The organism is Actinacidiphila bryophytorum, from assembly GCF_016916835.1.
In the GTDB taxonomy this organism is placed as follows: Bacteria; Actinomycetota; Actinomycetes; order Streptomycetales; family Streptomycetaceae; genus Actinacidiphila; species Actinacidiphila bryophytorum.
Genome location: NZ_JAFFIX010000008.1, coordinates 110,211 through 166,513 on the forward strand (window position 1 = coordinate 110,211; position 56,303 = coordinate 166,513).

The window sequence follows — 56,303 nt, forward strand, 5'->3', positions numbered from 1 at the left end:
TCCCTGGATGCCGCGTACAAGCTGGTCGACTACGACGGCCGGCCGACGATGAAACTCTCTCGCGGCAAAGTCACAGCACCCGGGGCCAAGCAGGTCTTCCGCGGACCAGGCTTCCGCGATGTCGTCGCGCTACGGGACGAACCGGCCCCGGCCGGGACGCGGCCCCTTCTCGCACCCGTCATGCGGCAGGGACGCCGGCTCGGCAGCCCGCCGACGCTCAGCCGGATGCGTACCGGGCTTCAGACCGGCCTGGCCGACCTGCCGGCGGAAGCACGGCGCACCGCTGACCCGCAGCCGCCCGAGGCGGCCGAGTCCGTCCGGCTCCGGGAACTGACCGACGCCACCAGAGACCGAATCGAGTCCGTCGCCCTGGCCAATGGCAGACGAAGGGAGCAGGGAGTCTCCCCTGGGCGGCTCGACTCCCTCCGCAAGCGCCGGACCGCACAGTGACGCGGGAGTGACTATGGGTGATGCACCGATCGTCGTGGGTTACGACGGGTCGCAGGAGAGCCAGGCCGCCGCGGACTGGGCTGTCTGCGAGGCGGAACGACGCCGTGCCCCCGTGGAGTTGCTCTATGCGGGGGACCCGCCCGCATCGCCGTCCGACAGCGAAGGGCAACGGCGTCTGAGCCATCTGACAGCCGCACGAGAGGCCGAACTGCGCGCGCTGCGCCCGGACATCGAGGTGACGACCGTCCATGTCCCGCGTGCACCGGTGGCGGCGCTGGAGAGCGCTGCCGGACGGGCGGCAATGCTGGTCCTGGGGTCGCGAGGGCTGGGCGCCCTTCGCGGTTTCGTCGTCGGTTCGGTCAGTCAGGAGGTGCTGGTCCGGAGTGTCTGCCCCATGGTGCTGGTGCGCGCGGTCGAACCGCGGTCCGCCGGCGTGGGGGCTGCCGAGGCACCCAGGTGCGGGACGTCCGGCCGGGACGTCGTCGTCGGTCTCGACATGCGCCACCCGGTGGAGGCAGTCCTGGGCTTCGCCTTCCATGCCGCTGATCTCCGCGCGGCCCCCCTCCACGTGATGCATGCCTGGGGCCATCCCCCGGGCGGCGAGTACATGGCCTACGGAACGTTCGGAGCCTTCGACGAGGACGAGGCGGCGAAGGAAGGTCAGCGCCTGGAGGCCGCCCTGGTTCCATGGCGCCGCCGGTACCCCCAGGTGCGTCTGCGTACCACCCTGGCCCGCGGGAACGCCTCGGTGCGTCTCGTCGACGCCGGAGCCGACGCGCAGCTCCTCGTCGTCGGGCGTCATCACCGACGCCTGCCGATCGGCCGTCTGGGGCCGGTGACGTCCGCGGCGATCCACCACGTCGGGTGCCCCGTCGCCGTTGTCCCCTGCGACTGACCGCGGGGCCTCGCGGACCGCCCGTTCGCCGGCGGGCTCCCTAGTCGGGCAGCATGTACGGACGGCGGAAGATCGGGGCTTGGGCGTTTCCGTGCGGTCGTACGGCTGCCAGAGCCTGGGCGACTGCCGCCTCCAGCGGGCCGCTGGTGTCGACCACGACGGCTTGCGGCCACGGCGGTTCCTCTGCCGCCATGGCGGCGGCCACACCGGCGTCGGCGTCGGAGATGCCGGGCGGGCGCCCGATCAGCCGGGCAGCGGCCACGTCATCGGGCACCCGGCAGTGCAGCGCGACCACGTCGGCACCGGCGTGTTCCGCCATCCGCAGCGCGGCTTCCCGGCGGCCCGCGTCGGACCAGGAGGCGTCCAGGACGACGGACTCCCCTTTGGCCAGCAGGGCGGACGCCCGGTCGAGCAGCCTCCCGTACGTCCTGCTGGTCCACTCGGGCGAATAGATGCCCTCTCGATACCCGGCGGCCGCGTGCTGCTCCGCCGGGATGCCGGCCAGTTCCTTGCGCAGGCGGTCGCTGCTGAGCAGGGTGACACCGAGTCGATCGGCGAGCGCACCGGAGAGTGTGGACTTCCCACTGCCCGGCAGGCCTCCTACGAGCGTCAGGCCGACGGCAGCCGTGCGCAGGTGGCGCAGTGCCGTCCCGGTCAGCCGGCGAGCTGTCGCCTCCGCACCCGGCGCGCCCTGTCCCGACTGGATCAGGGCGACCTTCGCACGGACGAACGCACGGTAGGCGACGTAGTGGTGCCACAGCGACGACGGTGCCGGATCGCCGGAGAACTCACCGTAGGCGGCCAGGAAGAACGCCGCGGCCTCCGGTGCGCCGAGGTGCTCCAGGTCCATGGCCAGGAAGGCGGCGTCGTCAAGCCCGTCGACGTAGCGCAGCCGGTCGTCGAACTCCAGGCAGTCCAGAACACGAGGGCCGTCGGACAGGCAGAAGATGTCGTCGGCAAGCAGGTCACCGTGACCGTCGACCACTCGGCCCTGCTGGATACGAGCGTCGAACAGCTGCAGCCGGCCGCCGAGGTAGCGCCGCACCAGCCGCTCCACCTCCTCCAGACCGTCCGGCGGGTCGCCGTCCAAGGCGCGGACCTGTGCGAAGCTGGCCTCCCAGCGCGATGCCAGGGCGTCCCGGCTCCCTTCCCGGTCCACCTCCGGGCTGCGGGACTGCTGCGAGTGACAAGTGGCGAGCAGCCGGGCGACCTCCCGCAGCGCGTCGTCGAGGGCCTCACCCTCCTGGACGAGCCGGGACAGGCGGCGCTCGGCCGGCATGCGCCGCATCACGACGACGGGTTCTGGCACATCGGTGTCCGGCCCTCGGAAATCTCCGACACCGAGATACACGTCGGGGGCGAAACGCCGGTTGAGGGCGACTTCCCGCTCGCACACGGCCCTCCGGGCCGCCACCGTGGTGAAGTCCAGAAAGGTCATGTCGACGGGCTTCTTGACCTTGTAAGCGCGATCGCCGACGAAGAACACGACCGCTGTGTGCGTCTCGCGGACCTCTGCACGCGACGCTCCAGCCGAACCCGGGGCCGACCGGAGCGCCGACGCGTCAGACTGATGCCGCTCCACCATGCGGGACACCTCCGTCTCGTGAGAGGCCGGGACGGCGCCGAGCGTGTCCGCCCGCGGGTGCCGGGGACCTGCGCGTGGCCGCTGGTCCTTCCAGGACTACCCCAGATCCTCGGCCGCCGCATTCCCCGGGCCGCCGACTGAACGGACCGTGTACCCAGTCCCCCGCCGACGGCATCCACGGCCGCAGCGGACGGCCGCCGGCAGGGGCCGCGTGGTTATCAGCTACCTGCAGACCCCAGCGGCACCTTCCACACCAGGCGGGTGCCGCCCTCAGGGCCTGCCGCCGTCTCCATGGACCCGCCGCGCTGCTCCGCGCGCACCGCGAGGTTCCGCAGCCCGCTGCGCCGCCCGGCGGACCGCAGCCCGACCCCGTCGTCCGTGACGCACACCGTCAACGTCCCGCCGGCGACGACGAGCGAGACGTCGACGGAGGACGCCTGAGCGTGCCGCGCCGCGTTGGACAGGGCCTCGACCAGCACCGCCACCGCGTCCTGCGCGAAGTCGGCGGGCACGTCGGTGTCGAGCAGCCCTTCCATGTGCAGGGCCGGTGTGAAGCCCAGGGCCGCCGCCGCGTCCGCCACGCTTGCCACGGCCCGCGAGCGCAGGCCGCCGGACCTGCGATCCCCTTCGTCCGCCCGCAGCCCGAAGATCGTCGATCGGATGATCTTGATGGTCTCGTCCAGGTCGTCCACCGCGCGCAGCAGCCGCTCGGTCGCCTGCGGGTGGTTCACGAAACGCAGCGTGCTCTGCAGCGTCATCCCCGTGGCGAAGAGCCGCTGGATCGCCAGGTCGTGCAGGTCGCGGGCGATGCGGTCGCGGTCCTCGAGCACCGTCAGCTGCTCGGCCGACCTGCGCCGCTCCGCCAGCTGCAGCGCCAGTGCGGCCTGCCCGGCGAAGCCCAGCAGCAGCGAGGACTCGGCCTCGGAGAACAGGGCCGCCCCGGACTTGCGGGCCAGCAGCAGCGCCCCGCGCACGCCCTCGTCGGTGACCATGGGCACCGCCACCGCGGGCCCCAGGCTGCTGAAACGCGGCGGCCCCGCGGTCACCCGGGGGTCCTTTCGGATCTCGCCCGTGGTGATCGGCTTCTCGGCGGCCATCGCCGCGCCCATGAACGTGCCGTCCCGCGGCAGCGTCAGCCCGCGGTGGTCGTCGGCGCCGGTGCCCTCGGCGATCATCACCCGCACGTCGCTGCCGCTGTCGACGGCCAGTGCGATGACACCCAAGTCGGCGTCCGCGATGTTCCTGGCGTGCCGCACGATGCGGCTCAGCACGTCCATCTCGTCGGCGCCCGACAGCAGGGCGGCGACGATCTCGGCGTTGGCCTCCATCCAGCGCTGCCGGTCGCGGGCCGACCGGTAGAGCCTGGCGTTCTCGATCGCCACACCGGCGGCGACCGCCAGCGTCCGCAGGACGGTCTCGTCCTCCCCGTCGAACTCGCCGCCGCCGCGCTTCTCGGTGAGGTACAGGTTGCCGAACACCTCGTCGCGCACCCGGATCGGGACCCCGAGAAAGGAGTGCATCGGCGGGTGATCGTGGGGGAACCCGTACGAGGACGGGTGCTCGGAAAGCTCCTTGAGCCGCAGCGGCTCCGGGTGCCTGATCAGCTCGCCCAGGATGCCGTGCCCCGACGGCAGACCGCCGATCGCCGCGCGCTGCTCCTCGCTGACCCCCACGGTCAGGAACTGCGACAGCCGCGTCCCCTCGATCACCCCCAGGGCGCCGTACTCCGCGTCCACCAGCGTGACGGCCGACTCCACGATCGTGCGCAGCACCTGCGGCAGCTCCAGCTCGCTGCCCACCGACAGCACCGCCTCCAGCAGGTTGTGCACCCTGCTCTGCGTCCCGCGCACCGCGTCGAGCCGCACCTGCAGTTCGTCGAGCAGCTGGTCCAGGCGCAACCGCGGCAACTGCTGGCCGTCCTCGCCCACCGGATCCTCCACTCGCGAGCGGACACACACAATCCTACCCGGGAGCTTAGAGGAGCCGGCCTTCCAGCCCGTCCCGCGACTGCTGCCGCAGGGCCGGAAAATCCAGGGGCGCGGGCGGTGCGGGCACGGATAGCATCCGCACTCGCACGTCCCCCGTTCACGATCGAGGAATCCGCCGATGCCGAGTCGCCCGTCCGCTGCGATCGCAGAGTTCTCCGTCTCCGACCGTGAGGCCGGACCCTACGGAATCACCGCGGGACCAGACGGTGCCCTGTGGTTCACCATGGTCCACCACGGACGGATCGGCCGGATCACGACCGGCGGCGACGTCAGCGTCCACCAGGTCGAACCGGCCACCGGCGGGCCGTCGATCATCACGGCAGGACCCGACGGCGCCCTGTGGTTCACCGAGTTCCGCGGCCACCGGATCGGCCGGATCACCACGGCAGGGGACATCACCTCCTTCCCGCTGCCGACGCCGGACGCCGGGCCGTTCGGCATCGCCGCGGGAGCCGACGGCGCGCTGTGGTTCACGGAGGCCGGTGCCGACCGCATCGGCCGCATCACCCCCGGCGGGCAGGTCACCGAGTTCCCCATCCCGCTGTCCGGTGCCTTCCCGTCCGCGATCGCCGCAGGACCGGACGACCGGCTGTGGTTCACGATGAACCAGGCGAACGCGATCGGCGCCGTCGGACACGACGGCGACGTCACCGTTCACCCGCTGCCCACACCCGCGGCCGCCCCGGTCGGCATCACGGCCGGCGCCGACGGCGCCCTGTGGTTCGTGGAGATCGGCGCCGGCCAGATCGGACGGATCACGCCCGACGGGAAGATCGACGAATTCGCCCTGTCCGACCGCGCGTCACGCCCGCACGCCATCGTCGCCGACGGCGGAGGGAACTGCTGGTTCACCGAGTGGGGGGCCAACCGCATCGGCCGGATCACCCCCGACGGCCGTATCGAGGAGCACGACCTTCCCAGCCCCGCCTCGGAGCCCCACGGCATCGCCCTGGGGCCGGACGGCGCGATCTGGACCGCCCTGGAGATCGGAGCGGTCGCCCGCCTCACCGCGCCCTGAGCGCGCCGCACGGCACCCCGGGCACGCGCTCACGGCACCCTGCGACGGAGTCTCCCGGCTCGGACGGCGGCTCGACGCACCCCCGCCGCGGTTCCCGCGTGGCACCGTCCGGCGGCGGGGGTGAGGCTGGACGTACGGCCGCGACGACGGAAGGGAGAGGATCCGCCGTGACCCAGCCCAGCGGAGGAACCGGGGAGCACCGCACCGAGCCCGCCGACCTCGCCCAGCGGGTCGCCGACCGCCGCGGAGAACTCGGGATGGCAGAACAGGAGTTGGCACTCGCGGCGGGCATGGCGCCCCGCTACCTGCGGCAGGTCCTGGACGCCGGCCCCGGCTTCGACCCCGGCGGTTTCGTACGGATCGCCGCCGCGCTCGGCCTGACCTACAAGGAGCTGCTCGAAGGCCGCAGCGACCCCCCGCCGGGGCAGGCGGGCCCGGGGGCGGGGCCGGTGCTGGTCCATCTGACCTCCGAGGAGTGCTGGGACATGATCGGCAGCCACGGTGTGGGTCGTATCGCGCTGCCCGCGGAGCCCAGCCCCGTCGTCTTCCCGGTGAACTACACCGTCGACGCGCGCACGCTCGTCTACCGGACAGCCCTTGGCGCCCCTGCGGCGCTGGACACCGGGTCGGCGGTGTCCTTCCAGGTGGACCGGGTGGACGAGCGGCTCAGCCAGGGCTGGAGCGTCCTGGTCGCGGGAACCGCGGAACCGGTCGACGACCCGGCGGCCGTACGGGCACTGGCCGAGCGGCGGGCCGCGGAACCGTGGGCCGGCGGGAAGCGGTCGCTGTGGATGCGCATCCGCCCTGAGCGCATCACCGGCCGCCGCATCGCGACCGCTCGCGGTCACGAACTGTGAGGATGGGCTCACGGCTCGACCAGTGGGCCGCGCGGGCATCGCGCGGCCGTTCAGACGGTCCCGGACGGTGCGACGAGCAGCGGGCATGCGGTGCGGTTCACCAGGTCGCGGCTGGTGGATCCCAGCAGCATCCCGCGGAAGCCGCCGCGTCCACGGGAGCCCACCACCAGGCACCGCGCGTGGCGTGCCGCGGACGCGAGCAACGGCGCGGGGTCGCCGCTGAGGATCTCGTAGCGCACCGCGGTGTCGGGATAGCGCTCGGCGTGCCCGGCCAGCAGCTCCGACAGATGCAGCCCCGTCTCCTCGATGAACTCCGGCCATGCCGCGTCCCTGGGCCGGCGCACCTCGACCGCCACCAGTTCGGTCTTCGCGGCGTCCGCCTCGGCGAAGGCCAGCTCCACGGCCGCCAGCGACGAGTCCGACCCGTCCACGCCGACGACGACCGGCCCGTCGGCGGGCGCCGCGGGCGCCTGCGGTACGAGCGCCAGCGGGCACGGCAGATGACCGACCAGCATGTGGCCTTTGCCGCGGTCGAAGAACACCCCTTCGACTCCGGTGAGCCGGCGGGCGCCGAGCACCAGCAGCGCGGCGGTCTCGGCGGCGTCGCGCAGCACGGGCGCGGCACGGCCCACGGCCAGCTCCCCGGTCACGGGCAGGCCGGGATGCGCGGCCGCCGCCGTCCCGCAAGCGTCGTCCAGCAGCGCCTGCCCGGCGGCGCGGAAGTGCGTCGACCAGGCGTGGGCGGGATGGCCGGGCGCCGCATCGGGCGGCGCGCCGCGCGGCCACTCCTGGGCGTGCAGGATGCGCAGCGCGAACCCCCGCGCACTCGCCTCGTCCGCGGCCCACCGGACCACCCGCTCGGTCAGCTCCGGGTGGGTACGGGTGACACCTGCGACCACCGCTTCGCGCCTGACGGACATACGACCGACCTCCTTCGCCCGGATGGCCGGTGCCCGGCCACACCGCCACCGTGCGCCGCGCTTCCCCCCGGCCGACAGGGATCAGCCGGGCACGACAGGGGTCCGGTCGGCCCTATCGCGTACGGCAGGTGCGGGCGATCGTGAAGACCCTGCACGTGGCCCACACATCCACGGACAACAGCGAGAGGCGAGGTGGTGGCGATGGCGAGGATCGTGGTCGTCGGAGTCGACGGGTCGCCGGAAAGCGCGGCGGCGGCCGAGTGGGCCGGGGACGAGGCGGCGGCACACGGAGCGGAGGTACGCCTCCTCGACGTCTGGCAGCCCCCGGCCAGCAATGTGCAGTTCTCCCCGGCACCGGAGGCGCTGCGCCAGTGGGAGGAGGCGCAGGTCCTCGACGCCGCCCGTAAGCTCACCGCCCGCCACCCCGGGCTCAAGGTCACCGCGGAGCAGATCACGGGCAGCCCGGCGCCCGCGCTGCTCGACGCGGCCGCCGCGGCGGACGTGACCGTCCTCGGCTCCCGCGCGCTCGGCACCGTCTCGGGCTTCCTCTACGGCTCCGTGGGCCTCCACGTGGTCGCTCACAGCGACCGGCCGGTGGTGCTGGTACGAGCCCCCGGCGACGAGCCGAGCAGCGCCGGTGCCCCCGTCGTACTCGCCCTCGACCTCGGCCGCCCTTCCGACGCGCTGACGCAGTTCGCCTTCGAGGAGGCGTCGGCCAGGGTCCCCGCCCTGCGCGTGGTACACGTGTGGGACGTGCACCGGCTGTACGGCTATGCGGGCCCCATGCTGGACCGCGAGATCGCGGAGCAGCTGCGCTCGGAACAGGCAGAACAACTGGCGCAGGTGCTCACCCCCTGGCGCGCCCGGTTCGGCGACGTCCAGGTGTCCCACGAGGTCGTCGCGGGGCCGGTGACCGGGACGCTGGCGGAGGTGGCGCAGGAGGCGTCGCTGCTCGTCGTGGGCCGCCGCCGCCGGCACATCGCCGTCGGCGCCCACATCGGCCCGGTCACCCACGCCGTCGTCCACCACGCCGCATGCCCGGTCGCGGTCGTCGCCCACGACTGACGCGCCTGATGCGCGACCGCCGGCTGACGCGCGACCGCCGTCGCCCACGGACGGTGCGCGCCGCGATCAGCCCGCGGTGATCCGGCGGCCTGTGATGCGTACGGGGTCGATCCGCATCCACACCGGGCGGTCGCCGCCTGCCCAGGGGGTGGTGCGGGCGCGCTCCTGGAGGTCCAGGATGTCGGCGGGATCGGTGACCTCGGCTGCGGCGCCGAGGACCAGCACGCTCCAGCCTTCGCTGAGCGCCTCGTCGATCCGGTCCACCTCGAAGGCGACCTCCTGGCCGGCGGCACGGGAGGGCACCGAGGGCGGCGCCGTGCGGAAGACCACCGCTCCGTCCACCATGTCGTAGTTGACCGGCACGATCGCCGGGCCCTCGTCGGTGGTCAGTGCGATCCGCCCGACCCCGTGGTCCGACAGCAGTGCCAGGCACTCCTCGGGCTCGACCACGGTGAAGGCGGGGTGCTCGGCCGCCTCGCCCAGGCCGGGCGGCAGGCCCGTCTCGGCGCCGCGCAGCCGCGGCACCGTCGTCTCCAGTGCCTCGGCCACCCGGAGCAGGAAGGTCAGCCCGGGGACGGCGGACGGCTGCTCCTCGACGTACTGGAGGTAGCCGGGGGCGATCCCCGCCCGCTCGGCCACCTGCTCGCGCGTCAGGCTCAGCTCCTCCCGGCGCAGCGCCAGACGCCTGCCGATGTCACCCGTCGGGGCGGGGTTCGGCGACATTGCCTTCACATCCCTTCCTCCGTCCGTCCTTCCAACCTCGTCGCAGTCCGGTCTCGGCGCATGAGCCGTCCAGCCCGTGGTGCGGGGCCGAACGGCCCCTCCTGCCTGGAGGCCGTCCACGGCGGGGCAGCGGGCTGCGCACCGCCGGGCGGGGTGACGGAAATATCCAAGACCGCGGACGGCGCGAGGCCGCAGGATGGCGCCGTCAGGTACGAGCGGGACGGCCGGGCGGGGGCGGCCGACCCGGCTCGGTGGCCGGACCGCGGCCCTCCTCACACGTCGGAGACCTCCATGCGATCGCTCCTCGGCAGACCGCACGGCACCTCAGCCACCCGCGCGTTACGCACGCGCACCCTTCGCAGGGTGCGGCAGGCAGCCGTGCTGGGCGCCGGACTGTCCCTGCTCGCAGCAGGGACCACCCTTGCGCTGCCGCAGTCCCCGGCGAGGGCGGCGGCGCCCGACTACACCGGCGACCCCACCCAGTACTGGAACGGCGTCCTCCTGGAGCTGTTCCGGGTCAGCACGGGCGACGCGGGCTCGCCCGGCCGGCTCGCCCGGGCGGCCGCCATGATGAACGCCGCGATCTACGACGGCGAGAGCGCGTACCAGAACACCTTCGGGACGCTGAAGTACAAGCCGTACCTGTCCGCCCCCAAGTACTGGAACCTCGGCCAGGGGGCGGACGAGGAGGAGCGGATCATCGGGCGGACGGCGTACAACGTCCTGCACGACCTGTACCCGGACCAGACCGCCTACCTGGACCAGAAGTTCCTGGAGCGGTTCGGCACCCCGTCCACCCAGTACGACATCATCGACACCGAGATCGTCGGCACGATCGTCACGAACATGCGGCAGGCGCGCAGCGCGGACGGCTGGGACAACCCCGCCACGTACCAGCTCGACAACGTGCCGGGGTCCTGGCGCCCGACGGGTGAGACCGGCTGCACCAGCGCGGACGACGCGGGGACGCCGAACTGGGGTCTGGTCAAGCCCTTCACGATGAGTTCCGGGTCCGCCTACCGGCCCTCCACGCCCGGCACCTTCGCGAGTTACTCCGCACTGCTGGCCAGCCCCGCCTACGCCGCCCAGCTCGACGAGGTCCGCAGGCTCGGCGGGCGCGACTCCACCGAGCGGACCGGCGAGCAGACGGCGGTCGCCACCTTCTGGGCCAACGACCTGGGTCCCGACGCCGCCCACAAAGGCACGTTCAAGCCGCCGGGGCAGCTTCTCGACGCCACGATCGGGATCGCCAAGGCGCGGCTGCAGAGCAAGTACGAGAACACCCGGCTGTTCGCCCTGGTGTCGCTGGCGATGGCGGACGCCGCGATCGGCGAGTGGGACGTGAAGTACCAGACGCCGATCGATCTGTGGCGCCCCGTGTCGGCCGTCCACTACGCCGGGGAAACCTCCTGGGAGCCGCTGTCGGCCGGCCGCGACGGCTCGCCGCTGACGCCCTGCTTCCCCGCCTGGGCCTCGGGGCACTCCGCGTTCGCGGGCGCATGGGCCGCGGTGATGCAGGGGTTCTTCGGCGGCAACGACTCGATGAACTTCACCGTGAACACCGAGGACCCCGCTTCCCCGCAGAAGACCCGCAGTTACACCAGCTTCCACCAGGCCGCCCAGGAGGCCGCGGAGAGCCGCGTGTATCTGGGCGTCCACTACCCGTGGGACGCCGCCGACGGCCTCAAGCTCGGGGACGACATCGCGGTCAACTCGGTCCTCCCGCGGCTGGGACCGGTCGGCTCGTAGCCGGTCGTCCCGCAGCCGGGCGGCCCGTACAGGGGACGGGCCGCCCCCGGTGGGACGTGCCCGTCCGCGGCGTCAGGTGGTCAGCACCACGCTGGTGATCTGGCCCTCGGCCCTGTCCAGTTGGGCCTGCAGCCGGGCGCCGTGCTCGCGTTCCGCCAGGAACCGGGAGGGCGAACGGGTGGTCATCTCCTTGAACTCCCGGTTGAAGTGCGCCTGGTCGTAGTAGCCGCAGATCTCGACGATCGCGCTCGCGCGCCGGCCCGCCTCCAGCAGCCGGAGCGACCGCCGGAAGCGCAGGACCCGGGCGACCGACTTCGGTGACAGGCCGACCTGCTCCTGGAACCGGCGCTCCAGGGCTCGTTCGCTCCAGCCGACCTGAGCGGCGACGGACGCCGGACGCGCCCTGCCCAGCTGGGCGGCGAGTTGCTGCCAGGCCGCCGGTACGCCGGCCGCGGCGGCGGGGCCGGTGCGCAGCCGGGTCACGAAGAAGGAGTCGAGCAGCGTGAAGCGCGCACCCCAGCCCGGCGTCTCGGCGAGGGCCTCGGTCAGGTACGGGAGCGAACCGTCCAGCAGGTCCGTCAGGTCGACCACCGTGTCGGCCAGCTCGTGCATGGGCGCCCTCAGGATCCGGAAGGCGGTCCACGGGTCCATCACGACCTCGATGCCGTGCGCCCTGCCGTCGTGCCCGCCGAACGAGGGCCGGGTGTGCAGACCGGAGACGAGCGACGCACAGGTGACCCCTTCCGGCGAGGCGCCCCGGCCGCCGACGATCCGCAGGGGCTCGGCGAACCCGATCACCACGCTCACCGACCCGGCGGGAACCTCCAGCCGCAGCCGCGGACGGTCGAAGGCCAGCCGGAAACCCCGGTAGCTGTGAATCCCCGGCCGCAGCGCGGGATGAGGCCGCCGGGTCACCATCTCCCAGCGGCCGCCTGGCTCGGCCCAGCGTCGCACAGCGATCGCTCCCCCCCTGAGCAGGCCGCCACCGCGGCGGCCCACCGCACCGTACCGGCGTGTGCGCGAACCGCAGGAGAGCCATTCCGGCCACCCCGGCCGGGCGTCATGGCGGACGGTCACCGCGTGGGAGCCCCCACCGCAGGGCCGTCCTCCCGCACCGGCCGGAAGCGGTCCGTGGCCGCGACGACCGCGTCGGTCGTGGCGTCCCCCGACAGCCCGTGGCCCTCGTGGCCGATCAGCACCAGCTCCGCGTCCGGCCACTGCCGGGCCAGGCGCCAGGCGATGTCCACGGGGCCGCTGATGTCCAACCGCCCGGCGACCAGCACACCGCGGATGCCGGCGAGCCTGCCGGCGTCGCGCAGCAGCGCCCCGTCCTCCAGGAAACCGGCGTGCCGCCAGTAGTGCGTGACCAGGCGGGCGAAGCGCATCCGGAAGGCCGGGTCCTGATAGCGGGGGTCGGGCCGGTGGCCGGGGTGGGTGGACACGTGCACGTCCTCCCACCGGCACCACTCCCGGGCCGCGCGCTCGCGGACGGCGGCGTCCGGGTGGGCGAGCATACGGGCGTACGCCGCCGCCAGATCGCCGTCCCGCTCCCCTTCAGGTACGGCGTCGCGGAACCTCTCCCACTCCTCGGGGAAGACCCGCCCCATCTCCCGGGTGATCCACTCCACCTCGCGCCGGGTCGTGCTGGTCACGCTGAACAGCACGAGTTCCGAGACGTGTGCCGGGTGCCGCTCGGCGTAGGCCAGCGCCAGGGTCACACCCCACGAGCCGCCGGTGACCAGCCAGCTGCCGATGCCGAGGTGCCGGCGCAGCAGTTCGATGTCCGCGATCAGGTGCGGGGTGGTGTTCGCGGAGAGCGGGGTCCGCGGATCGGCCGCGTCCGGGGTGCTGCGCCCGCACCCGCGCTGGTCGAACAGCACGATGCGGTACGCCGCCGGGTCGAACAGCCGGCGCCAGAACGCCCCCGCCCCGGACCCCGGGCCGCCGTGCAGGACGAGGGCGGGCTTGCCCGCCGGATTCCCGCAGGTCTCCCAGTACACGCGGTTGCCGTCGCCGACGTCCAGCATCCCCTGCTCGTACGGCTCGACGGGGGGATAGAGCCCGGCCATATGAGACACCCTCCCTGAGATGTAACAGCGCTGTTAGATTAACAGGGTGCGAGTGCGACATCATCCGGATCCGGCCGCCACCGGCACGCTGCTCCGCCACGTCCTGGAACTGCTCGACGCGGACGTGGCCGAGGTCTACCAGGAGCAGGGACTGCCCGAGTACCGCCCCCGCTTCTCCCCGGTCGTCCGCGCGCTGCGGGCCGAAGGGCCGCTGTCGGTCCGCGACCTGGCCGCGGCCGTCGGGGTCACGCATTCGGCGGCCAGCCAGACCGCGGCCCAGATGGCCCGCGCCGGCCTTGTCACCCACACCCCGGACCCTCGGGACGCCCGCCGCCGCCTGGTCGAACTCACCCCCAAGGCCCGCGCCCTGCTGCCGCAGATCCAGGCCGAGTGGGACGCGACGGCGGCTGCGATGGCCGCACTGGACGCGGAATTGTCCATGCCCCTCGGGGACCTGCTGGCCGAAGTGGCGCAGGCGGTGGGCCGCCGCCCCTTCCGGGAGCGCATCGCCGACGCCCACGGGCGGTCGAGGGGGCGTCCTTGACCCCCGCCGGGGTGGGGGTTTCCCCCGGGCGGGGACGGGCGGTGGCGGGAGTGACCGGGCCGGGGTGATCACGAGAGCCTCAAGTGGACGGCGCCGCGACCGGCGGCCGGCCGCACGAGGACGAACGGGGATCGAGGACATGGCGGATTTCACCCGGCGGGGCGTACTGCGCGGCACAGCGGCGGCGCTGGCGGCGGCCGGCGGTCTGGGGGTGCTGCCGACGCCCGCCGCGGCGGCGGCCGGAAGCGGTGGCGACTACCCCTTCCTCCAGGGCGCCTTCACCCCGGCGACGGAGGAGGTGACGGCGTACGACCTGCCGGTCACCGGGCGCATCCCGCACGAGCTGAACGGCCGCTACCTGCGCAACGGCCCCAACCCGCTGGGCCTTGAGGACCCGAGCCTGCACCACTGGATGCTCGGCGACGGCATGGTGCACGGGGTGCGGCTCCGCGGCGGCCGGGCAGAGTGGTACCGCAACCGCTGGGTGCGCTCGGCCTCGGTGGCGGCGCGCCTCGGCGAGCCCTACCAAGGCCCGGTGCCGGAGAGCGACTTCGCGAACAACACCCACGTGATCCCGTACAAGGGCCGGGTGCTGGCCCTGCAGGAGAGCGGGCCGATGCCGTACGAACTGGACGGGGAGCTGCGGACGACCGGCACGTACGACTTCGGCGGGTCGCTGAGCGAGGCTTTCACCGCGCACACCAAATACGACGCCCGGTGCGACGAGTTGCACGCGGTCACCTACTACCCGACGTGGGACCACGTACGGCACGTGGTGATCGACCGTACGGGGACGGTGGCGCGGACCACCAGGATCCCGGTGGCCGACAGCCCGATGATGCACGACTTCGCGCTCACCGGCCGCTACGTGGTGCTGTTCGACACCCCGGTGACCTTCGACATGGCCGCGGCCGAGGCCGGGGCGCTCGTGCCGTACGTGTGGAACGAGCACCACCCGGCCAGGATCGGGGTGATGCGCAGGGAGGGCGGCCCTGTGCGCTGGTTCGACGCCGACCCCGGCACGTACTACTCGCACACCCTGAACGCCTACGACGACGGCGGCTCCGTGGTGGTCGACTTCGTCGGCTTCCCCTCACCCTTCTTCGCCGCGGGACGCGGCTGAGACGGCCCGTCGGCGACCGGTACCCCGAAGCTGCACCGCTGGACGGTCGACCTGGCCCGGGACCGGCTGCGGACGTCGGTCGTGGACGACCGGCCGCAGGAATTCCCACGGGTGCGCGAGGAGTTGGTCTCGCGCAGGCACCGCTACGGCTACGCGGCGACGGCCGGCGAGATGTGGCGGGCGTACGAGACGCTGGACGGAGTGCCGCCGGACACCTCCTTCGGCAATGCGCTGATCAAGCACGACCTGCTGCGCGGCACCAGCCAGGTCCACCACTTCCCGCGCAACTCGCCCGCGAGCGAAGCGGTCTTCGTTCCCGCGCGCGACAACGCGGGCGCCGAGGACGACGGTTATGTGCTCGCCTACGTCCACAACCCGGACCGCGGCGCCGCCGACCTGGTCGTGCTCGCGGCGCAGGACTTCACCGCGCCCCCGCTGGCCCGTATCCACCTGCCGCGGCCCGTGCCGCTGGGCTTCCACGGCAGCTGGGTGCCCGAGGACCATGCGTGACCTGACGGTCACGGGGCGGGGACCTGCGGAAATGCCGTGGTGCCCGGGCGCGGCGCTGCCGTAGGGTCGGCGGCATGAACCAGCCGTGGCGCGACGCCGTTCGCGCGATCCGTGCCGACGAGTGGCCCCAGGTCAAGGAGTTGCGGCTCGCCGCGCTGCGGGATCCCGCGGCTCCGATCGCCTTCCTTGAGACGTACGAGCAGGCCGCCGCGGAGCCGGACTCCTTCTGGCAGGACCGGGCCAAGAGGGCGTCCGGCACGCGGGTGCGGCAGTTCGTGGCCGAGGCACCGGGCGGGGTCTGGGGCGGCACGGTGAGCGTGCTGGTCGAGGACGCGGGCAGCGACGACGTGTTCGGCGTGCCCGTCCGGCAGCGCCAGGCCCACCTGGTCGGCGTCTTCGTCCGCCCGGAGCACCGCGGCAGCGGGGCGATCGGCGCGCTCTTCGAGGCAGCCGTCGAGTGGGCGTGGTCGGTCGCGGAGGTGGCCCGGGTGCGGCTGTACGTCCACGAGGACAACGTGCGGGCCGAGGCCTTCTACCGGCGGTTCGGATTCGTGCGCTCCGGGGTGACCGCCCCGATGAAGGACGACCCCGCGAAGACGGAGGTCGAGATGGTCCTCGCCCGTCCCGGGACGCCGTCCAGCCTCTGACGATTTGCCCGCATATACGGCCTGATCGGATACTGAAGCCATGGCGGAACGGCGGTGGCAGTTCTGGATCGACCGCGGGGGCACCTTCACGGACATCGTCGCCCGGCGCCCCGACGGGAAGCTCGTGAGCCACAAGCTTCTGTCCGACGACCCCGCGCGGTACCGCGACGCTGCCGTCGCCGGGATCCGCCGCCTGCTCGGATCGGACGCGGGCCAACAGGGCCAGGGCGCCCAACAGGGCCGAGGTGCCCAGGAGGGCCAGGAAGGCCGGGAAGAACCCGCCGACCTGGTCGAATCCGTGCGGATGGGCACGACCGTGGCGACCAACGCCCTGCTGGAGCGCACCGGCGAGCGCGTGGCCCTCGTCATCACCCGCGGCTTCGCCGACGCGCTGCGCATCGGCTACCAGAACCGGCCGCGGATCTTCGACCGCGAGATCACCCTCCCCGACCAGCTGTACGAGCGGGTGATCGAGGTCGACGAGCGGGTCACCGCCGACGGCACGACCCTGCGCCCGGTGGACCTGGACCGGCTGGCGGACGACCTGCGCGGTGCGTACGCCGACGGCATCCGCGCCGTCGCGGTGGTGTGCCTGCACAGCCACCTGCACCCCGGGCACGAGCGGGAGATCGGCGAACTCGCCGAGCGCACCGGCTTCCCGCAGGTGTCGCTGTCCAGCGAGGTCAGCCCGCTGACGAAGGTGGTCCCGCGAGGCGACACGACCGTGGTCGACGCCTACCTCTCCCCCGTCCTGGGCCGGTACGTCCACGAGGTCGCGGAGCAGCTCGGCGGGGTGCGGCTGATGTTCATGCAGTCCAACGGCGGACTTGCCGAGGCGGGGCACTTCCGCGGCAAGGACGCCGTCCTGTCGGGGCCCGCCGGGGGCATCGTCGGCATGGTGCGCATGTCGCAGAGCGCCGGCTTCGAGAAGGTCATCGGCTTCGACATGGGCGGCACCTCCACCGACGTGTCGCACTACGCGGGCGCCTACGAGCGGGTGTTCACCACCCAGGTCGCGGGGGTCCGGCTGCGGGCACCGATGCTCGACATCCGCACCGTCGCCGCGGGAGGCGGCTCCGTCCTGCACTTCGACGGCAGCCGCTACCGGGTCGGGCCGGACTCCGCGGGGGCCGACCCCGGTCCCGCCTGCTACCGCGGCGGCGGCCCGCTGACCGTCACCGACGCCAACGTGATGCTCGGGCGCGTCCAGCCCGCGCACTTCCCCGCGGTCTTCGGCGCCGACGGGACGCAGCGGCTGGACGCCGGTCTCGTACGGCAGCGGTTCGCCGACCTGGCCGGGCGGATCCGTGCGGCGACCGGCGACGAGCGCTCCCCCGAGCAGGTCGCGGAGGGGTTCCTGCGGATCGCGGTCGCCAACGTCGCCAACGCAGTCAAGCGCATCTCCGTGCAGAAGGGCTACGACATCACGGAGTACGCACTGACCACCTTCGGCGGCGCGGGCGGCCAGCACGCCTGCGCCGTGGCCGACTCCCTCGGCATCCACACGGTGCTGGTGCCGCCGATGGCGGGCGTGCTCTCCGCGCTGGGCATCGGCCTCGCCGACACCACCGCCATGCGGGAGCAGTCGGTGGAGACCCCGCTCGACCGGGAGAGCATGCCCGCGATCGAGCAGACCGCGGGGCAGCTGGAGTCGGCAGCCCGCCAGGAGCTGCTCGACGAAGGGGTGCCGTCCGGCAGCATCCGCATCACCGGCCGCGCCCATCTGCGCTACGACGGCACCGACACCGCCGTGACCGTCGGCCTCGGCGGCACCGACGCGATGGCAGCCGCCTTCGAGGCCGGTCACCGCGCGAGGTACTCCTTCCTGATGGACCGTCCGATCGTGGTGGAGGCGCTGTCGGTCGAAGCGGTCGGCCTGACGGAGCAGCCCGACCTCGGGACCGCCGGCAGGCCCGCGCCCGGTGGCGAACCGGCGGCCGGCGAGACCGTCCGGATGTACGCCCAGGGGGGATGGCGGGACGTGCCGCTGCACCGGCGCGAGCTGATGCCGCAGGGCGGGACCGTCGCGGGACCGGCCCTCATCACCGAGGCCGACTCCACCACGGTGGTCGACAGCGGCTGGCAGGCGGCCGCGACGCCGGAGGGGCACCTGCTGCTGCGGCGGACGGCCGCGCCCGGCGGGCCGCAGGTCGGCACCCAGGCCGACCCGGTCATGCTGGAGATCTTCAACAACCTCTTCATGTCGATCGCCGAGCAGATGGGGGCGCGCCTGGAGGCGACCGCCCAGTCCGTCAACATCAAGGAGCGGCTCGACTTCTCCTGCGCCCTGTTCGACCCGGACGGCAGTCTCATCGCCAACGCCCCGCACATCCCCGTACACCTCGGCTCGATGGGCACGAGCGTCAAGGAGGTGATCCGCCGCCGCGGCCCCGCCATGAAGCCCGGCGACAGCTACGCCGTCAACGACCCCTATCACGGGGGCACCCACCTGCCCGACGTCACCGTGGTCACCCCGGTCTTCGGTTCCGGCGCCACCGAGGGGGACATCCTCTTCTACGTCGCCTCCCGCGGCCACCACGCCGAGATCGGCGGCATCACCCCCGGCTCGATGCCGTCCGGCAGCCGCCGCATCGAGGAGGAGGGGGTGCTGTTCGACAACTGGACGCTGGTCGAACACGGCGGGTTCCGCGAGCGGGAGACGCACCGGCTGCTCACCGAGGGGCCGTACCCGTCCCGCAGCCCCGAGACCAACCTCGCCGACCTGCGCGCCCAGATCGCCGCCAACCGCAAGGGCGTCGACGAGGTCAACGCGATGATCGGCCACTTCGGGCTTCCGGTGGTCCAGGCGTACATGCGGCACGTCCAGGACAACGCGGAGGAAGCCGTACGCCGGGTCGTCGACGCGCTCAGCGACGGCTCCTGCCGCTACCGGACGGACTACGGCGCCACGATCGCGGTCACCGTCAGCGTGGACCGCGCCGAGCGGTCCGCCACGCTCGACTTCACCGGCACCTCACCGCAGCTCGGCACCAACTTCAACGCGCCCTCCGCGGTGGCGACGGCGGCCGTCCTCTACGTCTTCCGCACCCTGGTGGCCGACGACATCCCGCTCAACGACGGCTGCCTGCGCCCGCTGCGCATCGTCGTCTCCGAGGGCTCGATGCTCGCCCCCGCCCACCCCGCCGCCGTGGTCGCCGGCAACGTGGAGACCTCCCAGGCGATCGTCGGCGCCCTCTACGCGGCCATGAACGTCCAGGCCGAGGGCTCGGGAACGATGAACAACGTGACCTTCGGCAACGAGCAGCACCAGTACTACGAGACCGTCGCCTCCGGCTCCGGCGCGGGACCCGGCTACCACGGCGCCTCCGTGGTGCAGACCCACATGACCAACTCCCGGCTGACCGACCCCGAGGTCCTCGAACGGCGCCACCCGGTCCTCGTCGAGGACTTCGCCGTCCGCCGCGGCAGCGGCGGCGCCGGCCGGTGGCACGGCGGCGACGGCGCCGTGCGCCGCATCCGCTTCCTCGAACCCATGACGGTGACCACCCTGTCCAGCCACCGCCGCGTCCCGCCCTACGGCATGGCCGGCGGATCACCCGGCGCACTCGGCAGCACCCGCGTGGAACGCACCGACGGCACCGTCGACCACCTGGCCGCCTCCGACAGCACCCGGCTGAGCCCCGGCGACACCCTGGTGATCGAAACCCCGGGCGGCGGCGGCTACGGCCCCGGCTGACGCCGACGGGGTGAACACCGCCATCGCCCTACCGGCCGCCCGCTGCACGGCGCCACGCGCCGCCCTGCCTCACATGCTGCTCAACGGGACCGAGAACAGCACGCGCTGCGGTACCACGGGGGTGCCGTGCGGGTCCCCGTTGCCGTCGGCCGCCCACTCGGTCTGCGACCAGACCTCCTGTGTGCTCCACCACAGCGAGATGCCCTCGCTGTGCTGCGCCCAGCAGGCGTTGTCCATGTCCCAGCCGCTGCACGTGGCCGACGTGGTGCCGCTGGTCCTCATCCGCCACATGACGCCGGCCTGCGCGACGCCACCGCGGGCGTCGGCACCGTAGTAGGTGCCGTTGTGTGCGAGGACCGACTGGAGTCCTATGGCGTCGGACGTCAGCAGCTGACTGGCGTTCACCGTGCCCGTACCGCCGTCTTCGAGCGGCATGTCCCCGCCGGGTGCGGCGAGTTTGTAGCGGAAGATCCGGGCGGCCGGCCCGCCGCCGGACGAGAACCACTCGTTCGCCACGATGCTGAACGGCGTGGTGGTGCGGTCGAGGGAGACGGAGGCGAAACAGGGGACGTCGGTGTCGTTCGTCATCGTGCAGGCGCCCGGCTGGCTGTAGGAGCCGACGGCCGGCATGACGTACTGGTAGCCGTCGGCGGAGAAGCCCCCGCTCACCTTGCCGACGGCGGTGCTGTTCACCTGGGCCTGCAGGATGTGCTGCATCGAGAAGACGTACAGCGCGTTGTTGCTGCCGTCGCCGTGGCGTCCGGTGACGATGAGTTTGTCGCCGAACCAGACCATGCCGCCCACGTGCGACCCGAACCTGGCGAAGTTGTTGCCGCTGTCGGTGGGGATGACCAGCAGCACCCACCGGTACTTGAGGTGGGCCGGGTCGTTGGCGTCGATGAACGCCACCCGTGCGGAGGTGCTGCTCTCGGTCCAACCGGAGAGGATCAGCTTGTTCGTGCCCCACATGCCGTCGTCGTCGGCGTCACCCGACGACGTCAGTCCTTGCGGCACCCAGTCCTGGGTCACCGAGTCACCCGTGTCCCAGCAGTAGGCCGCGTCGGCGGCCGGCTTGACCGGGAGGGCGGCCCGCTCGGAGCTCTGGCAGTCGGCCCGGTTGCGCATGGAGTGGTTGGCGCTCTTGAGGACCGTGTCCACGCCGACGTTCGGCATCTGCGCGTCGAGGGTGCTGATCGTGCCGGCGGACACCTGGTGTTCGGTGAGCTTCAGCTTCGCCATCTCGGTCGAGTCGGGCGTCCGGTCGAGCAGCTGTCCGGGGTTCGGCACCGAGCTGGCATAGGCAGGCGTGCCCGTCGACAGCGCACCCAGCAGGGCGGCCACCGGTATGAGGCTGAGCAGCGCACGCGTCCTGAACACTTTCATGCGGCCTCCTTGGCACGAACGCACCGCATTCCAGCAGGAGTTGACCGTGATCTGCGCGGGGCGCCGCACCAGACAACCACGGCCCTCGTGCGCTCCGCAACGGCCGTCGTTCAAGCGGCCGGCCGTTCAGCCGAGGCCGGGCCGCGTGGCCACCGGCGACACGCCGTCCCTCGCGCTGTCCGAAGGCGACGGTACGGAGTCGCTGCGGGGCGCCGGGCCGTACGATCCGCTTCCCGTCCCCCGCGGCGGCTGTCGGCGGGTCATGCCGACGCCGACCAGGACGACGGCCATGCCCGCGACGATCCGTGCGCCGATGGCCTCGCCGAGGACCACCGCCCCCAGGAGGACCGAGACGACCGGCAGCAGGTAGCCGACCGTGGCCGCGTTCGTCGCACCCTCGGCCGCGATGATCCGGTAGGTGACGTGGAAGGTGATCCCGGTGGCGAAGACGCCCAGGACGAGGGCTGCGAGCAGCGGCTCGGAAGAGAGATGGACCGCCGAGAGGCCGCCGGCCGGCAGGGTGAGGGCGGTCAGCCCGGCAGCGGCTGCGAGCTGGGCCGCGGACAGGGAGACGGTGGGGATCCCCGTGCCGACGAGATGGCGGGACATGTAGGCGAAGCCGACGGCGTAGCTCGCCGCCGCGGCGGCGATGGCCGCAACGCCCCAGCCGGCATGTCCCGTCTGCGCCCACGGAGCGAAGATCAGCACCGTCCCGGCGAAGCCGAGGAGGAGCCCGGCGGCCCGGACGGGCCGCAGGGCGCGCTCGGTGCCTGCGGTGAGTCCGATCAGCACCGACCACAGGGGGGTGGTGGCGTTGAGGACACCGGCCAGACCGGAGTCGACGGTTGTCTCGCCGAGGCTGAACATCGCGAACGGCAGGGCGTTGCAGAAGAAGGCCGCCACGAGGATGTGGCGCCACAGCGTGCGGCCCCGCGGCAGCCGGTGGCCCCCCAGGAGGCACAGCGCCAGGAGGACGGCCGCCCCCAGGACGCAGCGGGCCAAGGTGACCTGGACGGGGGTGAGGGCGGTCAGGGCGACCTTGATCCACAGGAAGGTGGAGCCCCACAGCAGGGCGAGGACGCCCAGCCGTGCCCACGTCCACGCCCTGGCTGCGGTGCTCTTCACGGCATTCACTCCTTGTCCGGGCCGACTTCTCCGGGTCGACGCTCAGGAACGATGCCCCAGCCCAGATACAAGGACAAGCACAGAGAACTGCACGATTGTTAACCTCAGCTACATGCTTGATGTGCGACGTCTGAACCTGCTGCGGGTGGTGGTCAGCAGCGGATCGATCACCGCGGCCGCCCGGAACCTCGGCTACACGCCGTCCGCCGTCAGCCAGCAGATCGCGCTGCTGGAGAAGGAGGCCGGGCTCCCCCTGCTCGAACGGATCGGGCGCGGCGTCCGGCCCACGACGGCCGGTCGGCTCCTCGCCGGGCACGCGGGCGTCATCAACCAGACCCTCGCCGAGGCCGAGACCCAGCTGGCCGACCTGCGTGCGGGGCGCACCGGCCGGCTGACGATCCGCTACATCTCCTCCATCGGCCCCACCGTGGTGGCCCCGGCCCTGTCCCGGCTCCGCGCGGAGCACCCGGGAGTGCAGATCGATCTCAAGCTGGTGGATCCCGCGGACCCGCTGCCGGCCGCGGACCAGGACAGGGCGGACCTCACCATCCTGGTCGGCTCCGACCACGGCAGCCCCCGGGGAGTCCACCTGGTGCGGCTGCTGGACGACGCCTACCGCGCGGTGCTGCCCCCGGGACATCCGCTGGCCGCGCGGCACACCGTCGACCTGGCCGAACTCGCCGGCGAGCCGTGGATCGGCAGCGAGCCGCCCGGCCCCTGCCTCACGCCCATCACCGACGCCTGCGCCGCGGCCGGCTTCAGCCCGAACTTCGTTGCGACGAGCGAGGACTACGCCACGGCACAGGCTTTTGTCGCGGCGGGCCTCGGCGTGTGCCTCATCCCCCGGCTGGGACTGGGCAGGCGCCACCCGGGCGTCACCGTACGGAAGGTCCACCGCCCCGAGCCGGTGCGGACGATCTATGCCGCGGTGCCGGAGGTCACCCTCGCCCAACCCGCCCTGCGCGCACTCCTGGAGGCGCTCAAGGACGCGGCCGGCAGCTAGGACGTGCTCCGCAGGCCCTCCCCCACGCTCTGGCGTGTCGGGACGTGGCCCGTCCCAGCGCGAACGATGCTGACCGCATGAGCACTGCCATCGCCGTACTGGCCGCGCTGATGTCCGCCGTGTGCTTCGGCGTCGCGTCGGTGGCCCAGCAGTACGCGGCCAGCAAGGCGCCCGCCGGCGAGTCCCTGCGGCCGGGCCTGCTCCTGGACCTGGCCCGCCGGCCGCTGTGGGTGGCAGGAATGGGCCTGACGGTCGTCTCCTTCGTCATGCAGGGGGTGGCGCTCGCCTTCGGCCCGCTCGTCCTGGTCCAGCCGGTGGCCGCCACCGATCTCGTCTTCGCGCTGCCGCTGCTGGCCTGGCGCCGCCACGAGCGGCTCACCGCCGTGGAGTGGACCGGGATCGTCTGCACGGCCGGCGGGGTGGCGACGTTCCTCGCGGTGCTGCCGCCCGGGTCGGCCGGCGCCCCGACTCCGAGCCTGGTCGCCTGGCTGCCCGCCTTCCTGTGCGTCGGCGGCATCGTGGCCGTCCTGGCCACCCTCGGCCTGCGGACCGCGGGGAAGCTGCGGGCCGGTCTGTACGCGGTCAGTGCCGCCGTGCTGTTCTCCCTGCTCGACAGCCTGACCAAGAGCACGACCGGCCGGATCCGGGCGGACGGCGCCGGCGCGCTGCGGCACTGGGAGCCCTACGCCATGGTCGGCGTCGGCATCACCGCACTGATCCTGTCCCAGAGTTCCTTCCAGGCCGGGTCTCTGGCGATCAGCCTGCCCGTCATCGACACCCTTGAGCCCATCGGCGCCGTGGTGATCGGCGTCGCCGTCTTCGACGAGCACCTCGCCGGGTCGCCGGTGGCCGTCCTGACCCAGGCCATCGCCGGGGGCATCGCCGTCGTCGGCATCGTGCTCCTGGCCCGCTCACCGCTGGCCCGTACCCCGTAGGACCATCACCCGGCCGGCCCACGGCCGCCGACGGGCCGTCAGGCGTCCGCTGGGATAGCGTCACACAGCATGTCAGTGCACGGACTGCCGCAGGCGGAGGCCGCCCGGCGGCTGGCCGAGTACGGGCCGAACCAGGTCACCGGCCTGCGGCGGACCTCGACGTGGTCCCGGGTCCTGGCGCAGCTGGCGGACCCGCTGATCATGGTGCTGCTCGCGGCACTCGTGCTCACCGTGGTGACCGGCGACTACGCCGACGCGGTCGTGATCGGCTTCGTGGTGGTGGTGAACACCTCGGTCGGGGTGGGGCAGGAAGTGCGGGCCGACCACGCCGTGGAGGCGCTGGCCGACATCTCCGCGCCCGGCGCCAGGGTGGTACGCGACGGCGCCGAGCGCCAGGTGGCGGCCACCGCCGTGGTCCCGGGCGACGTGGTGCTGCTCGGCGAGGGGGACATCGTTCCCGCCGACGCGTCGCTGCTGGAGTCCTCGGCCCTGCTCGTCGACGAGTCCGCGGTCACCGGCGAGTCGGTGCCCGTCGAGAAGGCCGCGGACGGCGAGGGCGACGCCGCCCTGCAAGCCGGAACCGTCGTGGTTCACGGCCGGGCCGTAGCCGAGGTCACAGCCACGGGTGCGGCCAGCACACTGGGCCGGATCGCCGCTCTGCTCGACACGAAGACCGAGGCCACGCCCTTGCAGCGGCGGCTGGCGGGGCTGGGACGCGTGCTGGCCCTTGCCACCGTCGGCCTGTGCCTCGTGGTCCTGGTCCTGGGTCTCGTGCGGGGTCAGAGCCTGGAGGTGATGGCCGTGACCGCGGTCAGCCTTGCGGTGGCGGCCGTTCCCGAATCGCTGCCCGCGGTGGTGACGCTCAGCCTCGCCCTGGGCGCGGGGCGGATGGCGGCGCGCCACGCCATCGTGCGCCGGCTCGCCGCCGTGGAGACCCTCGGCTCGGTGACGATGCTCGCCACCGACAAGACAGGCACCCTCACCGAGGGATCCATGGTCGTGGAGGAGGTGTGGACCCCGCACGGCGCCGCCACCGTCACGGGCAGCGGCTACCGGCCCGAGGGGGAGGTCCGCCTCCGGCCGGGCGCCGGGGAGCCCCTTGCCGGGACGGCGGTGCGGGAGCTGCTGACCGCGGCAGCTCTGTGCAACGACGCGGCGCTCGGCGCACCCGAGCAGCCGCACGGCGACTGGACCGCCCTCGGAGACCCGACCGAGGCCGCGCTGCTCACGGCCGCCGGCAAGGCGGGGATCGATCACGAACAGCTCCTGCGCGATCGCCCGCGGACGGGCGAGGTGCCCTTCGACAGCGCACGTCGCAGGATGACCACCGTGCACCGTACGCCGGCCGGTGGGGCGCAGGTCTGCCTCAAGGGAGCGCCGGAGGCAGTGCTGCTGCCCGAGGTGCTGGCCGAGGAGCCGGCGGCGCTCGACGCCGCGCGCGCCGAGGCCGCCCGCTTCGCGAAGGCCGGCTACCGGGTGCTGGCGGTCGCCCAGGCGGCACGCTCCCGGCCGCCCGCCGACCCGCAGGCGGCAGAGACGGGGCTGGGCTTGCTCGGCCTCGTCGCCATGAGCGACCCGCCCAAGCAGTCGGCCGCCGACACGCTGGCGGCCTGCCGCCGGGCCGGCATCACCACCGTACTGATCACCGGCGACCATCCCGCGACGGCCGCCGCGATCGCCGGGCGTCTCGGCCTGTTCACCGACGCGGGCCATGGTCTGGAGGGCGAGTCCGGGCACAGGGAGGAGGCGGAGGCGAGGCGCCGGCAGGTGGTGGTCGGCCGGCAGGTCGCCGCGGGCGAGATCGCGGATCTCACCCAGGTGCGGGTCTTCGCCCGCACCAGCCCGTCGCAGAAACTGGAGATCGTTCAGGCCTGGCGCTCCCAGGGCGGGGTCACCGCCATGACCGGTGACGGAGTCAACGACGGCCCCGCGCTGCGTCAGGCCGACATCGGCGTCGCCATGGGGCAGCGCGGCACCGAGGTCGCACGCCAGGCCGCGGACCTCGTCCTGGCAGACGACGACGTGGCCACGGTGGTCACCGCCGTGCGGGAGGGCCGGCGCATCTACGACAACATCCGCCGCTTCCTGCTCTTCGGGCTGTCAGGAGGCGCGGCGGAGATCGCCGTCATGCTGCTCGGCCCGCTGATGGGCCTCACCCTCCCGCTCCGCGCCGGGCAGATCCTGTGGATCAACCTGCTCACCCACGGGCTCACCGGCGTCGCGATGGGCGCAGAGCCCGCGTCGCCCGCTGCCATGGACCGCCCGCCGCGTCCTCCGCAGCAGCATGTGCTGGGCGCCGGCCTGTGGAGCCGCGTCCTGGTCCTCGGTGCCCTCGTCACGGCCGCCGGCCTGGGAGCCGGCCTGTGGGCCGAGCGCCTCGGCGGCCTTCCCTGGCAGAGCATCCTGTTCCTCACGCTGCTCACCGCCCAGCTCGGGGTCTGCCTGGGCCTGCGGGAGCAGTGGCGCACCAGGGAGAATCCCCTCCTGCCTGCGGCGGTGGCCCTGTCGGCGGCACTGGGAGCCGCCGCGCTGTACGTACCGGCGCTGCGCAGCCTGCTGGACACCGACCCGCTGGACGGGTGGGAGCTCCTGCCGGCGCTGCTCGCGGCCGCCCTGGGTCTGGTGGCGGGCCGCGCAGCCCGGCAGGGGGGCCGCGACGTCGTGCCCGGCCGCCCGTGAGCTCGTGCCCGGACCACGGGGGCACATGGGCCGAGGCCCTGGCGGCGGCCGGTACGGCGTGCCCGGACGGCCAGCGCCGGAGGCCACTCCTCCCCGAGCGGTGAGCGGGCCGGCGCCCTACGGTGGAAAGGCAAGTGACCGGCGGGCGAGGCCGCCTTCTCGGCGGCTGTCGTCCAGGCCCGGAAGGTGGCGCAGAAACATGCTCAATTCGCTGATCGTCGGGATCGACGGTTCGGAGCCGAGCCTTCGAGCGGTCGACTGGGCAGTGGCGGAGGCCGCTCATCACGGCCTTGTGCTGCACCTGGTGCACGCGACGCTCTGGGACCCCTACGAGGACCGCTCGTCGCCTGACTCGGCCGCGCAGTCGACTGCCGAAGGTCCCGCAGCAGGCGTGGTCGCCTCCGCCGCACGGCGTGCCGCACACGCCGACCCCACCGTCGAGGTGTCGACCGCGACGGTGTCCGCCGACCCCATCACGGCGCTGCTGCAGCTGAGCGAGTCCGCCTCGGCCGTCGTCGTCGGCACCCGGGGCCGGGGCGGGATCTCCGGCATGCTGCTGGGGTCGACGAGTCTGGAGGTCGCGGCCCACGCGAAGTGCCCGGTCGTCGTGGTCCGGGGTGCGGTGCCCAACACCCGCGGTGACTTCTCCCGGGTGACGGTGGGCGTGGGCGGCGACGGGAACTCCTCGGCTGCCACCGACTTCGCCTTCCACGAGTCCCGTGCCCGGGGCGCCGAACTGCACGCCCTGCACGCGTGGCACCACCCCGCACGTGACCTTCCCGGTGTGCCCCACCTGAGCGGTGACGCCTCGGATCCCGAGCGGCAGCGGGCGTCGCGGACGCTCGACGACGCTGTGCTCACGCTCGCCGAGAAGTATCCGGAAGTCACCTTGCACAAGGAGACCCCGGAGGGACGCGCGCGCGACTTCCTGCTCGACGCGTCCGCCGCGAGCGACCTGCTGGTGGTCGGCGCACGCCGGCGCCGCCACGGCTCGGTGGGCATGCAGCTCGGCGCGGTCAATCATGCGGTCCTGCATCACTCCGCATGCCCGGTCGCCGTCGTCCCGCAGGAGAGCTGAGCCGCCGGCCGGCCGCTGGTCAGCCGAGGGAGTCCAGCGCGGTGGCCAGCCGCTGACGGGCTTCGTCGGCGACGGGGAGCAGTTCCGGCAGCCCGCTGAGTTCGACCATCGCCGACGGGTCCATGGCCTGCACGAGGGTGCCGCCGTCCGGGTCGGCGCGGACCACCACCTTGCATGGGAGCAGCAGCCCGATGGACCGGTCGGCCTCCAGGGCGCGACGGGCCGGCGGCGGATTGCAGGCGCCGAGAATCAGGTACGGCTCCATGTCCGCGTCCAGCTTCGCCTTCAGGGTGGCGCGGACGTCGATCTCGGTGAGCACCCCGAAGCCCTGGTCCGCCAGTGCGTCCCGCACCCGCCGCACCGTCTCGTCGAACGGCGCGTCCACGCCGACCGTACGGCCGTAGTCCTTGCCCATGGTCCTTCCGCCTCCTTGCCCGTCGTCTGTCCAAGAATACCCCGGGGGGTATTTGCCGCATCGGACCGACGTCGCTTACGGTGACGGGGACGGGATACCTCCGGGGGTATCCCGCCATCATCCGGCAGACCCGGCAGGAAGGCTCGTTCGATGACAACAGCGCCACCGCGGGGAGCAGACACTACCGCGGGTGGCCCTGGTGGCCGTACTCGGCGCCTTCGCGCCCAACGTGGAATCCGCGCTGTCGGGCGCCGGGTGGCAGGCCGACGGGTCGCCATCGGTGGCCCGTGGCCGACGACACGGCACCGCCGATGAGCGAGGCGGAACTCGAGAAGCTCTTCCTCGCCCTGGCCTGACCGAACCGGCCACCCGCAACCCCGTACGCACCGCACCGCCGGGCCGCCGCGCGAGCGGGACGCTCAGCGCAGCCGCCGCAGGTAGGGGTCCACGGGGTGGCGCGGCGTCAGGCGGATGCGGACGTCCACCGCGACCACCCCGTCGTGGCGCGCCACGACGGGGTTCAGGTCCGCCTCGGCGAGCTGCGGCAGGTCACAGGCCATCTCCGACAGCCGCCGCAGCAGCAGCTCCAGCCCGTCGAGATCGACCGCGCCCGCGCCGTCCCGCCCCAGCAGCAGCGGAGCGCAGCGCCGGGAGGCGATCAGTTCGTGCACGTCCCGGTCGGTGAGCGGGGCGAGCCGGGCGCCGTGGTCGGCGAGCACCTCCGTGGCGGTACCGCCGAGGCCGAAGAGCACCAGCGGCCCGAAGACCTCGTCCTGGACGACCCCGGCGACCAGTTCGGTGCCGCGCCCGGCCATCGGCTGGACGACCACGCCGGTCATGGTGCCGGCAAACCGCGCGGCCAGTTCGCGGTAGGCCTCCCGTACGTCACCCGGTCCTTCGAGGTCCAGCAGGACGGCGTCCCGCTCGCTCTTGTGCAGCAGCCCGGGCCAGTACGCCTTCACCGCGACCCGCCCGTGACCGCCGGTGAGTTCCCGGGCCGCCGTCACGGCGTCGTCCTCGGACCTCGCGAGGGCGGTGGACAGCTGCGGGACCGCGTAGTGGGCGAGGAGTTCCGCACACTGCCCCGGGTCGAGCCAGCCGCCCTCGGGCCGCGTGTCGAGGAAGCGCCCGACGAAGGCGCGGGCCGCCGCCGGGGCCGACCCTGGCTGACGGGCCGCGGAGCCGTGGGGCCGGGCGAGCCAGCGCGCGCGCTCGGCGGCATGGGCCAGGGCGCGGGCCGCCGCCCGCGGGTCGGCGAAGGCGGGGATCGCGGTACGGCCCCGGCCCTGGACGAGTCGCACCTGCTCGGCCTGGCCGAGCAGCACCGCGGCGACGGTACGGGGGCGGTCGCGGGGATCCGCGTGTGTCAGCGCCCGCAACAGGTCCTCTCCGGTGGCCGTCGCCACGGCGGTGGGGACCAGGACGACCAGGACGGCGTCGACGGCTCCATGGCCGGTCAGGAGGTCCAGGCACCCGCTCAGCGCGTCCTCCCCGACCGCGGCGGTGGTGTCCACCGGGTTGCCGGCGCTCGCGCCCGCCGGGAGCCCGCCCAGCAGTTCGGCGACGAGGTCGGCGGGCAGTTCGGGAACGTCGAACCCGGCTTCCGCACACGCGTCGGCGGCCAGGACGGCCGCACCCCCGGCGTTCGACACGACGGCCACCCGGCTGCCGCCGGGCAGGGGCTGGGAGTGCAGAAGGGCCGCGGTGTCGAGGAGTTCCGCGACGCTGCGGGTCGCGGTGACGCCCGCCTGGGTGAAGAGGGCCTGCCGGGTCATGGTCGGCGTGGCGGCGGCCGCCGAGTGCGACGCGGCGGCTCTGCGCCCGGCATCGGAGCGGCCCGCGTCGACGGTGAGCACCGGCATCCGCCGGGCGACCCGGCGGGCGGTGCGCGAGAAGGCGCGCGGATTGCCGAACGACTCCAGGTGCAGCAGCGCCATCCTCGTCCTGCCGTCGTCCTCCCAGAACTGCAGCAGGTCGTTGCCGCTGACGTCGTACTTGTCGCCGAGCGACACGAAGTCGGACACGCCGATGCCCAGCCGGGCCAGCCCTTCGAGCAGCGCGATGCCGATACCGCCGGACTGGACCGCGACACCGGCGGTGCCGGGCAGCGGGCCGTGGGCGGCGAAGGTGGCGTCCAGCCTGATGTCCTCGTCGGTGACGGCGACGCCCAGGCAGTTGGGACCGACCAGGCGCATGCCGTGGCTGCGGCAGGTCTGCAGCAGGGCGGCACCGAGGTCCTCGTCGAGCCCTGAGCTGAGGACGACGAGCGCGCGTACGCCGGCGGCGCCGCACTGCTCGGCGACCTCCGGTACGGACGCGGCGGGCACGGCCAGGACAGCGAGGTCCGGCGGCTGTGGGAGGTCGGCGGCGGAGGGGAAGCAGGGTACGCCCAGGACGGAGCGGGCGTGCGGGTTCACGGCGCGCAGGCGTCCGGTGAACCCCGACTCCTTGATCTTGCGCAGCACGGCGCGGCCGACGGAGCCGGGCGAGGTCCCGGCGCCCACGACGGCCACCGAACGCGGGCGCAGCAGCGGCCGCAGGCTCGCGACGTCCGCGGTGCTCCCCCGGAGGTCCACAGCCGCCAGGAAGCGCTCGTCGGGTGTCAGCCCGATGGTGACGTGCGTCTCGCCGTCGGCACGCCGGCGTTCCACCGTCAGTCCGAGGTCGGCGACCAGCCGCTGCATGAGGGCGTTCGAGGCGAGCGCGTCGGCGGTGAAGGACGTGACACCTGCCTCCCGGGCGGCGTTCGCGAGGTGTTCGAGCAGCAGGGTGCCCACACCCCGGTGGTGGAAGTCGTCCGCGACGGCGAGGTCGATCTCCGCCACCTCGGGGTCGTCCGTCGCCAGGTACTCCGCCGCGCCGATCACGCGGCCCTCGCGAAGGGCGAGCAGCGACCGGTGGCCGGGGCCGGCCGGCTCGCACAGCCGATCGGCCGCCTGCTCGCCGGCGCGGCGGCTCACGCCGAAGAAGCGCATCCGCAACGACTCGGGCGACATCTCGGCATACAGGCGGCGAACCCGCTCCCGGTCGCCGGGCAGCGCGGGCCGGATGCCCACCGTCTCGCCGTCGGCGAGCAGGGCATGCACCGCGGGTTCCCGGACCTTCGCGTACGTCATGACGGCCGCCCCTCCTCCGAGTGACTCTCCGTGCCCCACGCTGCCCGGGGCGGCGGTCCCGGGGCAGGGGCTGACCGGGCACGCCGGGGGGCCGACCGGCCCTCGGGTGCCGGGCAGGGCGGGTGCCGCCGGCCGCGTGCCGGATTGCGGCAGGCAGGACGCCGCCGCAGGCTGGGACGCGGGCTGCCCCCGCCGGGCCCTTCCGCCCGCTTCGGCCCGGTCACGACGCAGGAGGACAGAGGACAGATGAACACCGCAGCGCGGCAGCACCAGCGGCTCGGCCCGGTCGTCGTCGGCACGGACGGGTCGGAGCACGCGGCCACGGCGGTGCTGTGGGCGGCGCACGAGGCGGCCATCCGCGGCAGGCCGCTCACGGTGGTGCACGGCGCGGGCTCCAGGCACGCGCGCTCCTGGACCACCGAGAGCCCGACGACGGCTGTCGACGAGGGCCGGGTGGTGCTCGACCGCGCGGCCGCCGCTGTTTCCGAGCGCTTTCCCGAGGTGGCGGTGGACACCGTCCTGAGCCGCGCCGACCCTGGCGAGAGCCTGCTGGAGGCGAGCGGCCCGCAGGACACCCTGGTGGTGGGGTCGCGTGGGCACGGCGGTTTCAGCAGCCTGCTGCTCGGCTCTGTCGGGCTCCACGTCTGCGCCCGATCCCACGGGCCGGTGGTCGTCGTACGCGAGCTGCCGGAGCCGGCGACCGGCGTGGTGGCGGTCGCCGTACGGGACGACGGCGACCGCGGTGCGCTGCGGTTCGCCGCGCGGACCGCACAGGCCCGCGGGGCGTCGCTGCGTGTGGTCAGCGCATGGATGTTCCTGGAGGCCGCGGGCAGCATGGCGGCCGTCGTCGACGACGTCGGCGCGGTCGCCAGGTCGGAGATCGAGGCGACCAAGCGCACCGTCGCCCCGGTCCGTGAGGAGTTCCCCGACGTGTCCGTCGTCGAGGACGTGGTCCGCTCACGCTCCGTCGCCGGCTCCCTCGTGGAGGTCTCCCCCGCGGCGGATCTGCTGGTGATGGGCGCCAGGAGGCCGGCTCGCTCCGTCGGGGCACCCCTGGGCCGGGTCACACACGCGGTACTGCACCACGCCCGGTGCCCGGTCGCGGTGATCCCGCGCGAATGACGGCGCCAACGGGCCGCCGGCGTCCGCGGTCGTCCGACGGAACGGCAGCGGTGGACCATGGCCGTTGACGACGGCGGAGCACAGCCCGGCGCGGCCCAGGGCAGCACGGCTCCTGATCCCCGCGAGCCCGTCAGGCTCCTCTTCCGCGACCTGCGTACCTCTCGTGAGGGGCTCTCGGAGCGCGAGGCCGCCCGCCGCCTGACGCTGTTCGGACCCAACACGGTGGCGCGGCGTGCACAGCGGCACCGGCTGGGAGAACTCGGCCGGCAGTTCACCCACCCGCTGGCGCTGCTGCTCGGCCTGGCGGCCGTGCTGGCCGCCGCGACCGGCTCCGGGGCGCTGGCCGTGGCGATCGTGGCGGTGATCGTTCTCAACGCGCTGCTGGCCTTCGCACAGGAGCAGCAGGCCGAGCGGGCGGTGGAGGCACTGTCCGGGTTCCTGCCGGAGGAAGCCACGGTGGTCCGCGACGCGGTGACGAAGGCGGTCCCCGCGACGGCCCTGGTACCGGGGGACGTGCTGCTGGTGGAGGAAGGCGACCGCATCCCGGCCGATGCACGGCTGATCGACGGTGGGGTGGAGGTCGACCTGTCGGCGCTCACCGGGGAGTCGGTCCCGGCCTTCCGGTCGGCCGAGTTCGTCGACCGCGAGGGCCGGCTGCTGGATGCCCGCGACCTGCTGTTCTCGGGTACGGCGTGCACCGGTGGCCGTGCCTGCGCGGTGGTCACCACGACCGGGATGCACACGGAGCTGGGCCGGATCGCCGCGCTCACCCAGCGCACTCGTGGCGAGCAGAGCCCGCTGGAGGCCCAGGTCAAACGGGCGGCCCGGCTCATCGCGCTGGTGGCGATCGGCGTGGGAGTGGCATTCCTGCCGCTCGGCCTCGCCGCCGGCCTGTCGCTCACCGCCGCCACCACCTTCGCCATCGGGCTGCTGGTCGCCAACGTCCCCGAGGGCCTGCTGCCCACCATCACCCTGGCCCTGGCCACCGGCGTACGCGAACTGGCCCGCCGGGGAGCAGTGGTCAAGCGCCTGTCGGCCGTGGAGACCCTGGGCGCCACCACCGTGGTGTGCACCGACAAGACCGGCACCCTGACCGAGAACAGGATGCGCGCCGTGGCGGTCTGGACGCTGCGCGGGGAACACGCGGCGGACGACCCCGGTGCTCTGCCGCAGGACGTGCTGCGTGTCATCGGCACTGCAGCCGCCTGTACGACCGCCAGGCTCGCCGACCGGCACGGGGACCCCACGGAACTGGCCCTGCTCGACCTCGCGGCCGCCCGCGGCCGCGCACAGTCCCCCGAGGCGGACGGGGCCGGACGCCTGGCCCTGTACCCGTTCGATCCGCGGATCAAGCTCATGACCGTGGCCGCCGCGGAGGACGGCGCGGTGGTGCTGGCCACCAAGGGGGCGCCGGAGGAAGTGCTGGCCCGTGCCGATCGTGTTCTCGACGCGGGTGAGGAGCGTGACCTGCACGACGACGGCCGGACCGCCGCCGCGCACGCCGCCGCGGCGTTCGCGGACCGCGGACTGCGGGTCCTCGCCGTGGCCCGGCGCACCCTCGCGACCGGGCAGAGCCCTCCTCCTGACCGCAGGCAGGACGCAGAGCAGCACCTGTGCCTGCTCGGCCTCGTCGCCCTCGCCGACCCGCTGCGGCCCGAGGTCCCGCGATCCATCGAACTGGCCCACCGGGCCGGCATCACCGTCCACGTCGTCACCGGCGACAACGGCCTCACCGCGTCGGCCATCGCCGTGCAGGCCGGCATCGGGCACCGCGGCAGCCGCATCGTCACCGGGACGGAGCTGGACGCGATGAGCGACGACCGGCTGGACGCCCTGCTCGCCGGGGGCGAGGAGGTGATCTTCGCCCGCAGCTCGCCCGAGTCCAAGCTGCGCATCGCCGACGCGCTGCGCGCCGAGGGGCACACCGTGGCCATGACCGGGGACGGCGTGAACGACGCCCCGGCACTGCGGCGGGCCGACATCGGCGTCGCCATGGGCCGCTCCGGCACCGACGTCGCGAGGGAGTCCGCCACCATGGTGCTGACCGACGACGACTTCGCAACGATCGTCTCCGCGGTCGAGGCGGGTCGGCGCACCTACGACAACATCCGCAAGTTCATCGTGTACATCTTCACGCACGCTGTTCCCGAGGTCGTGCCCTTCCTGGTGTTCGCGCTGGCCGGAGGTGCGGTTCCGCTGCCGCTGACCGTGATGCAGATCCTCGCGATCGACCTCGGCACCGACACCCTGCCCGCCCTCGCGCTGGGCCGCGAACGCAGCGAGCCCGGCCTGATGGACCGCCCGCCCAGGGCTCGTGGCGCCAAGGTCATCGACCGCGGCATGCTCGGCCGCGCATGGGGCTTCCTCGGGGTGATCTCCGCCGCCCTGGTGATGGGCGGCTTCCTCCTGACGCTGTCGCGCGGCGGGTGGCACCCGGGTGACGCGACCGGCGCCGGGACCGCCCTGCACCCGCTCTACCGGCGGGCCACCACCGTCGCCTGGCTGGGGATCGTCGCCTGCCAGATCGGTACCGCCTTCGCGGTGCGCACCGAGCGGGCGTCGCTGCGCTCGATCGGTGCGTTCAGCAACCGGCCGCTGCTGGCGGGCATCGGCTTCTCGCTGGCCTTCGCCGCGGCCATCGTCTACGTCCCCGGTCTGCACGGTCTGTTCGGCACGGCCGCGCTCGGCCCCGCCGAACTGCTGACCGTACTCCCCTTCCCGTTTGCGGTCTGGGGCGCGGACGAAGCCCGCAAAGCCGTACTGCGGCGCCGCACCGTTCCCGTCGCTCCCCGGCGGGAGGCCCCCACCCCGCCACCGGCGCCCCAGCCCGCCCACCACCGTTTCGCGGTACTGCTCGCCCGCCACGGCTGGACCCGGGACCGGCTCACCCACGCACTGGGCGTCAGCGAGCACGCGGCAGCGGAGTTCGTCGCCCACGCACACCGGATCGCTGCGGAACACGGCCGCAGGACCGACGAAGCGCACCACCGGTAGGGGAGAAGCGAACCACCGGTAGACCTCGGGACCCGCGGCCGTCGCCTCACTCCCCCCGGTGAGGGTGTCCACCCCGCTGTACCCCGCGTCGCGGGGCCGCGGCTCACGGCAGCACGCCGGGGCGCTGCGGCGCACCGGCCACGGCGACCGGCTCGTCCGTGCGGTAGTCGAGCGATTCGGTGACCTCCACGACGCCGTCGACCTGCTCGCAGAGCCGGAGCACGACCGGTATCAGGGCGCGGCGCTCCACCGTGCCGCGCAACGACACCCGGCCGTCGGTGACCGCGACGACCACCTCGTCGGACCCGATGCCCAACGTCCGCTCCAGGATGTCCCCGCTGATCTCCTCCCGGATGACACGATCACGGCGCAGGAACACCCGCAGCAGGTCGGCTCGGCTGACGATGCCGACCAGCCGGCCGGTCTCGTCCACCACCGGAAGCCGCTTGACCTTGCCCTGGTCCATCGCCCGGGCGGCCTGCACCACCGTCCACTCGGGGTGCGCGACCACCGCGGGACTGGTCATCAGCCCCTCGGCCGTCGTCGCCGCCGGCTGGATGGACGCGTCGACCGGCGCGTCCAGAACCGCCGAGAGCCCCGCGGGATCGGGTTGCATCGACTCCCTGCGCAGCAGGTCCGCCTCCGAGACCACGCCCAGCGGGCGGTCGGCCGCGTCCACGACCGGGACCGCGGTGATGTCATGGTCGGCGAGGGTCTTGACGACCTCCTTGAACGGAGTCCGCGCAGGAACCCGGACAACCGAGTGGGTCATCAGGTCGCTCACGGTCCTGTGCTTCATCATGATCCCGCCTCCTGCCGGCACACGACGTCCTGACTCCACCCTCGCAGGACGGGCCGGCGGCGTTCAGGGCCGACCGGGTCCGGAACCGGGGCCCAACGGCCCCCGCGGAACGGCGCGGCGCCGACGGGGGAGGTGCCGTTCCATCTTCCGCAACCCGCCGCAAAAGCATGGGATGTCCGCACACAGCCGGACGGTGACCGGGATGCACGGCCGCTCCCAAAAGGGGACCTTTCACGGTTACCGTGAGACACGTCAAGCCTGCTGCCGGCGAAGAGCCGGGAAGCAATCCCATGACTCCTTGACAGCGCGCGCACACTGAGGCAGCGTCAGTGCCCCCCCCACTCGCCAGGGCAGGAGCGCGGCAGCACCGGACGTACGGCCCAGGATGTTAGCGCTCACAGCCCTTGGAGGAAGAGGTCCCCCCATGCTGCGATCCTGGTACCTGAAGTTCCGATTGCTCGGCCTGCTCCTGGCGGTCGCCGCTGCGGTCGGGGTGGGTCTGCCCGCCGCACCCCGGGCCGCTGCCGCCTCGCTGACCCAGGTCACGAACTTCGGCACCAACCCGACCAACCTGCAGATGTACGTGTACGTGCCGAACAGCGTCAAGGCCAACCCGTCGATCCTGCTGGCGCTGCACGGCTGCCAGGGCTCCGGGCCGTACCTGTACTCCAGCACCGACTTCGGAAAGCTGGCCGACCAGTACGGGTTCATCGTCATCTACCCCTCGACCAACCCCGGCGGCAGTTGCTGGGACGTCTCCTCCGACCAGGCGCTGAAGCGGGGCGGCGGCAGCGACCCGGTCGGGCTGATGTCGATGATCACCTACACGGAACAGCACTACGGCGGGAACCCCGGCGCCGTGTACGTCACCGGGGAGTCGTCGGGCGGGATGATGACCAACGTCATGCTCGCGGACTACCCGGACGTGTTCAAGGCGGGCGCTGCGTACATGGGCGTGCCCTACCACTGCTTCTACACCGGCACCGTGCGCGGCTGGAACGGGCCGTGCGCCGGGGGCCAGGTCTCCATGACCCCGCAGGCATGGGGCGACCTGGCGCGCAACGCCGACCCCGGCTACAGCGGGCCGCGCCCCCGTGTGCAGTTGTGGCACGGCACCGCCGACACCACCTTGAACTACAACAACCTCGCGGAAGAGACCAAGCAGTGGACGAACGTCCTCGGGGTGGGTCAGACCCCTTCGTCCAGTGACACCCCGGTCACCAACTGGAACCGTTCCCGGTACGACAACAGCTCGGGCAGCACACAGGTCGAGACGTACAGCATCGTCGGCGCGGGGCACCAACTGCCCATCCAGGGCACGCAGATGGCCGCTTACGGCATCCACTTCATGGGACTGGACGCCGGCGCCCCGACCGGCGGCGGCAGCACGGGAGCGCTGCACGCGGTGGGCGCGGGCAAGTGCCTGGACGACCCGAACTCGACCACGACGCTGGGCACCCAGCAGCAGATCTACAGCTGCAACGGCCAGGCCAACCAGACCTGGACGCACACCTCGTCGAACGAGCTGACACTCACGGTCGGCGGCAGCACCCTGTGCCTGGACGCCAGCGGCAAGGGCACGGCCAACGGCACCAAGGCCATCGTCTGGTCCTGCTCCGGCCAGACCAACCAGCAGTGGAACGTCAACTCCAACGGCACGGTCACCGGCGTCCAGTCCGGCCTGTGCCTGGACGTGTCCGGAGCCTCCACCGCCAACGGCGCCCTGGCCCAGCTCTGGTCGTGCAACGGCGGCAGCAACCAGCAGTGGACCCTCGGATAGCCGGCCCTTGACGCTCGCCCGGCGGCCCGGCTCCCGTTTGGGGAGCCGGGCCGCATCCGCCGGAAGGGTGATGCCCGAATCCCCGTAAGATCCGGTCAATGGGGTGGGAAGCACTTGGGCAGTGGGGTGCGGACGCCGCACGTGTCGAACCGCTGACCGGCGGAGTCGCCAACGACGTGTGGCGTGTGCGCGTCGGCGGGCGCCTCGCGGTCGCCCGGCTCGGCACCAGGGACGACGCCGATCTCGCGTGGGAGACCGGGCTCCTCGTTCATCTCGACCGTGCGGGTCTGACCGTGCCGACGCCGATTCCGACCGAGGACGGACGGCTCTTCGCCGACGGCCTGGTGGTGATGCCCTATCTGGAGGGCGAACCGCCCAGGACGCAGGCCGACTGGCGCCGGGTGGCCGGCACGCTCCGCGAGCTGCACCGGTTGACGCAGGGCTGGCCGCAGCGCCCGGGGTGGCGGTCGTCGACCGATCTCGTGCAGGCCGAGACCGGCACGAGGATCGACCTCGGCGCGATGCCCCCGGAGGGTGTCGCGCGCTGCCGGGCGGCGTGGGCGCGGTTGTCCGGACGTCGGACATCCGTGGTGCACGGCGACCCCAACCCCGGCAACGTCCGCATGACCGCGGATCAGGTCGCGCTGATCGACTGGGACGAGTCGCACGTCGACGTCCCCGACCTCGACCTCGTGCTGCCCGGCAACGCCGCCGGCCTCGACGCCGTCGCCCACGACACCGCCGCTCAGGCGTCGGCCGCCTGGGAAGCCGCCGTCTGCTGGGGCGACGACTACGCGCTCAAGCGGCTCGCCGAGGTCCGAGCGCTCTGACCACCGCTCCGCTCGCTGACCGCCTGGTGCGCATCCGGGCGCTCAGGGCGTCGCCGAGGCCGTGTTTCCTGGGCACGCGAGCGCTTCGCGGGCGGCAGCGAGGATACGCGCCCTGCTCTCACGGGCGTCGGCACGGGCCATGGGACCTCACCTTGCTAAGCGGAGAACTCTCCGTTATGTTTTTCCGGAGAGCTCTCCGCATAGCTCGGGGAGCGGGATGCGCCGCATCAGGCTCCGCGCGACGAGCCTCAGCGCGTCCGGGTGCAGGCCCGCACCGTCGGCAGCGGCCCGTACGACTCACACGTCGAAGGAGACACACCCATGGCACAGGTACTGGTCACCGGGGGGACGGGATTCGTCGGGAGCTGGTGCGTCCGGACCGCGCTCGACGCGGGCCACACCGTACGCGCCACCGTCCGCGACCCGGGGCGCGAGCCGGAACTGCGCACCCGTCTCCAGGCGGCCGGACCGTTCGACGGCGACCGCCTCACCGTCGTCGGGGCCGACCTCGAAGACCCCGGCGGCTGGGACGACGCCGTTGCCGACTGCGACTACGTCCTCCACGTCGCCTCGCCGACCCTGCGCCTCGCCCCGGCGCACGGCGACGAGTTGGTGGTGCCGGCCAGGGAGGGCGTCCTGCGGGTGCTGCGGGCCGCCCGCGACGCCGGCGTACGACGAGTCGTCCTGACCAGCGCCTTCGGTGCCGTCGGCATCGGGCACCCGCCGCGTGCGACCCCGTTCACCGAGGAGGACTGGACCGACCTCGACAGCGACATCCCGCCCTACCAGCGGTCCAAGACCCTCGCCGAGCGCGCCGCCTGGCAGTTCGCCGGGGAAGAGGGCGGCAAGCTGGAGCTGGCAGCGGTCAACCCCGTGGGCGTCCTGGGGCCGCTGCTCGGCCCCGACGACCCGCCCTCCCTGCGCCTCGTGCGCAGAATGCTGGAAGGACGGATGCCCGCATGCCCTCCCTTCGGCATGGGGTTCGTCGACGTACGCGACGTCGCGGATCTGCACCTGCGGGCCATGACCGACCCGGCAGCCGCCGGCGAACGCTTCCTGGCGACCGCCGGGCGCAGCCTGCGCGTCATCGAGATGGCGCGCATACTGCACGACCGCATGGGCGAACGCGCCGCCAAGGCCCCGACCCGCGAACTGCCCGTATGGCTCGCCCGCGCACTCGGCGCCGTGAACCCGGAACTCCGCCTGCTCAGGCACCAGCTCGGCCAGGACCTCGACGCCACCAGCGCCAAGGCCGAACAGCTACTCGGCTGGCAGGCGCGCCCCATCCAGGACACCGTCGCGGACACCGCGGAGAGCCTCCTCGCCCACGGCATCGGCAGATGACCGATGACCCGCTCGGCGACAGCAAGCCCCTTCCGCCGCCGGTGCGGGACCGCTCACGCGGGGAGGGCGTCTCCGGGGAAGCCGTGGCACGGATGGACCTCGCAGCTCATCATCCCGGCTCGCACACAGGGGTCCCCGGCCATGATCTCCGCGGCCTCGTCGGCCGGTACGGTCATGATCGCGAGACCGGCCACGGCGTCGGAGGCGACGGGGCACAGGATCGCGATCACCCCCTCGGCGCGCAGCGACACCATGCGCCGCTGGTGTTCCAGTTCGATCGCGTCCGCGCCGTCCATGGTCCGCTCCGGCCCCCACCGAAGGAGCGCCAGGCTGTAGGGCTTCGCGGTCGCCGCCAGAGCCCGGATCTGCTCGTCGGTCACAGTCGTGGTCATGAAGTGTCCCTACTTGTCGATGCGCTCGGCCAACGACACGATGATCCCTTCGGGGCCGCGGACATACGCCATCCGCCACACACCCTCGTACTCGCCGATGCCTCCCACGAGTCCGTAGCCGGCGGCCGCGGCATGGCCGACCGCGGCCTGGAGGTCGTGCACCTCGAAGGCGACGTTGCGAAGGCCCAGCTCGTTGGCCGGGGCGGCGGGTGAACCCGGGAGGTGGTCAGGGCGCGTGAAGCTGGAGAGCTCCAGCGTCGTACCCCCGCCGGGCGGTCGCAGCATGACGATCTCGGTGCGGGCGCCGCTCATGCCGATCACCGTGTCCAGGAACTCGCCTTCGACGGCCATCTTCCCGTCGGCCTCCAGGCCGAGGCTGACGAAGAATGCCGTCGCGGCGTCGAGGTCGGCGACGGTGATGCCGACGTGGTCGAAGCGCCTGACGAATGTCATCGGATCCTCCTAGGGGTTTCTTCAAGAGACGCTGAGGAAGTTAGCATTCCAAGTTCCGTAAGGGAACCCCGTTTGCTAGATTGCTGTCATGCAGCGAACGCAGTTCGGAGAGATGGCGTGCTCCATCGCCCGCACCCTGGACGTGATCGGCGAGCCCTGGTCGCCGCTGATCCTGCGGGACGTGTGGGCCGGGGTGCTCCGCTTCGACCACATCCAGGCCGACCTCGGGATCTCCCGCAAGGTGCTCACCGAACGGCTCAACCACCTCGTCGAGCAGGGCGTGCTGGAGCGGGTGCCCTACGACGCCCGCCCCCGCTACGAGTACCACCTCACCGCCAAGGGCACCGACCTCGTCGAGGTGCTCATGGTGATGACCCGCTGGGGCGACCGCTGGCTCGCCGGCGAGGCCGGACCTCCCGTCCTGTACCGCCACCACGCGTGCGGCCAGATCGCCCACGTCGACCCGCGCTGCAGCCACTGCGGCCGGCCGATGCACGCCGCCGACGTCGACCTCCTCCCCGGCCCGGGCGCGGCCTGACGGCCGGAGCCGCGAAGGCCGCCCCCGGCCCTCCCACGGTCTGCAGGACCGCCGCACTCCAGCCCCCCGAAGAAGCCGCAAGCCGGAGTGCGGATTCCTGCCGAGTAACTACGCGGCGAGGCTGATGACCAGGAGGGTTGCCCGTCGCCGTCCGCGTGGGGCTGCACTCCGCGACGAACCTGCGCCGCCACTTCACCCGCATCCTCGCGACCACCCCCGCCTCCTCCCGCCGCGCCTTCCGCACGCCGACCGCTTGATCGGCCACCGGGAGGGGCGGTGCGGGAGGAGGCGCTGTGCGGAGCCGGGCTGGGTGTGGGTGGTGGCGTGGGCGCACCGCGGGGGCGGACGTGGGCTAGAAAGGTCCTCATGGAACTCACCCAGATACGCCTGTTGGTGTCCGACTTCCCTGCCGTCTACCGCTTCTACCGCGACGTGCTCGGGCTCAAGCCGCAGTTCGAGGCCGAGGACGGCCCGTACGCCAAGCTCAGCCCCGACGTCGGGCACGCGGCGATCGCCCTGCAGGACCGGGCGCAGATGGCTGCCGTGCTGAGGCCGTCGGGAGCCGAGCCGGCGGGGCACCGGGCACTGGTGGCGCTGCGGGTCGACGACCTGGAGGCCGCCCACCGCGAACTCACCTCGCGGGGCGCCCGGTTCACCCGGGAGCCGGCCCCGATGGGCGACCGCATGCGGGTCGCCTACCTGGCCGACCCGGAGGGCAATCTGATCGAGCTCCAGGAGTGGCTGTCCCTGCGCGAGCAGCCAGGCGACGCTCCGACCCGGCCCGAGTAGCGGCGGTCCGAGCAGCTCCGGCTGAGCCCTAGGCGGTGGTCGCGTACCGCACGAAGGTCAGGTTCTCACCCAGCTGCTGCGCCTCGATCAGTCGCAGTCCCTTGGCGCCCACGGTGTCGCCGAAGAGGCGTTTGCCTGATCCGAGGATCACCGGGAAGACGACGAGGCGAAGCTCGTCGACCAGATCGTGGTCGATCAGGAGGCGCACGAGTCGGTAGCTGGCGTAGACGAGGATCTCTCCGTCGACCGACGCCTTGAGGCGGGTGATCTCGGCGGCCGGTTCGCCGGCCAGCTTGGTGGCCTCGGTCCACCGGGGCGCCGCTGGTCTGACACCGGCCAGGGTCGGAAATGGGCGCGCTGTCCCGCGGGCGGGGTCATGGGCAGGCCGCGGCGACGCAGCCGCCGCGACCAGGCACCGCACCACCCATGGCCAGATCCTGGCGCATAGTGGCCATCAGGCCGATGGTTCCCGCGTCGCCGGGCTTGCAAGCTGGCCGTCGGGCTCCGGAAGTCGGCCCCGCCGCGCGAGGAGGGGCAGATCGTATGAGTAGGACCATGCAGACGATGCGGGCGACAACCGTGGGTTCATGGGGAGGGCCGGAGCTGCTGCAGGAGGTCGAACTCCCCCGGCCTGTGCCGGAGCCGGGCGAGATCCTGGTGCGCGTCCACGCGGCCGGCGTCAACGCCACCGACTGGAAGCAGCGGGCGAGCGGCGGCCTGGGGCTGTGGAACAACCCGCCCGCCGTCGGCTGGGACGTCTCGGGGACGGTCGAGGCCGTGGGCATGGGCGTGACCCTGTTCCGGGAAGGCGACCAGGTCGCCGGAATGCCGCACTTCCCGCGGCAGGCCGGGGCGTATGCCGAGTACGTGACCGGCCCCGCCCGGCACTTCGCGCACAAACCACCGGAGATCGGCCACATCGAGGCGGCGGCGCTCCCGCTGGTGTCCCTGACCGCCTGGCAGGCGCTCTTCGACACCGCGCACCTCAAGCCCGGCCAGCGGGTCCTGATCCACGCCGCCGCCGGCGGATTCGGTCACATCGCCGTGCAGATCGCCAAGGCCCACGGCCTCCACGTGACCGGGACGGCGCGTCACGAAAAGCACCCCTTCCTCCGCAAATTGGGCGCCGACGACCTTGTCGACTACACCGCCACGGACTTCACCACCGCGGTCCGCGATGTCGACGCCGTGCTCGACACCATCGGCGGCGACTACGGGCTCCGCTCCCTGACCGTGCTGCGCCCGGGGGGAAGGCTGGTCTCACTGGCCTCGCCGGCGGATGACGACCTCAGGCCCCACGCGGAAGCACGCGGCTTCCACGCCGGCTTCATGCTCGTCGAACCGGACCACGCCACCCTGGTCGCGATCATGGACCTGGTCACCGCGGGGCGGCTGCGACCCGAGATCGAGACGGTGCTTCCCCTGTCGCAGGCCGCCGAGGCGCACCGGCTGGGCGAAACCGGCCGCACAACGGGCAAGATCGTCCTCAGGGTCGTCGAAGGGACGGGGTGACGTCGACCCGGCACGGGAGGTGTGCCCGTACCGGGATCGGTCACCGTGCCGTCAGCAGCAGCCGCCGGACGGCTTGGCCGTCTGGCCGGCGTCGACGGCGGCCGGTGTGCCGACGCCGATCTGGATGAGTTGCGGCACGGGGGCGCAGCAGCCGCCGCCCTGTCCGGCGGCCGGGTCGTCGAAGAGACCGGCGCCGCCGCAGACGCCGGTCTCGGGGAGGGCGAGTTCGACGTGGTCGGCGGCTTCGAGGTCGCCGGCGATGGCGGCGGCCACCGAGCGGGTCTGCTCGTAGCCGGTCATGGCGAGGAAGGTGGGGGCGCGGCCGTAGGACTTCATGCCGACGAGGTAGACGCCGGGCTCGGGGTGGGCGAGTTCGCGGTGGCCGTGCGGGGAGACCGTGCCGCAGGAGTGCTGGTTGGGGTCGATGAGCGGGGCCAGGGCGGCCGGGGCCTGGAGGCGTTCGTCGAGACCGAGCCGCAGCTCGGACAGGAAGGACAGGTCGGGACGCAGGCCGGTGAGGACGACGGCCTCGTCGACCGGGTCCAGGCGGCGGTCGTCGTCGCCGACGAGGACGATCCGGTCGCCGTCGCGTTCGACCGCGGCGGTGCGGAATCCCGTGACGGCGTCGGCGTATCCGTCGTCCACAGCCGCCTTCGCGGCCAGTCCCAGGGCACCGCGGGCGGGCAGCTGGTCGGCGGTGCCGCCGCCGAAGGTGGAGCCGCTGATCCCGCGGCGCAGGACCCACACCGCACGGGTGCCGGCTTCCTCCCGGGCGAGCGCGGCGAGTTCGGCAAGCGCGGTGAAGGCGGAGGCGCCGGAGCCGATGACGGCGGTGCGCTTTCCCGCGTAGCGCGCTCGTACGGCCGGGTCCTTCAGGTCGGGGATGCGGTAGGAGATGCGGTCGGCCGCCGTGCGTTCGCCGAGGGCGGGCAGGCCGTTGGCCCCTGCGGGTGAGGGGAGGGTCCAGGTGCCGGAGGCGTCGATGACGGCGCGGGCCAGGACGCGCTGCTCGCGGCCGTCGGCGGTGTAGTCCACGGTGAAGGGCTGGGTGTCGCGGTCGGCGTCCACGATCCGGTCGCGGCCGAGCCGGGATACGCCGGTCACCGTGGCGTGGTACTGCACGGCGTCGCCGAGGGCGTCGGCGAGCGGCCGGAGGTAGAGCGCGATCCACTCGGCGCCGGTCGGGTACGTGCCCGCGTCGGGCTTGGTCCAGCCGGTGGGGGCGAGCAGCTTCTCGGCGGCGGGGTCGGTCAGCTCGGCCCAGGTGGAGAACAGCCGCACGTGGCCCCACTGGCGCACCGCGTCGGCGGCGGCGGGGCCGCGTTCCAGGACGAGCGCGGGCACGCCGCGCTCGGTCAGTTCGGCTGCGGCGGCGAGCCCTGCCGGTCCGGCTCCGATGACGACGACCGGCAGCTCGGCGGTGGCTGCTGACGACATGGCGGTGCCCCTCTCCGGGTGCGGCCCGAAGGGTTCCGGGCCGCTGTTTCGATGTCTGTCTATGACTCGACGGTTGCACACCGAATAGACAGGTGTCAACATAGACACATGTCGAATTCAGGGATGGTCGAGCTGCCGGTCCTCCAGGACGCACCGGCCGTACCGTGCTGCCCGCCGATCACCGCGGGCGAGCTGTCGGTGGCCGACTCGGAGAAGATGGCCGCGATGTTCAAGGCCCTCGGCGACCCGGTACGGCTGCGCCTGTTCTCGAAGATCGCCTCGCACCCCGGCGGCGAGGCGTGCGTGTGCGACATCCAGGACGTCGGCGTCTCCCAGCCGACCGTCTCCCACCACCTCAAGAAGCTCCGCGAGGCCGGCCTGCTCACCTCCGAGCGCCGCGGGACGTGGGTGTACTACATGGTCGCCCCCTCGGTGGTCGCGGGCATGTCCGCGATGCTCGACCTGCGCGGCTGACACACCCCGCGTCCACGACCCGCCAGGTCGCCTCGGCGACCGGCGTCCCGCTCAACGGGTCTCCAGGAGCGGGTGGGTGGGGTCAGGGACAGGAGCGCTTGACGCCGTTCTCCGCGGTCTCGCGCGCGGTCGCGGCCAGCTCGGCGAAGGCCCCGGCCAGGTTCTCCAGCACATCAGGGCGCAGCCGGTAGTACGTGAACCGGCCACACGGCTCGGTCTCCACCACGCCCGCCTCGCGCAGCACCTTCAGGTGGTTCGACAGGTTGGTCTGCCGAGCTCCGGTCTCCTGCACCAGGTGTGTCGTGCACAGGGTCTCGCGGGCGAGGAGGGTCACGATCTGCAGGCGGAGGGGTTCGGCCAGAACCGGCAACAGATCAGCGTCGACTGACATCAGCATGGGATGATACTTTCACATCGGCAGGTACCGATGCCGGCCCCGCCCGGTCTGCGGCGCCCGCACAGAAGGAAGCAGGAGCAGTGTCCGACAAGCCCTCCGTCCTCTTCGTCTGCGTCCACAACGCCGGCCGCTCCCAGATGGCCGCCGCCTGGCTGACCCACCTGGCCGGCGACCGCGTCGAGGTCCGCTCGGCCGGCTCGACCCCCGGCAGGGAGGTCAACCCCGCAGCGGTCGAGGCGATGCGGGAGGTCGGCATCGACATCTCCGCCGAGGTCCCCAAGGTCCTGACCGTCGACGCGGTCCGCGAGTCCGACGTCTGCATCACGATGGGCTGCGGCGACACCTGCCCGGTCTTCCCCGGCAAGCGCTACCTGGACTGGCAGTTGGACGACCCCGCCGGCCAGGGCGTCGACGCCGTACGCCCCATCCGCGACGAGATCAAGACGCTGGTCGAGGGCCTGATCGCCGAGATCGCCCCGTAGCCTGCCGCATGACCGCCGAGGTCCGCGACGTCGATCGCCGCAATCCTGCTGGTGGCGCCGCCGGTGGCCCCGGTCACCAGCCCGGGGGCATGACGGAAGGCGGGAGGTCGGGCCAGGTCACAGGGCGAAGTAGCGCAGCCACAGGTAGAACGCGGAGACGGCGATGGTGGCGGCGGTGACGACGAGGCCGTAGCGGGTGAACTGCCAGAAGGAGATGGGCTGTCGGGCGCGCTCGGCGATGCCGAGGACGACGACGTTGGCGGATGCGCCGATGGCGGTGGCGTTGCCGCCGAGGTCCGCGCCGGCTGCCAGTGCCCACCACATCACGTGGTCGGCGTCGCCGCCGAGGTGGTGGACCAGGTCGGCGGTGACGGGGGCCATGGTGGCGACGTAGGGGATGTTGTCCACGACCCCGGAGAGCACGCCGGAGGCGCCGAGCATCAGCATCGACCCGCCGAACTCCTTGTCGCCGACGGCGTCGGCGAGCGCGTCGGAGACCTGGCCGATGACTCCGGTGTCGATCAGGCCGCCGATCATCACGAACAGCCCGGCGAAGAAGGCGAGGGTGGGCCACTCGACCTCGGTGAGGACCTCGCCTGTGTCGGCGTTGGAGATCGCCACGAGGAGTCCGGCACCCAGCAGTGCGACGATGCTGGGGGCGAAGTCCAGCACCGGGTGCAGGACGAACCCGGCGATGACCAGGGCCAGTACGGCCAGGCCCTGGGCGAGCATCCGCGGGTCGCGGATCGCCTCGCGCTCGTCGAGGGCCATCACCTCGGCGGCCCGGTCGGCGTCGTGGACGAACGTGGCCCGAAACAGCACCCGGGCCAGCCCGATCAGCACCAGCACCAGGACGGCGGCCAGCGGCGCGAGGTGGACCAGGAAGTCGTTGAAGGTCAGGCCCGCCCGGCTGCCGATGATGATGTTCGGCGGGTCGCCGACCAGGGTCGCTATCCCGCCGATGTTGGAGGCGAACACCTCGGCGATCAGGAAGGGCGCCGCGGGCAGCGCGAGGCGTTCGCAGATCAGCAGGGTGACGGGGGCGACGAGCAGCACCGTGGTGACGTTGTCCAGCAGGGCCGAGGCGGTGGCGGTGATGACGATGAGCATCACCATGACCCGGAAGGGCCGGGCACGGGCCTTCTTCACCGACCAGATCGCCAGGTACTCGAACAGACCGGTGCGTTTGAGGACTCCGACGATCATCATCATGCCCATCAGCAGGAAGATGACGTTCCAGTCGATGCCGGAGTCCACCGAGTAGAAAGCCGAGGTGTCGTCGGTCGCGCCGACGAGCAGCATCGCCGCGGCGCCGCCCAGCGCCGCGGCGACCCGGTGGACCTTCTCGCTGATGATCAGCGCATAGGTTCCGGCGAAGACCGCGACGGCCGCCCAGGAGTGCCAGTCGTTCATGTCACCTCAAGGAGTCGGTCCAGCAGGTGGGATGCGGTGATGACGCCCAGCAGGCGGTTTCCGTCGCGGGAGTCCACGACGGCGACCAGCGGGCTGTGTTCGCGGGCCATCAGCGCGGCCACCTCCAAGGCGGTGTCGCCGGCGTCGACCACGGGCGGCCGGGTCCGCTCCCGGGGAAGGCTCTCGGCGACCGAGCGGTCCGCCAGCGCCTGGCACATCCGGTCGGCGTGGCTCTCGTCGACGACCGCGGCCAGCGCCGGGTCCTCGATGACGTAGGCCGGCACCAGCAGCTTGACCAGCCGGGACGCGGGCAGGATCGCGTACGGCGCACCGTCGGAGTCGACCACCAGGACACCGGGCAGTCGCTGGGTCGCCAGCATTCGTGCGGCTTCCAGGGCGCCGCTTCCCAACGTCACGGTCGGGTAGGTCGAGGCGAGTTCACGTGCGCGCATCACCGGTCTCCTCCGCTCGGGCCGCGGGCAGCGGCGTCCGTTCTCCTGCCGAAGTGTCGTCCGGTCCGGCCCGCTTCCCCCGCACGGCACCGGCAGCGGCGGGTTCGTCGTCGGGAATACCCACCAGATCCTCCACATCGAACATCCGGGCGATCGGCACGTCGGTGCTGGAGTGCGCGACGATCGAGAAGGCGATGCACACCGCGATCAGGGTGTACGCCCGCTCCCCCTGCGGAATCCCGGACTGCAGCACCAGCAGTCCGTAGACCACCGACGCGAAGCCCTTCGGGCCGAACCAGGCCGCCGTCAGCCGCTCACGCCGGTCGACGGCCGTCCCGGCCAGCGAGATCAGCAGTGACGCAGGACGGATCAGGACGATCGCCAGCACCACCGCCGCGTACCCGCCCAGGGACAGGTCACCGAACAGGTCAGGGGTGAGCAGCGACCCGAAGACCAGCAGGGCCGCGAACTTGCTCAGCTCCGCCAGCGACTCCCCCAGCACCTCGAAGGCCGCCTTGCTGTCCGGGGACACCGACGCCAGGACCGCACCCGCGGAAAACGCCGCCAGGTAGGGGTTGGCGTGCGTGAGGTGGCAGGTGGCGTACAGGATCACCCCGGTGGCCAGCGGGAGCAGGGGCTGCAGCTTCGGCTCGGCGCCCAGCAGCGGCAGCCGTACGACACCCGCCACCGCCAGCGGCAGGGCCACCCCCAGGACCAGTCCCCCGACCAGCTCCAGTGCGATCGTGCCAGGCGAGGCCTCGGCCGCGCCGGCGACCGGCCCCGCGGCGGCGATCAGCAGCAGCACCATCGGCAGCGCCAGACCGTCGTTGAGGCCGCTCTCCACGTTCAGCAACTGCCGCAGCCGCGCCGGCACCTCGATGCGGCCCACGATCGCCGAGGCGAACACCGGGTCGGTCGGCGCGAGCACCGCGCCGACCAGGAAGGACGTGGTCCAGTCCAGGCCGACCAGCCAGTGGGTGAGCAGCGCCGTCCCCACGAAGGCCAGCGGCATCCCGATCCCCAGTGCCCGCACGGGGTTGCGCCAGGCGGCCCGCAGGGAGGGGAAGGAGACGTGCATGCCGTCGGTGAAAAGGACGGTGAACAACGCCAGGTCGGCCGTCGCGCGACGATCCCGCTGTCCGCGGTGATGTGGACGAGCCCCAGAAACCCGTACCCGACGAGCGCGCCGCCGGCCAGGAACAACAGCGACGTCGAGAGGACCGATCGGGCCGCGAGCCCGGAGAGCAGCACCGCCACCAGCAGTGCCGCCCCGAAGACGACAATGAGCACCACAGGACATTCCCCCGGTCAGCGAAGAGAGTTCTCCTCCATCGCCGACCAGGCTTCCCGGCACACCGTGAAGCAACTTACACGATCTATACGCTTCCTTGACAGTGTCATGATGTCGCGCCCCGCGTACGTGGGCGCCCGCGGCCCGGGGCGCGTGCCCCGCACTGAAGTGCCGCTCGGCCGTACGACGACGCCGTCCGGTGACCGGCTCCGAGCCGAGCAGGGGCGCCCCGCCCGCGTCGGCTCGACCGGCTGCGCCCGAGCACGACGAGGTCCCCCGTCTTGCAGAAGAACCCCGCACTCCTGCTCGCGCGCCTGCGCAGCCTGTCCCGCCCGGCCTGACCGACGCCCACATCTGGGACGCCTCCTCGGTCGCGGCACTCGACGCCGTCACGGCGAAGTACGCGTCCCGCGGCAAGAGCGTCCGGATCGTCGGCCTCAACGCACCCAGCGCCCGCATGCACGCCGACCTCAGCGGCGAACTCGCCACCCACTGACCAGCCTCCCATCCGACGACGGCCCGGTCACCGGCCCGGAACTGCCCGTCGCCGGCCGGAGGGTGACGGCCGGTGCGGTACGCCTACTGGCGGCGTTGGTAGAGCACGGTGGTAAGGGGTGCGAACACGATCGTGATTGCGGCCGATGTGGCGATCACGCCGAGGACTTGGTGGCTCGTCGCGGTGCCGTTCATGAGGGCGCGTGCCGTGGTGACGAGGTGTGAGATCGGGTTGGCGTCGGCGACGTCACGCAGCCAGGCCGGCATCGTGCGGGGAGCGACGAAGACGTTGCTGACGAAGGTGAGGGGGAAGAGGACCACGAACCCGAGGTTCATCACCGCGGTGGGAGTACGCAGGACCAGGCCGAGTGTCGTCCACGTCCACGAGAGTGCGGATGCGAAGAGCGTCACCAGGGCGACGGCGGCCAGGACGCCGGGCGCCCCGCCGTGGGCGCGGTATCCCATCGCGAAGCCGAGGCCGACGACGAGGCCGGCGGCGAGCAGGTAGCGGCCGAGGTCGCCGATGAGTGCCCCGACGACGGGTGCGGGCCGCCAGATCGGCATGGACCGGTATCGGTCGAACGTTCCTGTGGTGAGGTCGCGGTTGAGCGTGACGCCGCTGTAGACGGTCACGAACACGACGGCCAGGGCGAGTGTGCCCGGCAGCAGGTACTGCAGGTACTGGTGGGTCGATCCGGAGACGGCACCCCCGAACAGGTAGGTGAACAGGAGGGTGAACAGGACCGGGATGCCGATGACGTCGCCGAGCTGTTCGGGCACATGCTTGATCTTGAGCAGCGAGCGCCAGGCGAAGGTGATCGACGCCGCCACAGGTCCTGCGGGGCCGCCCGGAGGCGGTGCTGCGAGCGTGGTCATGCGGTTGCCTCCGTGAGTTCCGCAGGGTTGCCGGTGAGCGCGAGGAAGACCTCGTCGAGGCTCGGCCGGCCGTAGGAGAAGTCGCTCACCTCGATCCCCGCCCGCGCCAGGTGGGCCAGGGCCTCGACGGCGATACCCGCGGACCCGCCGGGTCTGTCCGCGGCGATCTGGCCCCTCAGGCCGGCGGGATCGTCGTCCGGGTGGACCGGCGCGCCGAGCACCGTGGTCAGGACAGCCCGGGCCTTGTCGCGCTGACCGGGGTCGGACAGCCGGACCCGTACGCCGCCCGCGCCGGCCGAGGCTTTGAGCTCACCGCGGGTCCCGGACGCGATCACCCGGCCGTGGTCGACCACGGCGATGCGGTGGGCGAGCTGGTCGGCCTCGTCCAGGTACTGGGTGGTGAGCAGTACGGTGGTGCCTTCGGCCACGATGCGCCGCACCAGGTCCCACACGTGGCTGCGGCTGCGCGGGTCGAGGCCGGTGGTGGGTTCGTCCAGGAACAGCAGGTCCGGTCGGACGAGGATGCTCGCGGCGATGTCGAGCCGGCGGCGCATCCCGCCCGACAGCTGCCGCGTGAGCCGCCCCGCGGCCTCGGTGAGGCCGAAGCCTTCCAGGAGCTCGTCGGCACGCCGCCGGGCCGCACCGGAGGTGTGTCCGTGGAGACGGGCGAGCAGCACCAGGTTCTCCCTGGCGGTGAGGTCTTCGTCGACCGAGGCGAACTGGCCGGTGAGGCTGATGCGGCGGCGGACCGCCTCGGCCTCCCGTACGACATCGTGGCCGAAGACGCGTGCCGTGCCGGCGTCGGGGCGGAGCAGTGTGGCCAGCATGCGGATCAGGGTCGTCTTCCCGGCGCCGTTGGGTCCGAGCACCCCGTGGACGATGCCGGCCGGGATGTCGATGTCAAGGCCGTCGACGGCGCGCTGTCGGCCGAAGGTCTTCACCAGTCCCCGTGCCTGCACGGCAAGATCGGTTGCTGAAGAGGTCATGTCTGCAGAGTAGCTAGGAATTGGTCATATGAACAAGTCAGATGAACAAGAGCCGGTGCGCGACGCTCCGGGCCGCGGTCCCGGCTCCCGGGCGACCCGTGAGAAGCTGATGGCCGCCGCGGCCGAACTGATCTCCGAGGTGGGATGGGGGCGTGTGACCACACGCGCGGTGGCCGAGCGCGCAGGACTACCCCTCGGGTCGGTCAGCTACCACTTCCGCGGCAAACAGGAACTCCTGGTCGAAGCGTGCACGAACGCCTTCTCCGACGCTGTGCCGTTCGAGGACTTCGCGGCCGTGGCCGGCGTCAGCGACCTGATCGACCTGATCGGCGCCCAGCTCGGACACGAACTGGAGACCACCCCGACGCTCACCCGGCTCATGTTCGAGGCGATGCGGGAGGCCGAGCGGGACGAGATGCTGCGCGAGCGGCTGGGCACGATGATCAACGGTTACCGGCAGGCCGTCGTCCAGGCAGTGCGCGCCGACCAGCAGCAGCACGTCATCCCGGCCACGGTCTCCGCCGAGGGCGTCGCAACCCTGGTGACGGCGCTCGGCGACGGACTGCTCCTGCACGCCCTCCTCGACCCCGGCACTCGCGTGACCGACACGCTGGACGCCCTGCGCACCCTTCTGGGACTCCCCAGCGGCAGCCGTCCTTGACGCGTCGCCGCAGCAGCACCCCTGGGCCGGCGGGGAGACACGGGTCACGTTCATCCGTGTCACAGGGGTCGGGCCACCTCGTCTCAGGAGGAAGAGGGGTTGCGCCGTGAACAAGGTCGAGGAGTTCGAGGACCCGCGGTCAGGTGAGGTGGTCTCGTGCCGGTGTGAGGGGTCGCTGAACGGGGACGCCGGCGTGCCGCCCGGCCCGGGAGCAGGGCGGCGCGAGCGTCCGGTGATGGCGGTCCTGGGCTGCGGTCAGCCGAGGCCGCGGGTCAGCACCGAGCCGTCCGCGCGGGTGGCGATCCCCTCCCCGCCGGCCAGGGAGTTGACCGTGGAACTGCTGCTCGCGAGCCACCCGCCGGGCGAGTCGGCCTGCGCGGTGGCGGACCCGGCGGCGGCAAGTGCGGTCGTGGCGAGCAGCAGCGCGGCAGCTCGGCGGCACAGTGCGATTGCGGTCAACGCGACCCCCAAGGGCGTGGTGGCACCGCCGCTCGACTCCGACGGCGGCTTCGGGCACCACGGACCCTAGCCGCACGTCACCGTGCCCCATCACAGCGCCTTGCCCAACTCGACCTGAACGGACGGCTGTTACCGAGCCTTGAGCCCGGCGGCTAGCCCTTCCGCACCTGCGCCGCGAACCGCAGCGCCACCTCGCGCCACACCGGCGCCGCGTCCCGGTCCTCCCGGAGGGCCGCACGGTGCAGCTCCTCCCGGTCCATTCCGTGGCGTTCCAGCCGTGCCACCGACCACCGGGCGAGGCTCTCGGGGGCCGCTTCGGGGTGGAACTGCACGCCCCACGCGGCCGCGCCGACCCGGAAGGCCTGATACGGGCACCCCGCGCTGCTCGCCAGCCAGTGCGCCTCCGCCGGCAGGCGCACGATCGCGTCCACGTGGTTCTCCACGGCCCTCGGCCGCTCGGGCAGCTCCCGGAACAGCGGGTCGTCCGCCGCCTCCTGGCGCAGCGTCAGCACCGTAGTGCCGAACTCCGGCGCCCCGTGCTCCCCCGCCACCGCACCGCCCGCGACCTGCGCGAGCATCTGGCCGCCGAGGCAGATGCCGAACACCGGCACCCCGCCCTCAAGTGCCTGCTCCACCAGCGCCCGGGTGTCCGGCAGCCACGGCGCCCGCTCGTCGTCGTCGGGCAGATAGCCCCCACCCAGCACGACCAGCCCGTCGTGCTCCAGCCGCTCCGGCAGCGGCTCCCCCGCGTCCGCCCGCACCACGTCCATGCCGACGCCGCCCTCGGCGAGCCATCCCGCCCACCGCCCGGGCCCGCTGCGCGCGCCGCTCTGCACCGCCAGCACCGTTGCCTCAACGCCCATGGCTCAGACCGCTTCCCTTCCCGTGCGAGCGCGACCGGCCGCCCCGGACGATGCCCGGGCCGACCCTGCCATCGGCATCACCGACGGACCGCGCGCTCAAACCCGGGACCCGGGCATCACGAGACCAGGAGCAGTTGTTCCGGGAACGCAAGCGACGCGAGCGGGGCGCCGCCCCGTCGGGCGGTGCCCCGCTGCGCGCGAGCCGGGTGCCGCTACCGCAGCCAGCGGTTGCGGCGGACGACAGGGAGCTGCGCCCACAGCCGGCCGAGCCCCCAGGTGGTGCCTGCCGCGGTGAGGGCGAAGAGGATCATCGCGAGGGCGTAGATGACGTGGTAGTCCACGATCGGGTTGGACGACATGCTCGGGGCGCCGCCGGTCAGGTGTTGGGCGGGCGGCCATTCTGCGGCCCACATCATGGCCATCAGCACGGTGCCGGCGACGGCGGTGACGCGCAGGGCGACGCCGGCGGTGAGGGCCGCGCCGATGCCGAGCAGGGCGAGCATGAACAGCGTGTCGGTCCAGCCCTGTCCGGCTATGTGGTGGAAGAACGACTGGAGCGGGCCGGCGGAGACACCCTTGAGGAAGCCCCTGGTGGGCGAGCCGCCGTCGATCCAGCCCTTGCCGGAGCCGGTGGCGTAGCGCCAGCCGAAGGTCTTGTCGAGGAAGGCCCACAGGAAGACCAGGCCGGTCGCGATCCGCAGGGTGGCCGCCGACTTGGCGGCGAGGGTGGCACTGGTGGCGACGGCCCCCGAACCGCTCAGGCTGTCGGCGGATGCCCGGTTCCAGGTGGGCAGGTGGAAACCGGTGCGGTGGGGGGTGTGGTCGTGGACGGCCATGATGACTCCCTGATCGGTGGGTTGCTGTTCGGTACGCCATCACTGTCCTGCTCGCGGGAGTGTCGGCGCTGGGGGCCCACGGCCCGCGCCGCGGGGCCGAACGGCCCTGCTGCCGGGTCCGGTTGGGCTGCGCCGGCGACGCCCGGGAGGGGTCGGACGCGGCGGTGCCCGCCAGGCATGCCTGGCGGGCACCGGCTCCCTCCCCATTGCTACGGGCAGATGAAGTAGTGGGCCGTGCCCAGGTTGTTCATCAGGATTTCCTCGGTGCCCGACCCCGTCCAGATCGCCGAGCCGCCGACGCCGCCGAAAGCGACAGCCCACAGGGCGTTGGGGCCATTGGGGTCGTCTGTGCACGTGGCCGACGTGGCATCGCGGCCCACCTGGGGCGTGAAGTAGAAGTTGCGCTGCCCTGTTCCCGATATGCACGCAGGATCCGTGCCGCCGCACGATCCGGCGAAACGCCTGTCGGCTGCGACTGATGCCTGGTCGAAGATGCCGAACAGCCCCTGGGCCTTGAAGCACTTGTCATTACTGATGCCTTGGCAGATCAGTTCGATCCGCCCTTGCGCCCAGTATCCGGGCAGGCCGACGCTGGTTCCCGAGCCACCACGACCGAACTCGCCGCGCGCTTGAACGTGAGTCCGCCCGCCGCCTCGCAACACACCGCCACCTTGCGCGCGGCCGGGCTCATCAGCACCACACGCCAAGGGCAACGCGTGATCCACACGGTCACCTCCCTCGGCACCGACCTGCTGAACGCCAACCACGGCTGAACCGCGCAGTGACGGGGGTCGGGGGTGGGTCCACGTCACCTTCTGCAGGACCCAGGGGGAGTTGGGACGATCGCCACGGGGCAGTGTGCGTGGCGCAGCAACGCCTGGGCGACCGGGCCGGGTTCGGGACCGGTCCGGCCTGGCCGGAGGTGGGCGCCGATCACCACCATGTCGGCCTCCGCGGTCGCCGCGATCAGCGCACGGTACGGCGTGGACCGTATCGTCCGGCTGTTCACCGCGGGGTGCGGGCCGGTCTGACACGGCGGCAGCTCCCCGAA

The 56,303-nt window shown here is 72.8% G+C and carries 50 protein-coding genes and 3 pseudogenes (2 of these 53 cut by a window edge); 27 read left to right on the forward strand and 26 right to left on the reverse strand.

The annotated features are described in order from the left end of the window. Window positions 1-450: the end of a nicotinate phosphoribosyltransferase gene (locus JT723_RS14345; protein ID WP_205044979.1), read on the forward strand. The gene continues 951 nt to the left of window position 1, outside the view; the window shows 450 of its 1,401 coding nt (coding positions 952-1,401); its start codon lies beyond the left edge, outside the window; its stop codon occupies window positions 448-450. A gap of 13 nt (window positions 451-463) precedes the next feature. After that, complete coding sequence (locus JT723_RS14350) at window positions 464-1,345, forward strand: universal stress protein (protein WP_205044980.1); 882 nt, start codon at window positions 464-466, stop codon at window positions 1,343-1,345. A 40-nt stretch (window positions 1,346-1,385) separates the two neighbouring features. Here the strand turns inward: JT723_RS14350 and JT723_RS14355 are convergent, their stop codons facing one another. Further along, window positions 1,386-2,930, reverse strand: coding sequence for a bifunctional aminoglycoside phosphotransferase/ATP-binding protein (locus JT723_RS14355; RefSeq protein ID WP_205044981.1), 1,545 nt, complete (start codon window positions 2,928-2,930; stop codon window positions 1,386-1,388). 218 nt (window positions 2,931-3,148) lie between these two features. Next, on the reverse strand, window positions 3,149-4,858 hold the full coding sequence (locus JT723_RS14360) for a GAF domain-containing sensor histidine kinase (protein WP_251513147.1): 1,710 nt from the start codon (window positions 4,856-4,858) through the stop codon (window positions 3,149-3,151). Window positions 4,859-5,036: 178 nt separating this feature from the next. Between JT723_RS14360 and JT723_RS14365 the strand changes: the two genes are divergently transcribed. Then, a complete protein-coding gene (locus JT723_RS14365; protein WP_205044982.1) occupies window positions 5,037-5,936 on the forward strand; it encodes a Vgb family protein in 900 nt (299 codons plus the stop codon). Window positions 5,937-6,103: 167 nt separating this feature from the next. Further along, window positions 6,104-6,793 (forward strand): helix-turn-helix domain-containing protein, encoded by a 690-nt coding sequence (locus JT723_RS35110; protein WP_251513149.1) that lies wholly within the window; start codon window positions 6,104-6,106, stop codon window positions 6,791-6,793. A gap of 50 nt (window positions 6,794-6,843) precedes the next feature. Here the strand turns inward: JT723_RS35110 and JT723_RS14375 are convergent, their stop codons facing one another. Beyond that, window positions 6,844-7,713, reverse strand: coding sequence for a universal stress protein (locus tag JT723_RS14375; RefSeq protein WP_205044983.1), 870 nt, complete (start codon window positions 7,711-7,713; stop codon window positions 6,844-6,846). 201 nt (window positions 7,714-7,914) lie between these two features. Between JT723_RS14375 and JT723_RS14380 the strand changes: the two genes are divergently transcribed. Beyond that, window positions 7,915-8,778: a universal stress protein gene (locus JT723_RS14380; RefSeq protein WP_205044984.1), complete on the forward strand. Its 864-nt coding sequence runs from the start codon at window positions 7,915-7,917 to the stop codon at window positions 8,776-8,778. Window positions 8,779-8,844: 66 nt separating this feature from the next. On the opposite strand, the gene JT723_RS14385 is transcribed toward JT723_RS14380, so the two are convergent. Beyond that, on the reverse strand, window positions 8,845-9,501 hold the full coding sequence (locus tag JT723_RS14385) for a helix-turn-helix domain-containing protein (protein ID WP_205044985.1): 657 nt from the start codon (window positions 9,499-9,501) through the stop codon (window positions 8,845-8,847). Between the two features lie 363 nt (window positions 9,502-9,864). Between JT723_RS14385 and JT723_RS14390 the strand changes: the two genes are divergently transcribed. After that, complete coding sequence (locus JT723_RS14390; protein ID WP_251513151.1) at window positions 9,865-11,250, forward strand: vanadium-dependent haloperoxidase; 1,386 nt, start codon at window positions 9,865-9,867, stop codon at window positions 11,248-11,250. 72 nt (window positions 11,251-11,322) lie between these two features. Here the strand turns inward: JT723_RS14390 and JT723_RS14395 are convergent, their stop codons facing one another. Beyond that, window positions 11,323-12,204 carry a helix-turn-helix domain-containing protein gene (locus JT723_RS14395; RefSeq protein ID WP_251513153.1) on the reverse strand — a complete coding sequence of 294 codons (882 nt, stop codon included), beginning with the start codon at window positions 12,202-12,204 and terminating at the stop codon, window positions 11,323-11,325. Window positions 12,205-12,323: 119 nt separating this feature from the next. Continuing rightward, complete coding sequence (pip, locus tag JT723_RS14400) at window positions 12,324-13,319, reverse strand: prolyl aminopeptidase (RefSeq protein ID WP_205044987.1); 996 nt, start codon at window positions 13,317-13,319, stop codon at window positions 12,324-12,326. Between the two features lie 46 nt (window positions 13,320-13,365). On the opposite strand from pip, the gene JT723_RS14405 reads away from it, so the two are divergent. The 4 genes and pseudogenes from JT723_RS14405 (at window position 13,366) to JT723_RS14420 (ending at window position 19,840) form a co-directional block, all read left to right on the forward strand. Beyond that, entirely contained in the window at window positions 13,366-13,863 is a 498-nt protein-coding gene (locus JT723_RS14405; RefSeq protein WP_307864006.1) for a MarR family winged helix-turn-helix transcriptional regulator, read from the forward strand. Window positions 13,864-14,002: 139 nt separating this feature from the next. Further along, a pseudogene (locus tag JT723_RS14410) lies at window positions 14,003-15,496 on the forward strand (carotenoid oxygenase family protein). A 74-nt stretch (window positions 15,497-15,570) separates the two neighbouring features. Then, window positions 15,571-16,143, forward strand: a complete 573-nt coding sequence (locus JT723_RS14415) for a GNAT family N-acetyltransferase (protein ID WP_205044988.1) — start codon at window positions 15,571-15,573, stop codon at window positions 16,141-16,143. Window positions 16,144-16,183: 40 nt separating this feature from the next. Further along, window positions 16,184-19,840 (forward strand): hydantoinase B/oxoprolinase family protein, encoded by a 3,657-nt coding sequence (locus tag JT723_RS14420; protein WP_205044989.1) that lies wholly within the window; start codon window positions 16,184-16,186, stop codon window positions 19,838-19,840. Window positions 19,841-19,909: 69 nt separating this feature from the next. On the opposite strand, the gene JT723_RS14425 is transcribed toward JT723_RS14420, so the two are convergent. Next, on the reverse strand, window positions 19,910-21,223 hold the full coding sequence (locus JT723_RS14425; protein WP_205044990.1) for a hypothetical protein: 1,314 nt from the start codon (window positions 21,221-21,223) through the stop codon (window positions 19,910-19,912). A 126-nt stretch (window positions 21,224-21,349) separates the two neighbouring features. Continuing rightward, a complete protein-coding gene (locus JT723_RS14430; protein ID WP_251513154.1) occupies window positions 21,350-22,348 on the reverse strand; it encodes a DMT family transporter in 999 nt (332 codons plus the stop codon). Window positions 22,349-22,460: 112 nt separating this feature from the next. On the opposite strand from JT723_RS14430, the gene JT723_RS14435 reads away from it, so the two are divergent. The 4 genes from JT723_RS14435 (at window position 22,461) to JT723_RS14450 (ending at window position 28,043) form a co-directional block, all read left to right on the forward strand. After that, window positions 22,461-23,351 carry a LysR family transcriptional regulator gene (locus JT723_RS14435; RefSeq protein WP_205044991.1) on the forward strand — a complete coding sequence of 297 codons (891 nt, stop codon included), beginning with the start codon at window positions 22,461-22,463 and terminating at the stop codon, window positions 23,349-23,351. 77 nt (window positions 23,352-23,428) lie between these two features. After that, window positions 23,429-24,286, forward strand: a complete 858-nt coding sequence (locus tag JT723_RS14440) for a DMT family transporter (protein WP_205044992.1) — start codon at window positions 23,429-23,431, stop codon at window positions 24,284-24,286. A 69-nt stretch (window positions 24,287-24,355) separates the two neighbouring features. Then, window positions 24,356-26,965 (forward strand): cation-translocating P-type ATPase, encoded by a 2,610-nt coding sequence (locus tag JT723_RS14445; protein ID WP_205044993.1) that lies wholly within the window; start codon window positions 24,356-24,358, stop codon window positions 26,963-26,965. A gap of 199 nt (window positions 26,966-27,164) precedes the next feature. Next, window positions 27,165-28,043, forward strand: a complete 879-nt coding sequence (locus JT723_RS14450) for a universal stress protein (protein WP_205044994.1) — start codon at window positions 27,165-27,167, stop codon at window positions 28,041-28,043. A gap of 19 nt (window positions 28,044-28,062) precedes the next feature. Here JT723_RS14450 and JT723_RS14455 read toward each other — a convergent pair whose 3' ends face one another. Together JT723_RS14455 and JT723_RS14460 are read right to left on the reverse strand one after the other, a co-directional pair. Then, the gene (locus JT723_RS14455) at window positions 28,063-28,458 is read right to left on the reverse strand and encodes a DUF302 domain-containing protein (RefSeq protein ID WP_205044995.1); all 396 of its coding nucleotides are present in this window, start codon (window positions 28,456-28,458) and stop codon (window positions 28,063-28,065) included. Between the two features lie 419 nt (window positions 28,459-28,877). After that, window positions 28,878-31,574, reverse strand: coding sequence for a bifunctional acetate--CoA ligase family protein/GNAT family N-acetyltransferase (locus JT723_RS14460; protein WP_205044996.1), 2,697 nt, complete (start codon window positions 31,572-31,574; stop codon window positions 28,878-28,880). Between the two features lie 246 nt (window positions 31,575-31,820). Between JT723_RS14460 and JT723_RS14465 the strand changes: the two genes are divergently transcribed. Together JT723_RS14465 and JT723_RS14470 are read left to right on the forward strand one after the other, a co-directional pair. Then, window positions 31,821-32,696 (forward strand): universal stress protein, encoded by an 876-nt coding sequence (locus JT723_RS14465; RefSeq protein WP_205044997.1) that lies wholly within the window; start codon window positions 31,821-31,823, stop codon window positions 32,694-32,696. A 57-nt stretch (window positions 32,697-32,753) separates the two neighbouring features. Next, the gene (locus tag JT723_RS14470; protein WP_205044998.1) at window positions 32,754-35,690 is read left to right on the forward strand and encodes a cation-translocating P-type ATPase; all 2,937 of its coding nucleotides are present in this window, start codon (window positions 32,754-32,756) and stop codon (window positions 35,688-35,690) included. A gap of 103 nt (window positions 35,691-35,793) precedes the next feature. Here the strand turns inward: JT723_RS14470 and JT723_RS14475 are convergent, their stop codons facing one another. Then, complete coding sequence (locus JT723_RS14475) at window positions 35,794-36,489, reverse strand: CBS domain-containing protein (protein WP_205045148.1); 696 nt, start codon at window positions 36,487-36,489, stop codon at window positions 35,794-35,796. A gap of 427 nt (window positions 36,490-36,916) precedes the next feature. On the opposite strand from JT723_RS14475, the gene JT723_RS14480 reads away from it, so the two are divergent. The 3 genes from JT723_RS14480 to JT723_RS14490 all read left to right on the forward strand — a co-directional run bounded on the left by JT723_RS14480 (window position 36,917) and on the right by JT723_RS14490 (window position 40,446). Continuing rightward, entirely contained in the window at window positions 36,917-38,272 is a 1,356-nt protein-coding gene (locus JT723_RS14480; protein ID WP_205044999.1) for an extracellular catalytic domain type 1 short-chain-length polyhydroxyalkanoate depolymerase, read from the forward strand. A gap of 98 nt (window positions 38,273-38,370) precedes the next feature. Further along, a complete protein-coding gene (locus JT723_RS14485; RefSeq protein WP_205045000.1) occupies window positions 38,371-39,102 on the forward strand; it encodes a phosphotransferase in 732 nt (243 codons plus the stop codon). Window positions 39,103-39,423: 321 nt separating this feature from the next. Beyond that, window positions 39,424-40,446: an SDR family oxidoreductase gene (locus JT723_RS14490; RefSeq protein ID WP_205045001.1), complete on the forward strand. Its 1,023-nt coding sequence runs from the start codon at window positions 39,424-39,426 to the stop codon at window positions 40,444-40,446. A gap of 53 nt (window positions 40,447-40,499) precedes the next feature. Here JT723_RS14490 and JT723_RS14495 read toward each other — a convergent pair whose 3' ends face one another. Together JT723_RS14495 and JT723_RS14500 are read right to left on the reverse strand one after the other, a co-directional pair. After that, the gene (locus JT723_RS14495; protein ID WP_205045002.1) at window positions 40,500-40,838 is read right to left on the reverse strand and encodes a YciI family protein; all 339 of its coding nucleotides are present in this window, start codon (window positions 40,836-40,838) and stop codon (window positions 40,500-40,502) included. 9 nt (window positions 40,839-40,847) lie between these two features. Next, entirely contained in the window at window positions 40,848-41,291 is a 444-nt protein-coding gene (locus JT723_RS14500; RefSeq protein ID WP_205045003.1) for a VOC family protein, read from the reverse strand. Window positions 41,292-41,379: 88 nt separating this feature from the next. Here JT723_RS14500 and JT723_RS14505 point away from each other — a divergent pair, with 88 nt between their 5' ends. Beyond that, window positions 41,380-41,829, forward strand: coding sequence for a winged helix-turn-helix transcriptional regulator (locus JT723_RS14505; protein ID WP_205045004.1), 450 nt, complete (start codon window positions 41,380-41,382; stop codon window positions 41,827-41,829). A gap of 366 nt (window positions 41,830-42,195) precedes the next feature. Next, the gene (locus tag JT723_RS14510; RefSeq protein WP_205045005.1) at window positions 42,196-42,618 is read left to right on the forward strand and encodes a VOC family protein; all 423 of its coding nucleotides are present in this window, start codon (window positions 42,196-42,198) and stop codon (window positions 42,616-42,618) included. 28 nt (window positions 42,619-42,646) lie between these two features. Here the strand turns inward: JT723_RS14510 and JT723_RS14515 are convergent, their stop codons facing one another. Beyond that, complete coding sequence (locus JT723_RS14515) at window positions 42,647-43,042, reverse strand: dihydrofolate reductase family protein (protein ID WP_205045006.1); 396 nt, start codon at window positions 43,040-43,042, stop codon at window positions 42,647-42,649. Window positions 43,043-43,161: 119 nt separating this feature from the next. Between JT723_RS14515 and JT723_RS14520 the strand changes: the two genes are divergently transcribed. Further along, window positions 43,162-44,130, forward strand: coding sequence for an NADP-dependent oxidoreductase (locus JT723_RS14520; RefSeq protein ID WP_205045007.1), 969 nt, complete (start codon window positions 43,162-43,164; stop codon window positions 44,128-44,130). Between the two features lie 51 nt (window positions 44,131-44,181). On the opposite strand, the gene JT723_RS14525 is transcribed toward JT723_RS14520, so the two are convergent. After that, window positions 44,182-45,567: an NAD(P)-binding domain-containing protein gene (locus tag JT723_RS14525; RefSeq protein ID WP_205045008.1), complete on the reverse strand. Its 1,386-nt coding sequence runs from the start codon at window positions 45,565-45,567 to the stop codon at window positions 44,182-44,184. Between the two features lie 108 nt (window positions 45,568-45,675). On the opposite strand from JT723_RS14525, the gene JT723_RS14530 reads away from it, so the two are divergent. Further along, a complete protein-coding gene (locus JT723_RS14530) occupies window positions 45,676-46,041 on the forward strand; it encodes an ArsR/SmtB family transcription factor (RefSeq protein WP_205045009.1) in 366 nt (121 codons plus the stop codon). Between the two features lie 82 nt (window positions 46,042-46,123). On the opposite strand, the gene JT723_RS14535 is transcribed toward JT723_RS14530, so the two are convergent. Continuing rightward, on the reverse strand, window positions 46,124-46,438 hold the full coding sequence (locus JT723_RS14535; protein ID WP_205045010.1) for an ArsR/SmtB family transcription factor: 315 nt from the start codon (window positions 46,436-46,438) through the stop codon (window positions 46,124-46,126). Between the two features lie 80 nt (window positions 46,439-46,518). Between JT723_RS14535 and JT723_RS14540 the strand changes: the two genes are divergently transcribed. Further along, a complete protein-coding gene (locus tag JT723_RS14540; protein ID WP_205045011.1) occupies window positions 46,519-46,920 on the forward strand; it encodes an arsenate reductase ArsC in 402 nt (133 codons plus the stop codon). A gap of 117 nt (window positions 46,921-47,037) precedes the next feature. Here JT723_RS14540 and JT723_RS14545 read toward each other — a convergent pair whose 3' ends face one another. From JT723_RS14545 to JT723_RS14555, 3 genes and pseudogenes are all read right to left on the reverse strand, one after another. Next, window positions 47,038-48,333: an ArsB/NhaD family transporter gene (locus JT723_RS14545; RefSeq protein WP_205045012.1), complete on the reverse strand. Its 1,296-nt coding sequence runs from the start codon at window positions 48,331-48,333 to the stop codon at window positions 47,038-47,040. Further along, complete coding sequence (locus JT723_RS14550) at window positions 48,330-48,785, reverse strand: CBS domain-containing protein (RefSeq protein ID WP_205045013.1); 456 nt, start codon at window positions 48,783-48,785, stop codon at window positions 48,330-48,332. The genes JT723_RS14545 and JT723_RS14550 overlap by 4 nt, the downstream gene beginning before the upstream one ends. Next, a pseudogene (locus JT723_RS14555) lies at window positions 48,772-50,078 on the reverse strand (cation:proton antiporter). Before JT723_RS14555 ends, JT723_RS14550 begins: the two are co-directional and overlap by 14 nt. 335 nt (window positions 50,079-50,413) lie before the next feature. On the opposite strand from JT723_RS14555, the pseudogene JT723_RS14560 reads away from it, so the two are divergent. Next, window positions 50,414-50,572: pseudogene (locus JT723_RS14560) on the forward strand (SulP family inorganic anion transporter); the annotation flags it as partial. Window positions 50,573-50,655: 83 nt separating this feature from the next. Here JT723_RS14560 and JT723_RS14565 read toward each other — a convergent pair. Beyond that, window positions 50,656-51,447, reverse strand: a complete 792-nt coding sequence (locus tag JT723_RS14565; protein WP_205045014.1) for an ABC transporter permease — start codon at window positions 51,445-51,447, stop codon at window positions 50,656-50,658. Beyond that, window positions 51,444-52,433, reverse strand: coding sequence for an ATP-binding cassette domain-containing protein (locus tag JT723_RS14570; protein ID WP_205045015.1), 990 nt, complete (start codon window positions 52,431-52,433; stop codon window positions 51,444-51,446). The genes JT723_RS14565 and JT723_RS14570 overlap by 4 nt, the downstream gene beginning before the upstream one ends. A 28-nt stretch (window positions 52,434-52,461) precedes the next feature. Here JT723_RS14570 and JT723_RS14575 point away from each other — a divergent pair, with 28 nt between their 5' ends. Next, on the forward strand, window positions 52,462-53,094 hold the full coding sequence (locus JT723_RS14575; RefSeq protein WP_205045016.1) for a TetR/AcrR family transcriptional regulator: 633 nt from the start codon (window positions 52,462-52,464) through the stop codon (window positions 53,092-53,094). Between the two features lie 255 nt (window positions 53,095-53,349). On the opposite strand, the gene JT723_RS14580 is transcribed toward JT723_RS14575, so the two are convergent. From JT723_RS14580 to JT723_RS35120, 4 genes are all read right to left on the reverse strand, one after another. After that, window positions 53,350-53,553 carry a hypothetical protein gene (locus tag JT723_RS14580; RefSeq protein ID WP_205045017.1) on the reverse strand — a complete coding sequence of 68 codons (204 nt, stop codon included), beginning with the start codon at window positions 53,551-53,553 and terminating at the stop codon, window positions 53,350-53,352. Window positions 53,554-53,705: 152 nt separating this feature from the next. Further along, window positions 53,706-54,416 carry a type 1 glutamine amidotransferase gene (locus JT723_RS14585; protein WP_205045018.1) on the reverse strand — a complete coding sequence of 237 codons (711 nt, stop codon included), beginning with the start codon at window positions 54,414-54,416 and terminating at the stop codon, window positions 53,706-53,708. Window positions 54,417-54,628: 212 nt separating this feature from the next. Continuing rightward, complete coding sequence (locus JT723_RS14590) at window positions 54,629-55,252, reverse strand: hypothetical protein (protein ID WP_205045019.1); 624 nt, start codon at window positions 55,250-55,252, stop codon at window positions 54,629-54,631. Between the two features lie 209 nt (window positions 55,253-55,461). Then, entirely contained in the window at window positions 55,462-55,914 is a 453-nt protein-coding gene (locus JT723_RS35120) for a hypothetical protein (RefSeq protein ID WP_240165602.1), read from the reverse strand. On the opposite strand from JT723_RS35120, the gene JT723_RS35125 reads away from it, so the two are divergent. Continuing rightward, window positions 55,888-56,025: an ArsR/SmtB family transcription factor gene (locus JT723_RS35125; RefSeq protein ID WP_251513157.1), complete on the forward strand. Its 138-nt coding sequence runs from the start codon at window positions 55,888-55,890 to the stop codon at window positions 56,023-56,025. The two genes, JT723_RS35120 and JT723_RS35125, sit on opposite strands and share 27 nt — an antisense overlap. Window positions 56,026-56,060: 35 nt before the next feature. Here the strand turns inward: JT723_RS35125 and JT723_RS14600 are convergent, their stop codons facing one another. Further along, on the reverse strand, window positions 56,061-56,303 hold the final stretch of the coding sequence (locus tag JT723_RS14600) for a universal stress protein (protein ID WP_205045020.1). The gene runs 531 nt beyond the window's last position; only the last 243 of its 774 coding nucleotides appear in the window; its start codon lies off the right edge, out of view; its stop codon occupies window positions 56,061-56,063.

Coding starts and splice junctions, on each gene's coding strand:
- JT723_RS14350 (WP_205044980.1), top strand. CDS start 464: ATGGGTGATGCACCGATCGTCGTGGGTTACGACGGGTCGCAGGAGAGC.
- JT723_RS14355 (WP_205044981.1), bottom strand. CDS start 2,930: ATGGTGGAGCGGCATCAGTCTGACGCGTCGGCGCTCCGGTCGGCCCCG.
- JT723_RS14365 (WP_205044982.1), top strand. CDS start 5,037: ATGCCGAGTCGCCCGTCCGCTGCGATCGCAGAGTTCTCCGTCTCCGAC.
- JT723_RS14375 (WP_205044983.1), bottom strand. CDS start 7,713: ATGTCCGTCAGGCGCGAAGCGGTGGTCGCAGGTGTCACCCGTACCCAC.
- JT723_RS14380 (WP_205044984.1), top strand. CDS start 7,915: ATGGCGAGGATCGTGGTCGTCGGAGTCGACGGGTCGCCGGAAAGCGCG.
- JT723_RS14385 (WP_205044985.1), bottom strand. CDS start 9,501: ATGTCGCCGAACCCCGCCCCGACGGGTGACATCGGCAGGCGTCTGGCG.
- pip (WP_205044987.1), bottom strand. CDS start 13,319: ATGGCCGGGCTCTATCCCCCCGTCGAGCCGTACGAGCAGGGGATGCTG.
- JT723_RS14415 (WP_205044988.1), top strand. CDS start 15,571: ATGAACCAGCCGTGGCGCGACGCCGTTCGCGCGATCCGTGCCGACGAG.
- JT723_RS14420 (WP_205044989.1), top strand. CDS start 16,184: ATGGCGGAACGGCGGTGGCAGTTCTGGATCGACCGCGGGGGCACCTTC.
- JT723_RS14425 (WP_205044990.1), bottom strand. CDS start 21,223: ATGAAAGTGTTCAGGACGCGTGCGCTGCTCAGCCTCATACCGGTGGCC.
- JT723_RS14435 (WP_205044991.1), top strand. CDS start 22,461: ATGCTTGATGTGCGACGTCTGAACCTGCTGCGGGTGGTGGTCAGCAGC.
- JT723_RS14440 (WP_205044992.1), top strand. CDS start 23,429: ATGAGCACTGCCATCGCCGTACTGGCCGCGCTGATGTCCGCCGTGTGC.
- JT723_RS14445 (WP_205044993.1), top strand. CDS start 24,356: ATGTCAGTGCACGGACTGCCGCAGGCGGAGGCCGCCCGGCGGCTGGCC.
- JT723_RS14450 (WP_205044994.1), top strand. CDS start 27,165: ATGCTCAATTCGCTGATCGTCGGGATCGACGGTTCGGAGCCGAGCCTT.
- JT723_RS14455 (WP_205044995.1), bottom strand. CDS start 28,458: ATGGGCAAGGACTACGGCCGTACGGTCGGCGTGGACGCGCCGTTCGAC.
- JT723_RS14460 (WP_205044996.1), bottom strand. CDS start 31,574: ATGACGTACGCGAAGGTCCGGGAACCCGCGGTGCATGCCCTGCTCGCC.
- JT723_RS14465 (WP_205044997.1), top strand. CDS start 31,821: ATGAACACCGCAGCGCGGCAGCACCAGCGGCTCGGCCCGGTCGTCGTC.
- JT723_RS14470 (WP_205044998.1), top strand. CDS start 32,754: ATGGCCGTTGACGACGGCGGAGCACAGCCCGGCGCGGCCCAGGGCAGC.
- JT723_RS14475 (WP_205045148.1), bottom strand. CDS start 36,489: ATGAAGCACAGGACCGTGAGCGACCTGATGACCCACTCGGTTGTCCGG.
- JT723_RS14480 (WP_205044999.1), top strand. CDS start 36,917: ATGCTGCGATCCTGGTACCTGAAGTTCCGATTGCTCGGCCTGCTCCTG.
- JT723_RS14485 (WP_205045000.1), top strand. CDS start 38,371: ATGGGGTGGGAAGCACTTGGGCAGTGGGGTGCGGACGCCGCACGTGTC.
- JT723_RS14490 (WP_205045001.1), top strand. CDS start 39,424: ATGGCACAGGTACTGGTCACCGGGGGGACGGGATTCGTCGGGAGCTGG.
- JT723_RS14495 (WP_205045002.1), bottom strand. CDS start 40,838: ATGACCACGACTGTGACCGACGAGCAGATCCGGGCTCTGGCGGCGACC.
- JT723_RS14500 (WP_205045003.1), bottom strand. CDS start 41,291: ATGACATTCGTCAGGCGCTTCGACCACGTCGGCATCACCGTCGCCGAC.
- JT723_RS14505 (WP_205045004.1), top strand. CDS start 41,380: ATGCAGCGAACGCAGTTCGGAGAGATGGCGTGCTCCATCGCCCGCACC.
- JT723_RS14510 (WP_205045005.1), top strand. CDS start 42,196: ATGGAACTCACCCAGATACGCCTGTTGGTGTCCGACTTCCCTGCCGTC.
- JT723_RS14520 (WP_205045007.1), top strand. CDS start 43,162: ATGAGTAGGACCATGCAGACGATGCGGGCGACAACCGTGGGTTCATGG.
- JT723_RS14525 (WP_205045008.1), bottom strand. CDS start 45,567: ATGTCGTCAGCAGCCACCGCCGAGCTGCCGGTCGTCGTCATCGGAGCC.
- JT723_RS14530 (WP_205045009.1), top strand. CDS start 45,676: ATGTCGAATTCAGGGATGGTCGAGCTGCCGGTCCTCCAGGACGCACCG.
- JT723_RS14535 (WP_205045010.1), bottom strand. CDS start 46,438: ATGCTGATGTCAGTCGACGCTGATCTGTTGCCGGTTCTGGCCGAACCC.
- JT723_RS14545 (WP_205045012.1), bottom strand. CDS start 48,333: ATGAACGACTGGCACTCCTGGGCGGCCGTCGCGGTCTTCGCCGGAACC.
- JT723_RS14550 (WP_205045013.1), bottom strand. CDS start 48,785: ATGCGCGCACGTGAACTCGCCTCGACCTACCCGACCGTGACGTTGGGA.
- JT723_RS14565 (WP_205045014.1), bottom strand. CDS start 51,447: ATGACCACGCTCGCAGCACCGCCTCCGGGCGGCCCCGCAGGACCTGTG.
- JT723_RS14570 (WP_205045015.1), bottom strand. CDS start 52,433: ATGACCTCTTCAGCAACCGATCTTGCCGTGCAGGCACGGGGACTGGTG.
- JT723_RS14575 (WP_205045016.1), top strand. CDS start 52,462: ATGAACAAGTCAGATGAACAAGAGCCGGTGCGCGACGCTCCGGGCCGC.
- JT723_RS14585 (WP_205045018.1), bottom strand. CDS start 54,416: ATGGGCGTTGAGGCAACGGTGCTGGCGGTGCAGAGCGGCGCGCGCAGC.
- JT723_RS14590 (WP_205045019.1), bottom strand. CDS start 55,252: ATGGCCGTCCACGACCACACCCCCCACCGCACCGGTTTCCACCTGCCC.